This is a genomic window from Chryseobacterium cucumeris (genome assembly GCF_016775705.1).
Taxonomy (GTDB): Bacteria; Bacteroidota; Bacteroidia; order Flavobacteriales; family Weeksellaceae; genus Chryseobacterium; species Chryseobacterium cupriresistens.
In genome coordinates, this window is the sequence record NZ_CP068760.1 from 3,056,588 (window position 1) to 3,114,258 (window position 57,671).

The following is a 57,671-nucleotide window of genomic DNA, read 5'->3' on the forward strand; positions in this document are numbered from 1 at the left end:
TTATTTGCTTTCTTCCAGCCATCCCATTTCCTTCATCCACTCGTCATTGTAGATTTTTCCTACATATCTTGAGCCATGGTCATGAAGTAAAACAACAATGACATCATCTTTTGTGAACTGATCTTTCATCTGAATCAAAGATGCAATAGCACTTCCGGCAGAATATCCACAGAAAATACCTTCCTCTTTCGCCAGTTTTCTGGCATAGATAGCACCGTCTTTATCCGTTACTTTTTCAAAATGATCAATTACAGACATATCATAGTTTTCAGGAATGATATCTTCCCCGATTCCTTCTGTGATATAAGTGTAAGCGTGATCATAATGAAGCTCACCTGTTTCGTGGAATTCTTTCAGAATAGAGCCATAAGTATCCACTCCGATTACTTTGATGTCCGGATTTTTTTCTTTGAAAAATGTTCCGCACCCGGTGATTGTACCTCCTGTTCCGGCTCCTACTACAAAATGAGTCAGTTTTCCTTCTGTCTGTTCCCAGATTTCCGGAGCGGTAGATTCGTAGTGAGCAGCTCTGTTGGACAGGTTATCATATTGGTTGACATACCATCCGTTTTCCGTTTCTTTTGCCAGTCTTTTGGAAACTGAATAATAAGAACGCGGATCGGTAGGTTTTACGTCGGTAGGGCAAACAATTACTTCAGCCCCTACAGCACGAAGAATGTCACATTTTTCCTTTGACTGTTTTGAATTGGTTACAAAGATACATTTGTACCCTTTGATGATGGCTGCCAAAGCCAGTCCCATTCCTGTATTTCCGGAAGTTCCTTCAATAATGGTTCCTCCAGGTTTTAATCTGCCGTCTTTTTCGGCATCCTCTATCATTTTAAGAGCCATTCTGTCCTTTACGGAGTTTCCGGGATTGAAGGTCTCTACTTTTGCTAATACCAATGCCGGAAAATCTTCACCTAATACTTTGTTAAGCTTTACCAGCGGTGTGTTACCTATCGTTTCAAGGATATTTTTTGCGTATTTCATAAATGTTTTATAAGCGGCACAAAGATAAGGCTTTTAAAATTATCTGTGCTGTGGATAACGTGTGGATAAGTTGTGGATAACACTGAAATCAACTGATACACAATCAATAACTTTCAATTATCAATTATCAATTATCAATTATCAATTATCAATTATCAGGTTAGTTGTACTTAATCGCTTTCACCGGAGAAATCTTACTGATCAGGTAGCTCGGAATAATCAAAGCCAGTCCTGAGATAATAAGAATTCCTACTGAGATGGAGACAATAGCAATAGGGTTAAGATCTACCGGAACGGTGCTTACATAATAATTTTCAGGATTCAGCTTGATAACTCCAAAGAATTTCTGGATTAAAATCAATCCCAATCCGATAGCATTTCCGTACAAAAGCCCTGGAATCATAATAATCAGGGTATAATTGATAAAGGTAGCTCTTATCTGTGAATTGCTTGCGCCTAATGTTTTGAGAAGACCAATAGAATTGGTTCTTTCGATAATAAGGATCAGCAAAACCATAATGATATTGATGACCACTACGATAAGCATAATAATAATGATCAAAGCAATATTGGTATCAAAAATACTGATCCAGTCTGTAATCTGCGGGAATTTTTCTGTCGCTTTCTCAGCATAATTTTTATACCCGATCAGTTTCTCAATGTCAGGAAAATCTTTGTCGATATCATTCACATTCTTCAGGAAGATATCGATTCCGCCAATTTCATCAGGTTTCATATCCTGAATTTTTCTGGCATGATTGATACCGCCGATAACGAATTGCTCGTCAATGAGCTTGATATCCGTTCTGTAAATTCCGATAACTCTGAACTTACGGTAAAGCGGTTTCTGATCAGCTTTTAAAAATACGGTTACAATGCTGTCATTCAATTTAAGATGAAGGTCATTGGCTACTTTCTGAGAAATCGCTACATCACTATTGAATCCTTTTTCTGTTACCTTCGGAGTTGTTCCGGCTATAAGGAATTTTTTAAATCTTAAACTATCAAAATCCTTACCGATTCCTTTAAATATAATGCCTGCGAAATTGTGCTCATTACGCATAATTCCGGTAACTGTTACATATTTTTGAGTGCTTTCCACATCGGGAAGTTCTTTTATCTTGGCAATATTCAGTCCCTGATTGTCCAGTACAGAAGTATTGTATGAAGAATTGGATCTTGTGGATCTTACGGTAATATGTCCGCTGAAATCAGCCAGCCTTTCTTTGATAGCTTTTTTTGAACCAAAACCGGTGGCTACGGTAATGAGGGAAACAATAATTCCCAATGCTACGGAAAGCCTGCCAATGAAGATGATAACCCTTGAAAGGTTATTTTTGTTATCTTTGGAAAATGCTATTTTTCTAGAGAAATATAAAGGAAATTTCAAGCTTATGAATTTAGATTTCAAAATTAAAAATTTACTTCTGATTTGCCTAATTTTTTTAGGAGTATTCAACCAATATTATTCTCAGACTCAAGTTCAACCGGATTTTAAAACGGGTGCCGACCAGCCTGAAATTTACTTGCCGCTGTTAAAAAATAAAACAATAGGGGTGGTAACCAATCAGACAGGTTTAATGAGTGATAAAACCCACCTGGTTGATTTTCTTGTAAAAAACGGAATTAAAATCAAGTCTATTTTCGCTCCTGAACATGGTTTCAGAGGAGATGCAGATGCAGGTGCAAAAGTGAAGAACGGAGTAGATGTGAAGACCGGAATTCCCATTGTTTCACTATATGGAAATAATAAAAAACCAAAGCCGGAACAGCTTTCCGGAATTGATGTAGTTGTTTTTGATATTCAGGATGTTGGAGTGAGGTTTTACACGTATATTTCCACTTTGTCTTACCTGATGGAGGCCGGCGCTGAAAACAATGTGGAGATCATGGTTTTAGATCGTCCCAATCCGCATGACGGATATACCGACGGTCCTGTATTGAGGAAAAAATGGGCAAGTTTTGTCGGACTTCACGAAGTTCCTGTAGTATATGGACTGACAATAGGAGAGTATGGAAAGATGGTAAACGGAGAGAAATGGCTTAAAAATCAAGTACAGGCGAAATATACGCTTGTTCCGATGAAGAATTATCATAAAAAACAGCGTTACCCAATACTTGATAAACCTTCTCCTAATTTACCCAATGATAAAGCGATTAATTTATATCCAAGCCTTTGCTTTTTTGAAGGTACTCAGGTTTCTGTAGGAAGAGGAACAGATCTTCCTTTCCAGATTTATGGTTCTCCATGGACGGAAAACCTGCCCTATCAGTTTACGCCGAAACCAAGCTATGGTGCCAAAGATCCTTTCCTGAACGGGAAGCTGTGTTATGGTGAAAACCTTTCCAGTTATCCTAAAGATTTAAGAGAACTGAATCTTGAATGGGTAATCAAAGCCTATCAGAATTATAAAAATCCACAGCAGGATTTCTTCCTGAAAAATCTGTGGTTTGATACTTTATCCGGAACTGATGAATTGAGAAAACAGATCATCGCAGGAAAATCAATTCCGGAAATTAAAGCTTCATGGAAAAAAGATCTGGAAAGTTTCGAAAAGATCAGAACCAGATATGTGGTGTACGAAGATTAATTAATCAAAATTTTGGGGCGGATTTTTATCATTTCTGCCCTTATTTAATATAAATAGTCCGATAGTTAATCCAACAACTCCTGCAAAAGCCGTCATTAAGGCTCTCTGTAATTTGTCAGGTAAATCATTCCCGATATAATTCATTAAAAAAAGAATCACAAAAGTGATGACTGAAATGATAATATGATTTCTTCCGAATGGTTTCATTGTATTATTTTAATTTATAAGAAATCATGACACCGCCTCTGTAGGGGATGATTTCACCGCTTTTATTGAATTCCTTGGCAGAATCGTAACGCCTTCCTGTAGATTTGTCGTACCCTTTATAAAATCCTTGTGATGTTCCGATTGTTCCGTAAATATCAAGATTCCAGCGCTCGGATAATTGAAACTGGTATCCTGCTGTAACTCCCAGCATTACAGAAAATCCTTTCTGGTACAGGTTGGAGTTTTTAAGGATTTCTCCATTCCAGTTTTCAAAGGTGTTGTCATTCCAATAACTCCATTTTGTGGCATTGTAAGCAGCAACAGCTACGTTTGCACCTACGTACCAGTGTTTGAAAGCTTCAGTAAAATAATATCTTCCTTCTGCAGAAACTGAGTAAAACTGTAGTTTGTGTCCTGCGAAAGATTTCCATGGTGAAATGAAAACATCTCCCTGAAGGGTATATTTCGGACTGATCTGTTTTTCTATTCCCAGGTTTAAAATCCCTATCGGAGCAAATAAAGCATTCCCTTTTATGTATAAACTTTTATCCTGTCCTCCTTGTTCCTGTTCCTGAGCGCTCAACGTAGTTGTAGACAGGAAAGCTAAAATGCCTGCTGCTAATAATTTATATTTCATCCGGTTTATAATGTTTATTTTATCTGCTTTAATAGTTCATCTGCCAGTTGAGAATCCTTATTGCCCTGAACTGCCATATTTTTAGACATTTCAGCATAGTTTTTTGCCATCTCTTTATTTCCGGTAAGGTGATAAAGCTTGGCAAGAATATAAGTGTTTTCCGAAGTTTCGCTTCTCATAACAGATTTTTCTGCCCATTCTGTAGCCTTCTTTAATGAAGATGGAGTTTTCACATGATCTGCAAATATCCATGCTGCTCTCAGGAGCTCATTCGGATCAAAGGCATCAGAATTTTTATAATAATCTAAAGCCGCTTTCTCGTATTCAGGAAAATTACTGTTCTGTTCATAATAGCTGAGTTTAGTCTGATTCAGCTTTTTAACAGCAGCTTCTTTCCCTACCAATGGTTCGGCAGCTTTCATAAAATAGTCATCATTGATTTTTTTATTTTTATCATCAATAGACTGTTCTACTATTTTTCCCAGTTTCAGCTGGGCATCAAATTCATTGTAAGTTTCTTCAGGAAGGAATTTAATAATCTCTGCTTTTCTGGATGCAAAAACAGGATAGTTGATATCTTCCGATGATTTTACGAAGTAAAGAAGAAATCCAATTTCATCCTTTGACAATTCTTCGGTTTTCTTTTTGTTCTGGAAGTATCTTTCTGAAGCTTTTTTGGCAAATTCATAATCTGAGTTGGCATTAAGCTTCATAATATTGATCAGGAATTCCGGGTCTTTTTCCCCGCCGGCAAAGCGGTCTTTAAGAGATCCTTTTTTGTTTCCCGGTGAATTGATATCCTGAGCCATTGCTACAAACAGGCTTTCTTCCATATATCCGGTATTTCGGGAAACAAGCTCACCTTCACCGTTCAGGAAAAGATAAGTAGGATATGAGCGTACTCCGAATTTCGAAGCGATATCTCTGCCTTCTCCTTTTTCCATATCAAATCGCGCATTAATGAAGTTGGTATTGTAATAATCACTCACGGACTTCTGTGTGAAGACATTTTTTTCCATCATTTTACAAGGGCCGCACCATGATGCATAGGCATCAATAAAAACCAATTTCTTTTCTTTCTTGGCTTTGGCAATAATGTCCTTGAATGGCAGTTCCTGAAACTGGATGGCTTCCTGAGCTGAAATAGCGATGGCACAAAAAATAGATATCCCGGAGATGATCTTCTTCATTTTTAAATAAGATTTGTAGGCGAAGATAATTAATTTTCAAAATATAGCGTGATGAATAGGTGGTCTCAATGACGATATTAACGAACTTTAAGACTTAAGCGTATCTGATTTTTGTTTTTTACTTTAAAATATGAAATCTAAATTTAATTCACTTTACAGTCCTGAAGTCTTTGTTATATCTTTGCAAACGAATAATTTATATGTAGAGGAATCCATAATTTAGAGAATTTGATTATTAATTTTAAGCACGCCTTATCCAAAAAATCCATTTATATCACCGCTTTATCTGCCTGCCTGATCGCAGTAGCAGCATTTGCTGTTTTGAGTCTTTTGATCACAGAAGACAGCCGTAAGAATACCGATGATTTTGCAAAGAAAACATTCTTCCGAAAGTATGAATCGATAGAACATGAATTCAGAAATATTGAGGATTATCAGTATCTGCTTCGCGCACTAATTCAAAAGGACGGACTGAAGAATTACAAGGATTATTCTTCGGTTTTAAATGAATTAAATAAAAAAAGAAATCTGCTGCCCTATAGCTGGTATTATTATGAAAACACCACTTCAGGAAAAACAGATAGTAATAATCCTTTATCCGGTATTTTCAGGAAGACAGATCGTAAAGAGAATTCTATTGTGATAAAGAATAACGGACCGGGACATTTTAAAGACCTTTTGCTTACCAAAAAGGACAGCATGTATTGGATTAGTTACGATTCTTTGATACTACCTGATAAAAACAAATTGTACTATGGCTCTACCGTAAGCCTGGATGATCTTCATCAATATTTTATTAATGTCGATAAAAGTTCCAATACCTACGCTTATGTCTTTACCAAAGAAGGAATCTGTATTACCCATCCTGAGAAGAAGTATATCGGAAAGAATATTTTTGACTTTACAGATATTAAAGCTAATGATACACTGACCAGCAAAACTGAAGCAGGATATACTAAAGGAACAGCCGTTTCAGAATATCTGGGAGTGGAGGTAACACGCTTTATAAAACCATTGAAGACTGATAATTTTGATGGATACACGGTAGTGAACCATGTAAATTTTATTATTGACGAAAATATCAGCAAGATAAAAACCTATACTGTTTATATTTTTCTGGCAGCGTTGTTTCTCATTGTAACGGTCTTTATATTGTTTCAGAGAGCAACCAGCCTGGCTTATCAGGAAAAAGAAAAAATACAGTCTGAGAAGAATTTATTGTTGGTAGAAAACGAAAAGATGCACAAAGCAGAAGTGATCAATCAGCTTCAGCAGCTTAAAAATAATATCAATCCCCATTTTCTTTTCAATTCATTGAATTCCCTTTATATGTTGATCGGGATCAATAAAGAAAATGCACAGAAATTTACCATGAATCTTTCCAGGATTTACAGGTATCTTATAGTGCCTCCAAAAGACAATATTGTTCCTGTTTCGCAGGAAATTAAATTTATACAGCACTATATGGAACTTCTGAAAAGCAGGTTTGATGAAGAACTGAAGTTTGAATTGATTATTAATGCTCCTGAAAGTCTTGAAAAAAGAATTCCCTATTTATCCCTTCAGATAGTCACGGAAAATGCGACCAAACATAATATTGCAACGATGGATCAGCCTTTGGAAATTATCATTATCGTTGATGAGGACGGGATCACGGTAAAGAATACCTTGCAGCCTAAGACGGAAACGGTACAGGGAGAGAAATTCGGAATTGAATATTTGAATCAGGTTTATGGATATTTTAAGAATAATCTTCTTCATATTTCTGTAGATAGTGAATATTTCGTATGTTTTTTGCCTTTAATGAAGTAAAATAAAAATCCATTCACTCCCGAATTAGCACCATTCACTCCCTAATATTATATATATGATTCATGATACCTATAGCTTTGCTGGCTGAAACTAAGATATTTACTATTTGGAATGAATCGGACTATTTTAATGAAGAATTACAGGCTGGCACTGTATCTCGGTCTTGCTATGGCCTCACCAATGGCAATAGCACAGAAAAAAGATAAAGATACGGTAAAGGTCAACAAAGAAAAAACGGATAAGACAGAAACCTCTTCCTCCAAGAAAACCAAAAAGATTGAAGACCTGATCAAAAAAGGAACCTATAAAAAAGGACTTTTTAATACCATTCAGGTAAAAACGGATATTTATTTTGAAATCCCGGACAGTTTGATGGGGCGTCAGTTTTTGGTGGTCAATAAACTTTCTCAGGTACCCATGCAGGTCAATGAGGCTGGTTTGAACAAAGGAATGAACTATGAGAATAAGGTCATCTCTTTTTACCGTGATCCTGTAGCTAAAAAAGTATGGGTAAAAACGATGGTACCTAAAGTGTCATCCCCAAAAAATGACGCCATTACAAAATCTGTGAAAGATAACTTTTCAGAATCTGTGATTGAAGTCTTTGATATTGAAGCACAAAACAACGACTCTACGGCTGTAGCCATTAAAGTGAACAAAGTTTTTGACGGAAATCAGAAAAGTTTTAATGATGTTTTGGCTAATGTAGGATTGGGTGGATCTGTGAAGTCAAGTCTTTCTTACATAGAAGGTGTGAAGACTTTTCCTAAAAACCTTGTGGTGAAGTCCCAATTGTCCACTTCTGTCAATGAAGGCGGGGTAGATCTTCCGGTAACTTTAGGCGTTACAACCAATCTGGTTCTGCTTTCTAAAATACCGATGAAACCAAGAGTATCGGATTCAAGAGTAGGATTTTTCTCCGAAAAACACTGGTCGTTTAATGACAACCAGCAAAAAATGGATGAGAAATTCTTTATTACCAAATGGAATCTTGAACCGAAGGACGAGGACAAAGAAAAATATTTAAAAGGTGAGCTGGTAGAGCCTAAGAAACCGATTGTTTATTATATCGATCCGGCAACTCCGAAACAATGGCGTGAAAAGATTATCGCCGGAGTACATGACTGGCAGGCGGCGTTTGAGCAGGCAGGATTCAAAAATGCAGTGATTGCGAAAATGCCGGATGAGAAAGATGAAGATTTTGATATTGATGATGTAAGATATTCTGTAATTACTTACGCCGCGTCGCCAAAGTCAAATGCAATGGGGCCATCAGTAGTAGACCCGAGAAGTGGGGAAATTATCGAAGCAGATATAATCTGGTGGCATAATGTAATGACTTCTCTTCATGACTGGATGAGAATTCAAACAGGACCTATTGACCCTAAAGCAAGAGGAAATAAATTCAGTGATGAACATATGGGAGAAGCGATCCGTTTTGTTTCATCCCATGAGGTAGGGCACACTTTCGGACTGAAGCACAATATGGGAGCATCCTTTGCATTCCCGGTAGAGTCGCTTCGTTCCAAAGAATTTACAGACAAAATGGGTGGTACGGCACCTTCCATTATGGATTATGCCCGTTACAATTATGTAGCTCAGCCGGAAGATGGTGTTACAGCAATCACTCCGAAAATTGGTCTTTACGATAAATATGCCATCGAGTGGGGGTACCGTTGGTATCCGGATGAATTCGTAGAGAAGAAAGCGCTGAAAAACTTAATTGAAAAACATGAAGATGACCCGATGTACTTCTATGGAGAGCAGCAGAGCTACCTGGAAACCATTGATCCGCGTTCGCAGTCTGAAGATTTAGGTGATGATGCGATGAAAGCCAGCGAGTACGGAATCAAAAACCTGAAAGTGGTAATTAACAACCTCCTGAAATGGATGTATGAAGATGGTAAAGAATACACAGATGCCGGAAAACTGTATCTGGGAGTAATCGGGCAGTGGGATTTGTATACAGGTCATGTGATGGCGAATGTAGGAGGAATTTATCTGAACAATACTGTTTTTGGTAACAAGAAGAAAGCCTATGAAGCTGTACCTGCAGAAATTCAGAGAAGAGCAGTTGATTATCTTGTTAAAAATGCCATCAACCTTCCGGAATGGTTATTCTTTAATCCGATTACAGAAAAAACGTATCCGGTTAAGGATTCACCAATGGGACCATTCGAGCAGACACCATATACCATGGCAAGAGGAATGCAGTATGCAAATATCTATTCTTTGTTTATGGATGACAGATTGTTGAGGTTACTTGAAAATGAGCTGAAACATCAGGTGTCTGGCTCTAAAGAAGAAATCTATACGGTTGAAAATTTATTTGATCAGGTTAGAACTGCCATTTTCAGTAAAAAAGGAAGCCTTACGATGCTTGAGAAAATGACTCAGAAAAATTATGTGGATGCTTTGATTGTCTCTGTGAACAAATTATTTGAAAAAACAGCAGTGAAAGGATTGAAAGTAGATGATACTTTGAATATGCCTACCATCTGTAATTTTCATGAAGATGATCATGGTTTGAGGAATATCAATTATTCATCCATGAAAAGAGTATCTGAAGTGACAACTTACAAGAGAGCAGAACTTCAGAAAGTTCTGGATTTACTGAACAGAACAAGGTACAGAGGTGATGATGCTTCCAGAGCACATTACACAGATTTAATCATTCGTATACAAGAGGCTTTAAACAAATAAACGGCAATGAAAAAAACTCTAATACTTTTACCTCTTTTGGCTGCTAATATAGCAATGGCCCAGCAAAAGAAAACCATCACCGGGAAAATAGAAGACGGAAATACGTCTCAGGTTATCACCGGTGCGTCTATAAAAATCGAGACCCAATCGGTCTCTACAAAAACAGAGTTGGAAGGAATTATCGAAAGTGTATCAGTAGGTACGGTAACCGATAAGGACGGAAAATTTATATTGGAAATCCCTGCTGATACAAAAACGGTATTGGTAAGTTATCCTGGGTATGAATCCAGAGTCATTCAGCTGAATGAAGGACAGACTAATTATACTATCAGACTGACTTCTGAGGTTTCAGAAAAAAATAAAATCCAGGAAGTTATTATCACAGGGTATCAGAAAATTGAAAAGCGTAAGCAGACTTCAGCGGTTTCTACCGTTAAAATGGACAACATCAGCCAGGCTGGTGTTGCCAGTGTAGACCAGATGCTGGCAGGGCAGATTGCCGGTGTGGCAGTAACTCCTGAAACGGGAGCTCCGGGAAGTCCGGCGAAGATCAGAATCAGAGGGACAGCTTCCCTTTCCGGTCCCCAGGATCCGCTATGGGTCATTGACGGTCTTCCGTTAGAAGGAAATGATGTTCCGAATTTTACGGATAAAGACAATATTGATCAGCTCCAGAACTTCTCTATCGCAGGCTTAAACCCTAACGATATTGAAGATATTACCATCCTTAAAGATGCAGCGGCAACAGCTATTTATGGAGCAAGAGCAGCCAACGGAGTTATCTCTATCACCACCAAAAAAGGAAAGAAAGGAAGTCTGAAACTGAACTTCTCAGCAGACACTTTCGTTACCTCTCGTCCTGATTTTGATAAATTAAATCTTTTAAATGCTTCTGAAAAAGTAGACCTGGAACTGATGCTTGCCAAGCGTGCAGATCTTACGTACCGTGCCGATAAAGGAGAAGTAATGAGAATCCTGACGCAGAATAACCAGCTTGATGCTTTCAGAAACGGAGGGTTTGATGCTTTGAACTCATTCACACGCCAACAAATTAACGGTTTAAGAAATAACAATACAGACTGGGGCAAACTGTTATACAGAAATGCCATCAACAAACAATACGGATTAAGTGTTTCAGGAGGAAGTGATCGCGCAGATTACTATTTCTCCCTGGGATATTATGATGAAGAAGGAACAACTATCGGTACAGGTTTTAAGCGTTATAACCTGACTTTGAAAAACAATTATAAACTAAGCGATAAGTTAAATGCAGGAATCTCTATTTTCGGAACGCAGAGCGAACGTACATCTTTTGTAACAGATGCTGATGCTTCAATCAACCCCGTGAATTATTCAAGAAATGCCAATCCTTACATGAAGCCTTTCAATGCGGATGGAAGCTACAATTATGATAGAGATATGGATGGTTTTGAAGATCGTTATATTCCTTTCAACTTCCTTGAAGAACGAGAGAATACCAACTATTCACTGAAAAATAACTCTTTGAAAGCAATTTTAGATTTAGAATATAAAGCTTCAAAAAGTTTAAGATTTACTTCTCAGTTGGGACTGCAGTATGATGCTAATAAAACAGAGAAATTTGCAGCGGAGAATACCTATTTTACCAGAAAAATGAAAGAAAATACCCGTTACTACAAAGACGGTAAATACAATTACTTTCTGCCGGCTGGTGCGGTAAAACAAAACTGGGATAATGATTTCTTCCAGTACAACTGGAAATTACAGGCGGCATATAGCACGAAGATCAATAAACATGAAATTGATTTGATGGCAGGAACAGAAATCCGTAAAACAGAAGATAACACAACCATCACGAGGGCTTTCGGATACGATCCTTCAACAAGAAGAGCCACAGCAATCGTTTTCCCGAATTCAAGTTTTGCAGCTGATAAAAGATATGAAACCTACCGTGAAGCAGCTCCTATCGAGAATGCCTATGCATCTATGTTTGCTACAGCTTCTTATACGTATGATCAGAAATATACATTCTTTGGAAGTGTGAGATATGACGGTACTAACCTGTTTGGAGTTAACAAAAAGTATAAATACCTTCCGATATGGGCCGTTTCAGGATCATGGCTGGTAACGAAGGAAGACTTTATGAAAAATATTTCTGCTGTATCCAACCTTAGATTGAGAGCATCTTACGGTCTTCAGGGAAATATCGACAGAAACACCTCACCATTCTTTATCGGTGAATATAATGATGCCACCATTCTTCCGGGAGGAAAAGAATCCATTATCAATGTTCTCAGCCCTCCTAACGATAAACTGAGATGGGAAAAAACAACCAATACCAACTTAGGTCTTGATTTGGGATTGTTCAATAATCGTGTAAGCCTTACCGCTGATGTCTACAGCAGAAAAGGTACGGATATGATCAGTATGAAAGAAACTCCTTTGGAAACAGGATTCGAATATACGATGATGAACTGGGGAAGCCTGACCAACAAAGGTTTTGAACTGGCGATATCTACCAGAAACATCAATCATGATAATTTCAAATGGACGACTACCATTAACTTTGCACATAACAAGAGCAGAGTATTGAGTGAGCAGCCGCGTGATAATGCATTGCTTCCATCAAGAGAAGGACTTCCGGTAAATGCTGTTTTTGCTTTGAAAACAGCAGGAATGGATGAACAGGGAAACCCATTATTCTGGAAAGGAGATCAGAAGGTTTCAGCAGCAGAATTCTTTAAGTTATATGATGTGTATGCAGATTTCCTGCCAGGGCAGCTTGTTGATACCAAACTTTCAAATGCTGAGCTGAGAAGCCTGTTTACTTATGTAGGAGACAGAGATCCGAAATTTACCGGAGGGATTATCAACACCTTTAAAGTAAGTAATTTTGACCTTACCATCTCTGCAACATTCAACCTGAAGCAGACAGTAATGAGAACTCCTTCTTACCGAGGTATGGAGTTAGACAGAGGAAGAAACTACACAAGAGATATTTATGAAGCTGGAGGTTCGCTTCCGGGAATTACAAGTCCTGATATGGAAGCTAACCCGGACGGATGGATGGCCAATAAATGGTTTACAGGAAACCGTTCCAATGCCTACAGCTTACTGGATGTATGGGCAAAAGAAATCAGCTATATCAGAATCAGTAGCATCCGTTTAGGGTACACACTTCCTAAAGAATTTACAAATCCTATGGGGATTTCGAGCCTGAGACTGAGCGTTGAAGGACGTAACCTGTTTGTATTCAGCAACGGATACAAAGGATATTTCGATCCGGAAACGTATGGTAATATTTATGCACAGCCTATCACCAAGTCGGTGACCGTAGGATTTAATGTTTCTTTTTAAAACTTGAGAAAAATGAGAAAAATTACAGCAATCATAGCTCTTGCAGCAATCAGCTTTATCAATATCGGATGCGACAGGTTTTTAGATATTCAGCCGGAAGGAAAAGTGATTCCTACGACTACTGAAGACTATAGAAAAGTCCTTACATCTGCGTATTCAAAATATCCTGTTCACAAATCACTGGTGGCACTTCGTACCGATGAGGTGAATATCGATGATAATTCAACAGATTTTATTTCCTATCGTGAAATTGCGATGTGGAAAGACGCTAATAATGATCAGGCATCTACGGAATTTCCATGGGTAAGCTTTTATTCCGTGAACTTTTATCTGAATCAGATTATCAATGAAGGAAGCAAAACCATGCAGGATTCTCCTGAAAAGAATCAGATTTTAGCAGAGGCGTATGCTCTTCGTGCTTACCTGTATTTTGATATGGTGAATTTATATGGTAAACCGTATAATAGTGCTACAGCTTCTACCGACAGAGGAGTTCCGATCAGTCTTGAAATCGATCTTGAGCAGGTATTGAAGCCATCATCAGTACAGGAGGTGTACAATCAGGTTCATGCAGATCTTAAAAAAGCTGAGGATTTGATGATTGAGCAGAAGCAGCCGCTGGGAGTTAATTACAGGTTCTCAAAAACAGCATTGCTGGCTTTTGAAGCAAGAGCAGCGCTATATGAAGGAGACTGGAACAAGGCTTTAAACTATGCAGGTCAGGTATTGGCAGTAAAAGGAGATCTGAGCAATTTAAATACGGTAAACACACCACCTAACCATTATGCTTCCCCGGAGTCGATCATGGCTTTGGATAATACATGGGATAATTCAATCAAAAATTTATCTTTTGCATCTCCGGAACTGATTTCTTCATACAATTCCACGGCAGATAAAAGGTTTGGCATGTATTTTGAAAAAAATGGTAGTAAGTATAAAGTCACCAAAGGAGGAAGTTTAGAATTCAAAGTGTCTTTCAGAACAGCGGAGCAGTACTTTATCAAGTCTGAAGCATTATTAAAGCTGAATAAACTGGCTGAAGCTAAAGAAACATTACTGAAAGTATTAAAAAACAGATATACGCCGGAGGGATATACTTCAGTACAAAATGCAGTAAACACAATGGATTCTGCTGCGTTTATGACATTTATTCTGGATGAGAGATTCAGAGAATTTGCTTTGGAAGGCCAAAGATGGTTCGACTTAAGAAGAGCAAATCAGAAAAAAATAAGCCATACTATTAGTGGCAACGAGTATATTCTTCAGCAGAATGATCCGCGATATACCATTGAATATCCAATGAGTGCGAAGAAGAATAACCCTAATTTATAAAACTTCATATCAAATTCAATACAGAGGAAACCGCTTGAACTTAATCGTTCTAGCGGTTTTTTTGTACTTTTGCATCGTTATGAAAATTGCCATTATAGAAGATGAACTGCTGGCTGTGAATTATCTGAAAAATCTTTTGGATACACAGAGCATAGTCCCTGTTACAGAGACTGTTATTCTTCGTTCCAAAAAACAGGCAATCGATTTCTTTGAAAAAGATTCGGCAGATCTTATTTTTATGGATATTCATCTTGGGGATGGAATGAGTCTGGAAATTTTCGAACAGATAGAACTTTTTACCCCGATTATTTTCATTACTGCATTTGATGAATATGCCATGAGGGTTTTCAGACATTTTACCATTGATTATCTTCTGAAGCCCTTTGAAGAAGAGGATCTCCATAAAGCTTTACAAAAATTTATTTCTATAAGAAACAATTTTGATCCTGAACCGGTTCTTAAATCTATGTCCTCATTACGACAGGCAGAAGATGAGGTGATGAAACGTTTCATGGTAAGAGAAGGAAATAAACTAAAATCAATAGACGAGCATAACACTGCCTACTTTTTTGCCTCCGGGAAATACCTTTTCCTGACCACAAAAGATCATCAGACCTATATTTATGATGATACCATTAAAGATATTATTCAGAAACTGAACCCTGAAATTTTCTTTAAGATCAACAGGAAATTTATCATTAATAAAGACGCGGTTTCCGAAATTATCAAGCATTCCAGCCAGAAAGTAGAGCTTAGGCTTTCACCGGAACCGGAAGTGAATACTGAAATTTTTATCAGTAAAATGCAGATTACTGAATGCCTGAACTGGCTGAACAGTTGATTTACTCATTTACTTATTTACTACATCATCGTACTTCTAGTCGTGCTAAGAAGGTCTATGATTATGATCAGGCTTAAAAAAATCAATGAAATTGATCCCACTTTTTGCTCGGTCCCCAACTTTTGCGCTTGATCCCCACATTGGTTTAGGAAAATAAGGTAACAAAAAAACCTCTAAAATAAATTAGAGGTTTTAAAGTGGTTTCTCCAGGAATCGAACCAGGGACACATGGATTTTCAATCCATTGCTCTACCAACTGAGCTAAGAAACCATTATGTTTTTGTTTATTACTTCGTTGTTTTAAAGTGATGCAAAAGTATAACATTTTATAATACCGCGCAAGTATTTTGTTTTATTTTTTCAAATAAATATCCTGATAAAGCTGGTTTCAGTATTCAATGTACTGTTCATCAGTATTTTGGTACTTTAATTTTTTCTGTTTTTTTTGAAAATTATTTTCACAGCGTTTTATTAAAAGGTTTTTAGCCCTGGTATTTAAGATTTTTCTTACGGTTGCTTTGGGAATATATTATTGTTTCTTTAACCAATTTTAAACAGCCAATACAATTATCCGATTTTCAGTGATAAAAAACAGCAAACACCTGATTTATAAGAGTTAATTTACCTAACGGGTGTTAGTCGTATTATTACTACACTTTTCGAAATTTAATAATAAATGCAATTTGCTTTTTGTAAATACATCTATATTTGGTGATATAGAAAGCAAACAATCACAATATATTAACCATTAAAATTTACAATCATGGCAGAAAGAAATTCAAGAGGAATTTTAAAATTCAACAACGGTGAAGGGCAAAAACTGTTAAAGCTTAACTACAGTGTATCAAGATCTACGGACGTTTCAGGGCGTGTGGCATCAGATCCTTCCAATGCTCTTATCAAAATCACAGTAGAAGCTACTGAAAAATCAGACATCCTGGAAAGTTTACTGAACGGAAAATATAAGCCTACAGTAGGAGAGATTACTTTCAACAAATCTCACGAAGAAGGAACATTAACAACATTGAAGTGGAACAACGGTTATGTAATCCAGCATGAAGTAGATTTCGATGCTGTGGATGACAACAGTATGTATATCAGTTTTGTGGTAAGTGCAGAACAGATCGATCTGGGGAATTCATCATACTTCGGAGCATGGCCTTCTTAAGCACATTCAGAATTTAAATATCAGGCAGAATAGTACACCCGTTTCAAGGGATGCTGTTCTGCCTTTTTTAACCTTATAGAACGACTGTTTATTTCAAATAAAGTTCTGAAAAAACCTAATCACTATGAATAAAAATATCTCGAATTCAGATAAGATTTCTGAGAATCATATTCCCGGAATCAACCGTGTGGTGAAACTGGATATTGTGATTGAAGGCAAAATTATCAAACACTTCAAACATTTCCATCTGCAGCAAAGTGCCAGAAGACACCACAATTTTGAGCTGATCTTAGCTCATGATTCTCTCGGGGAAGCTCAAAACCATACCCTGGAACAGGCACGCCAGTTTTTGGGAAAACGAATCACCATTGTTTTCAAATACAAAGATTACGAAAGTGAAAGCCCGGAAAGAACTTTTGTAGGAGTTATCACCAAAGCTGCATTCAGCCAGGAAAAAATGAGCCTTGGAAATATTGTGCTGAGAGGCCAGAGTCCTACCATATTGATGGATGCAGCTCCCCATACTCAAAGTTTTGGAGGTGATCAGGCTGTGAATACAGGAATTATTGCCAACAAAATACTTAAAGAAGCCCTGGGATCAGAGAAATTTGATTTCAGAGTAGATACACAGAATAAAAGCTATATCAATTATAGCTCACAATATAATGAAACCCATTATAACTATCTTGCAAGAACAGCCGAAGCCTACGGAGAGCAGTTCTACTACGATGGCGAGGTGCTTCATTTCGGCAAACTTCCCCCTTCAGAAAAACCGATCCGGCTTGTATACGGAAGCAACGCAACAGATGTGCAGGTAGAACTCAATGCAGTTCATACCAATCCTGAATTTTTCGGTTATAACAGCAGCAGCCATACCAAAATGGAAGGCTCTGAAAATAATATCAGACATTTGGGCGAAATACCCTCCAAAGCATATGAACTGAACAATAATATCTTTAAAACCCGTTCACTTTCTCCGGCTCCCATTAATGCCAATATGTTTGTGGATGTAAGCGATTCTCAGAAAAGTGCTGCAGGCAGTGCTGCTGTAGAAGTATTTACGGTTTCAGGAAATACAACTGTTCCGTTTTTATATCCGGGATGCCTTGCAGATATGGAAATGCGGAAACCGGATACCAGCCAGACTTCCTATTTTACAAAACTTACAATTACCGAAGTCTCACACGAAGTCAATGCCAGAGGATATTATACAGGAAGTTTTGAAGCTATTGCTGAAGGCACTGGCTTTATGCCAAAACCGGATTTTAAACAGCCTAAAGCCGAGCCGCAGGTGGCTACCGTTATTTCCAATACAGATCCGCTTAATCAGGGAAGAATACAGGTGAGATTCGACTGGCAGCAACATCCTGATACCACTCATTTTATCAGAATGATGAGCCCCGATGCAGGAGGAACAGATATGGTCACTCAAAACAGAGGTTTTGTTGCTGTGCCGGAAGTAGGAGATCAGGTAATGGTAGGTTTTGAATACCATCATCCCGATTTTCCGTTTGCGATGGGAGGAATGTTCCACGGACAGGTTGCATTGGGAGGAAGCATCAATAATCATCTTAAATCGATTCAGACCAGAAGTGGTAATAAAGTGATCTTTAACGATCAGGAAGGAAGCATCTTTATTGAAGATCCAAGTGGTAATACTTATCTCATGGATGGAAAAGGAAATATTGTGGTGAATGCTCCAAAAAATATCACCTTCACAGCCGGGGAAAATGTGCAGATCAATGCAGGTAAAAATATCATTGCTTCTGCTCAGAGGAATGTCAATATTATGGCTGGGGAAGATATCACGGAAACGGCTAATGATGATTATAATCTGACAGCAAGCAATATTATTGAAACCGCAGAAGCTGGCAGAAAATCTACAGCCAAAAATATTACAGAAAATATGGAATCCGGCTCTTACATCAGTACAAAAGATGCCATTAATGTTGAAAGTGCCAGGGAAGTGCTTATCAATAGCGGTAAACAGGTAAAAATGCAGTAATATGGCAGGCGAAGGCGGAAATATTATAAGAAATGTCTTTGGGAAATCCTATAAGGAAGCAGAACATATCATGAAAGATGCTTCCAAGGGAACTCTGGATTTTAAATCTCCTCAGGAGAACACCTTTTATGGGAAAAAAGGTGGGAAAAAATTTGATGAATACCAGGGGAAAGGCGAAATTCAGTCATTACTTGTGAAGGCAGTGAAATGTTATGAAGATATAGAATGTACAAAAGAAGTTAAGATTATAAAAAAGGGAGTTAAGTATTATTTTAAAGCAACACAGTATAGCAGAACTCCTTCGAAATCAGAATTAAAAGCTCTTAAGTGGGCGATACAGTATGATGATACAAATATAGCCAATGCCCCACAGGTAACAGGCGAAGAAAAGATTTCTTATGTAGTACCGAAGGATAGGAATATCGCTAAGCTGAGAGTATATGCCTTTTTTAAAGAATATAGCCCGAATGTAAAAGCAGAAGTATATTTAATAAAAGAAGAGATAGTAATAATTATAGGTACTGAGCAGCACTCAACAAATATTGCAAATAAACTGATGTTTCCAGGAGAGGCAGTCAGAAAAGTCCGTACCAAATATCCTAATTACCCCTTTGTAAAAGTAGCCCTGTTTACCGATGGATATTCTGAAAATCAGTTATCAACAATAACCAATGATTTAATTAAGCATAATAATGGCTTAACAGTAATAAGAGTTACTACGATAGATGATGTTATTAATATTATTAATTCTGGGAACAGGGATAGTGCAGCTTTTGATAATAAAAGAAGAGTAAAGGAAATTTTTGCATACTCTCATGGTTATGTAAGAAACGCAACCAATGAGGGAGTAATAGCATTTGGGTATGAGGGTAAAAATGCGGATAAACAAGAACTTGATGCCAAAAGCTTTTCAAAAGTTAATCCGGCTGTGTTTTTAGATGGAAATACATCTGTATTTTATTCTTATGCATGCAGAACCGGTATCGGAACAAGTTCGGAGACAACTACAAATGCTTTTAAAGATAAAAGCTTGGCACAAAAAATGGCTAACCATGGGAAAATAACAGTCTATGGCTATATGAGGAGATCACTGTATGAAGATGCATGGGGAACACAGAATCATAGGGATACTTATGCTTCTGATCATGATGAGGGTGGTTCAACTTGGGAAAACTTTAAAACAGATTTAAAAGATACGTATCAGTCGGATCCAAAAGATATGGATACTTATAATAAATACAGAAAAAAAGAAATAAAATTAGATAAAGCAATCTGGAATCCGGATGGGGCATATTTGGATGTAAAAGCAGGTACCTGGCCCGTTGGTGTACCAGCAACTTATGAAAAATTTTTACCAAAATAATTATGAAAATAAAAACTCTTCTCACATTAATTTTTACAGCCCTAATCTTAATAAGCTGTAATAAAAATAAAGATTTGGGCGGATATAGGGAAAATTATAGTTTAGAAAGCGGCTCTGTCATTATTGATACAACCGCATTTAAAAATTTTGTAGGAGAGATTCCCCAATCATTTAATAAAAATGTACATCAGCTTAGCAAAAAAATAACCTTTAAAATAAACCATTCAGACGGTATTGATCTGAAAGGAAACAGGATATTAATTACTCTGGAAAATGAAAATATTTATTTTGGAGAGTATCATCAGGATATAGCGGTCAATGTTGGCTATGATCAGCCTTATTATGCAAGTTTAAGGTTTTATATCATAAATGATAAAAATAAAACTATTAACAAGTTTACTTCAGATCTTCACTATCCGATTTTTAAAAAACAATATAATGAAGCAGATGTTAAGCTTTTGTCTGACTCAAAAAGGATATACACTGATTTACAAACATCATATGAAATTACTAATATCCCGGATGAAATAGCTGAGAAGAAATAAAGCACTGAATCATAAGTAATACAATTAATAAAATTTTTATTCCGGAAATATGAAGAAAAGAATAATAACTGCAGGAGGATTTATAGGAATATTATTCTCAATATGGGATTCAGTAAGTGATAGAGTGGATTCTGCTTTATCAAAGGATCATTTAACTGGATTTATTTTCCATTCGGTTTTTAGTATGAAAACATTGAGATATCTGTTGATTGGTGGGATCTCAGGATGGATAATAAGTTTAATGATTCATAAAATAAATGAGCTGTATCGTGAATGGAATGACTTTTAAACAGCCGGTAATAACAAAACAGTATGGTAGAAACAAGAGTAAAACCTTTTCAGAAATATACTTCAGAAACCCACCAATATCAGGTGGAAAATGCTCTTGAGATACAGTTTGGAGAAGCAAAAGGATTCTATTCATCTTTTAAAATTACCCTTCAGGAAAAGGTAAATGAGCATCATACAAAAAACTGGGAGATAGAGAAAATGGAAGATTCTCCTTTCCCATCAGAAAATAAATTTATGGAAATCCTACATGTGCTGGAGCAGAGTTCCTATCCTGTGGAAATAAAAGTGGATGAAAAGGGTAGTTTTCTTGGCGCTGCAGATCATCAGAAAAATATTGAAGACTGGAAATTCAAAACAGCCGGACTTCAGGAAAAATACCAGAATGCAGATGTTTTCAGAAACCAATATCTGACCACATTTGAAGATGAAGCGGTCTTTTATAAAAATAAACTGAAAGAGCCCTTTTGGAACCTGTTGCTGTTCGCTCCTTATTATGTTGATAATGGAGAAAGAAATGATGAATCCATTGTTTGGAATATCAAAGGAATCGGGGATGTAGAATGTACTGGAATTATCATTGCCAAACAGAGAGAATATGGATTTGAAGCCTTTTTTACCTCTGAAATCAAAGTTCCGGTTCATATAAAAGAAGAATTGGACAAAAAATACCTGTATCAGACGGGATCGTATCAGGTAAAATTAAATATACAAATGGAATATAATTCCCGAAAAAAACAGTATTCCAAAAAGAGCGCTGACTTTATATTGTCAGATGGAGAAAAAACAGTATACCGGGAAACGATCACAATGACTTAATCTTTATGAACAAATGACATGGCGGATAAAGGATACATCATTATAGAAGGAGCCACTGCGTACTGCAGCAGCTCTGTAACCAACAACTCCAATGGTACGGCCGTTCCGATGGAAGTGAAAAGCCAGAAAAAAAAACTGGGCAAAAACAAATATTTTGCACAAAATAAACCTGTAGCGACTTATCTTGATGATAAAGCAGATAGTTTCGGAGGCGGAAACGGATTCGGGAACTGCAAAGGTTCAGACGGGAAAACCTATCCTTGTAAAGGCAAATGCAATATCAAATATAAAGACTACTACGAAAACGTAGAATTCAATAAGAGTATGAAAATCCTGTTGGATGCTTCTACAGGGAACTGTCCGGGATATGGTGTTCCCGGAACAATTGCTTTTGCAACCACCGGGCAGGCCAATAATGTTTCACAGATAGATGTCAAAGAAGCTGATGAGTTTTCAGTAGCCAATACTTCGCCACAATGGCCGTCATCCTCTGCTTCTCAGGCAAGCATAGCAGTGTCATCCATTTCAATGGTAAGACCGATACCGAGTGATAAATTAAGTGGTACTTATTACTATATCAAAGGAATGAATGGCCCGCTTCTTCCTATTATGAACCCTTTTGGTGGTGATAACCTGGACTTAAAAGCCCAGTTCAAAGGTGATGAGAAAAAAATCATCTGGGCGTTGTTCAAAGGGGAAGGAACAAAAGATAAAATAAAAACATTTATTGGATTGGGAAGCAGTTTCAGCCAATCCATGAGTAAAATATTCGATGGACTTACAGAAGGAAAGTACCGGCTGGAAGCTTATGGTAAAAAAGCAGGCGATGCCAAATGCTCTCTCAATGTGGAAGTTATACAGGATTTTGTTAAGAAAATTGTTAGTCCAGGTTCTTCAACGTTGATTAATATTCCTTTACCTCTATCCATTGAACGTAAACTCAACAGTACAACAGATCAGGCAAAAATACTGAACAGAGGATTCTTTATGCCTGTAAATACCGTTCACTGGACTGTAAAGCAGGGAACAGCTGTTCTGTATAACAGTTCTTCCGGAGCTTCTTCATCACACCTTGTTTCTGTAACGGGTGCTGGCGATCGTGTCATTCTTACCTTTAAAAATGCCGGTAAATATACGGTAGAAGCATTTACAGATCCCACAGATCCCAAACCGCAATCTGTGGAGATTAAGATTGAAAACAGTCTGGGTGTCATGGGAGTAAAAGGAGAACCGGGTCTGGTGAGATTCAGTGATACCATTAAAGTGCAGGCTTCGAAGTTTAATGTCAATTATATGCCTTCGGGCACTTCCGTATATTGGTATCTTAAAAAGGAAGGTATAGGAAGAGTAGCTTTATTTGAAAACTCTCCTTCCTTCAGAACAGGTACAATCAATAAAAAGGTAGCTGAACTTCTGTATAATGATGCAAAACTGGGCAGCAATCAATATTTCGGGAAATATATACTCGAAGCTTATGCTAATCCTTTGGGAGCGGGAAAGCAGCCTGGTTTTTCCGGATCAGACTGTTTTAATTTTGAGGTGATTCAAAATGTCATAGATAAATTTACCCTTCCGGCAGCTAATATTCCGAAAGGAACAAAAATAAAATATACGGCAACGGCAAGAATTGCTGCGCTGGTTGGCAATGAAGCCATAAAAATAGAAGTTCCTGATACAGTGACCAATAACGGAGACGGGACCATTACATTCAATGATCTCGGCGAATACACTATTTCTGCCTATTTAACAGGAGATTATACCGATGGAAAGAAAATAGAAGCGAAAGTAAAAGTTTCTGAACCTGCTGTAAAAAGGGCGCTGTGGGCTTATGGAACCGGTGTGAAACGTACCGAAACAGGATTCGGAGAGGAAACCTATGGATTTATTGAAATTGACGGACTGCAGAATCAGACGTTAAAAGTAAAAATCTGGGTAAAAGGCGAAGGTGATGATTTCTATAAAGAGAAAGATAAATACATGCTGGAAGAGAAAACAGTTACTCTTAATAACGAAGGCAAAGCTTCATTCCTTATCATCACGAATGATGATTACAAGAAAAAATTGCTGGCTGCTATCCCTAAAACGACAGAAAATCCGAACCCGTCTTACCGTCTGGTATTCACGGTAGAGCTTCAGGCAGCTTCATCTGCGGATATTGTACTTCCGGGAAATATTACCATTCAGGGAACGAAACCTGTGGTGGTAGACAGCACCACAACTTATCTTGAAGTTTTGGATTCCAATGAAGAACTGACCATCACTTCCGAACAGAAAATTGTATCGATTATGTTCTCTACCGAAGATGGTAAAGATATTCAGCGGATGCAGACTTTCTATGGCAAAACCCATAAGCTTTGGGTTCATACCGTTAATATGACGGAAGAAACTCTGAAGATTGATGTGCTGAAGGAGATTCCCAAAGAAGGATTAAACGAAAAAGATCATATCACCTATACCCACGAAAGCAAACAAAGTTATAACGAGGAAAAAACAGGAAAAGACGGCCTGCTGGAAGTGGCCTTCACCGCAAAAGAAGAATGGAAAAATCCACCGAAAAACTTTGACTATTACATAGCGCAGGTTTCCCGCCAGGTACAGGATCCCGCAGATCCCAAAAAGAAAGTCTGGAAAATAGAAAAAAGCCAGTTTACGATCAACAGTACACTTCCGGCCGATCTGGTTAGAACAGAGGATATGGAAAAACTGGGGATTAAAGCGTATAAAAAAGACGGAACCCCCTTTACAAAAGAAGAAATGCTGGAACTAAGAAAGCAGTTTATCTTCTACGAAAGTGGCTGTCTTAAAGTATCTCAGAAAGAGACCCCCGAAGCTATTGATAATGATGTGATGCCTGTGGTGGTGGAAATGGCGGAGGTGAGAAAACAGAAAACATGCTATTGTAATCGTGATTTTACTGAAAGTGAAATCAGAAGTTTGGTAAAACATATGCGTGGTAAAGAAGAAATATGGGAATCTACAGACATGGATCGTGAAAGTTTTGCAGATTTAACAATGGAGTTGAATGCTATGTTTAGAAAATATGATATTAATAAATGCATTCAAAAAATAGCATTTTTAGCAAATGTTTATTCTGAAACCAGTTTTTTTAGAACAGCAGGAGAAGAATCAAGTTCACATGCCTCGAGTGGATACAAATATAAAGGTCGCGGAATACAGCAGCTTACTGGGGATGGGAGTGATCCTGTTGCATATAAAGATTATGATGAAAAAGTTCCTGAAGATATTGTTACATATCCTGAATTAGTGGCCACTAAACTTTATTTAGCGGTAGACAGTGGCGGTTGGTTTTGGTCAGTTTATAAAAAAATACCAAATTGGAAGGAAAACCCTAATAAAAACTATTCTCAAGCAGAAAAAGATGCAATGAAGTTTAAAAGAGAATACTTTAGTAAGGCATTAGGGAAAACATTAAATGAAACTGCACTATTGATGGAGGATGAAGAAGAACGTTACTATTTTTTAATTTGTAAAGTATTAAACGGCTATACTCTGACTCATAAATTAGAAGTAAATCCTAATGGATGGGCAGATAGAAAACAAGGTCTTTCCAATCTTAAAGCATGGTTTAAATACGATAAAAAAGTATGCGATGGGGAAGTAGTAGCAATGCCAAATCTTGAAGGCAGAGCACCATGGATGGAGCTGGTTTGGAAAGAAGAAGCTAAGAACCTTGTTGAAACCGGAGCCAATAAAGAAATCCAGAAATTTTTTGATGGAACTCCTTATGAAAATGATATGAAAAATGGCACAAAAGATGAAACAGATATCGCTTGGTGTGCTGCTTTTGTCAACTGGATTATGAAACATTATGGTTACGAAGGAGTTACTACAGATAAAGGATATGATGCTGTAAGAGCATTAAAGTGGGCAACTTGGGCTGAAGGTAAAGATCTCGGAAAACCAGTATATGGAGCAATAGCTGTAAAAACTAGATCAGGAGGTGGACACGTAGGGTTTGTTGCAGGAAAAAAAGGAAATAAAGTAGTTATTTTAGGAGGAAATCAATCGCAAAAGCTTTATTGTGTATCTTATGATATTTCTGACTATTTTGCATATGTTGTTCCAAAAAATTACGAAATTACTGATGCCGATTATAATTTACCAGAATATAAAGGAAATCCCGGCGCAAAAGGATCTGAACTTTAAAATATAAAAGGAAAATGAAACATAGAATTTTAATGAGCCTGCTTTTTATTTCTTCTGCTTTAGTATCATGTCAGGATAAAAAGGCTGAAAATAATAAGAATGTGACAACTATTACAGAAAGTTCAGTAGGTCTGCAATTTAATCAAGATGTTAATACTATGCTAAAAAAACAATTAGAATACGGAAAACCTTCTTTTGATAATCCATACCAGTATTCCGATAAAGATTTGGAAGTAGCAACTCCAATATTGAATCAATTACTTTTAGATAATGGTTATAAAGCTATTAGAAATGAAGAATTTAGTAATAAAATAAAACAGATTTTTAACCGGATTATTGATAAAAACTCTACCAGCAAATTTCTGTATATCAATTTAATTGATAAGTGTGACAAGGAGTTGAATTTTTTTCCAAATAACGCAGAGAATAATGGTGTATTTGTAGTTAAAAATCAGAACTTCATTACTGATCTTTATCCACTTCCCTTGATTATTGATTATCAAAAAACATATAGTGAAGCAGCTCAGGAAGAAAATTCGGCTTCAAAAAACTATAAAGATGCAAACGGAAATGAAGTTAAGAAATATTTATGGAAAGATATGCCCAATCTGAAGGAGCAGAGAAAGAAGAACATACAAACATTAGTTGCGCGTAACCTCTATTTGTTTAATGATAATAAGGCTCAATACAAATGGCTTACCCTTAATGATTCATATTTTATGGAGGCTTTAGTAAAAACTTTTGGCTACACTCAGGATATGGATTTATTGAAGTGGGTTATTGAAAGAACAAAATTTGATAAAAAAGACCCGTCTGATTATGGGAAATTGTTTTGGGTAAAGCAATGTGATGAAACAGTAAAAATACATGCTAATACTTTTAAAATTTTACAAGAGATTTATACTCCGGATATAACAAACGATATGTCAAATGAGAATAGATTTTTACTTGATTATATCAAAGGATATCTTGAATATTTTGCTGATTTTAATAACAAAGAAACAGGTGTTTCAAAGGAAGATAAAGTGAAAATACTTGCAAATATTGTTTATTTTGCTGAACAATATAAGTATGACAAAAGATTTGTTTCAGGACATGGAGATAATTCTAAGATGATGGGAAGGTTACGATTCTTTTTAGATCAGGAAGAAGTAGATATTCTACAGAAAAATAATTATTTCAACCTTTCAAAATTTAAAGAATGGTGGGATAATGCAGACTATGACGAATATTTTGTCGAAGAATGTGAGTACAATGGTACTTGCGGTCCAGATAATCAACCTATGAATGTTATAGAATGGCGAAAAGAACATAGTAAAAAATAATATATCAAGCACAGTCAGAAATGGGTGTGCTTCTTTTTAATTGTGAAACACAGATTTAATATGATGAAAATACTAAATGTTTTGATGGTACCTCTACTATTCGTTAGTGGTAATAATAACGGGCAAGAAAAAAAAGATATTCATTCTATTATTGGTACAAAATATAAGAGTGATAGTATCGTCGAAAATGTCTTAAAAAAACAACTTAAACAGGGATCAACCTACACTATTGATGAGGCTGGTGTTGGACTACCAAAAATTCAATTTGAGACTAAAGAATTGGAAGCAACAGCCATAGTAGCTCATGAATTATTAAATTCAAATGGGTATAATACTCTTGGTACTGAAGATTTTAATAAAAAAATCAAAAATATTTTTGGAAGAATCATTGATTCAGATTCTCAATCACATTTTTTATACGTTAACTTTTTGGATAAATGTGATAAAGAGTTTGTTATGTATCGTAATAATGGAGTTGATTACGAAGGCCTGTTTATAGATAAACAAAGAAAATTAATTACAGATTTGTATTATATACCTGAGCTTATTGATTATAAAAAAGAATATTCTAGATTAAATGATTTTGAAAACATCAATATAACAAGAAAATCAAGTATAGATAATTTGGATATTACAATTCCACATTGGAAAGATGTTACCAATTTAAATGAAATTCGGAAAAAAACTGTTCAAACCCTTGTAGCAAGGAATATGCTTCTTTTCAATAATAATAAATCTTATGCGGGCTGGTTGGCAGAGCACGATAAAGTATTTGTTAAGATGCTGGTGAAAAACTTTGGATTTACTAAGGAGCTACAGTTCAATGATCTTGTCATGAAAGATTATTTAAAAGCATATCAAACCTCTTCTGACATCGGCGATATTATTTTTGTAAAAAACTGTAAAGGAGAATTAGAAATAAGAACAGAGTTATTAAAGTATATAAAAGACCATACAAAAGCAGACGAAAACAGGCTTTTGAATGCTTTGGAGAATTTTGGATATGTATTGAAAGATAATATCAATTTTACATTAGATGAAAAATATAAAATACTTGCTTATATAGGAAATACAGTTGATCCTTTTTACTTGAATTTTGCAGGTGTTAATTCTGGGAATGCTATATGGAATGCTGAAAGCTTACTTTATAATAGTGTAGTTAAAGATAGAAATATTATTTCAGTATTTCAGAAAAACAACTATTATGGGCTGCCTGATTTAAAAGATAGCCTGATAAGAGTTCAAGCAATTATTGAACATTCTTCTGAGTAAATTTAATTAAAAAATAGCACAGTTGGATTTAACTTTGCTTTTATTAAAAACACAACGATGATAAAAAGAATTTTATTTTTCCTGGCGGTATTGTTGTTAAATAATTTTCACTCCCAAAATACAGCTGTAAATCCCGATATCTCATTTTTATCCGTTCTGAAATCACAATTGGCAGCTGGTGTAAGTGGAGAGAAAAGTGAGACGGATTATCCAACCTATAACTTTGCATTGAAAGATTTACAAGCTACAGAATCTGTTATAGCAAAAGAATTAGATGATAATGGATATAAAAAACCAAGTGCAGAAGAATTCATTACTAAAATTAATATGATCTTCAAAAGAGTAATTGATCCTAAATCAGAGTCAAAGTATTTACATATCAATTTTGAAGATAAATGTTCGAAGGACCTGAAATTGTATAAAAATTCAAACAGTATCGATGTAAATCCATATAGTACTTATATTTTTAAGAATGGATCTTTCATTTCAGATTTATACAGTATTCCTGAAATAATGGATTATACTAAAAATCCTGAATTATTTCAGTTTGAAAAAGATGCTGAGAATAATAATCATGCAGTAGAGGTGAAAATATATTACTGGAAAGATTTTACAGATTTAAAAGAGATTCGTGAAAGAAATATTAAAACAATTCTTGCCCGCAACCTCTATCTGTTCAATGATAATAAAGCTTGTTATAAATGGCTTACTCTTAATGATTCATATTTTATGGAGGCTTTAGTAAAAACTTTTGGCTACACTCAGGATATGGATTTATTGAAGTGGGTTATTGAAAGAACAAAGTTTGATAAAAAAGATCCGTCTGATTATGGGAATTTGTTTTGGGTAAAGCAATGTGATGAAACAGTAAAAATACATGCTAATACTTTTAAAATTTTACAAGAGATTTATACTCCGGATATAACAAACGATATGTCAAATGAAAATAGATTTTTACTTGATTATATCAAAGGATATATTGAATATTTTGCTGATTTTAATAACAAAGAAACGGGTGTTTCAAAGGAAGATAAAGTTAAAATACTAGCGAATATTGTTTATTTTGCTGAACAATATAAGTATGACAAAAGATTTGTTTCTGGATATGGAGATAACTCTAAGATGATGGGAAGGTTAAGATTCTTTTTAGATCAGGAAGAAGTAGATATTCTACAGAAAAATAATTATTTCAACCTTCCAAAATTTAAAGAATGGTGGGATAATGCAGACTATGATGAATATTTTGTCGAAGAATGTGAGTACAATAGTACTTGCGGCCCGGATAACCGACCTATGAATATTACAGAATGGCGAAAACAACATCCTAAAAAATAATATATCAAGCACAGTCAGAAATGGGTGTGCTTCTTTTTAATTGTGAAACACAAATTTATACGATGAAAATACTAAATGTTTTGATGGTATCTCTACTATTCGTTAGTGGTAATAATAACGGGCAAGAAAAAAAAGATATCCATTCTATTATTGGTACAAAATATAAGAGTGATAGTATCGTCGAAAATGTCTTAAAAAAAACTTAAACAGGGATCAACCTACACTATTGGTGCAGGACTACCAAAAATTCAATTTGAGACTAAAGAATTGGAAGCAACAGCCATAGTAGCTCATGAATTATTAAATTCAAATGGCTATAATACTCTTGGTACTGAAGATTTTAATAAAAAAATCAAAAATATTTTTGGAAGAATCATTGACTCAGATTCTCAATCACATTTTTTATACGTTAGCTTTTTGGATAAATGTGATAAAGAGTTTGTTATGTATCGTAATAATGGAGTTGATTACTAAACTGAAATTTTAATCATTTTGTGAACTTCCCGAACATTTTTGCTTTGAATGTACCTATGATTTCTACCGGAAACAGTTTGAGAATACAGTTGAACTCCATATAAATAGATATTGCCAATCTTCCGAACGCCACAAATAGACTTTATCTTTTTAACTTTAAAGTATTGATAATTAATTATATAATGATATGATGTATATATGAAGTATCTCTTTTATTTGTTTTTTTTATTGAAATTAGAAATACAAGTTCTATATATAATTTAATTTTATCACTTTCCAAAACCAAATTACTATGTTAAAAAGCACAATAGATTCTTCTACAGGATTTGAAAAAAGATTTGAAAAGATAGAAACGGTTATTTTCACGGATTCACTTTCAGCTTCAAAATCCGTAGCAAAAGAGGTTTCAGACCTTATCCGTGTAAAGCAGTCTCAAAAACAACCCTGCATTTTAGGTTTGGCTACCGGCTCCTCACCCAAGAGCTTATACGCTGAATTGGTACGCATGCACAGAGAAGAAGCATTGAGTTTCAAAAACGTAATTGCTTTCAACCTTGACGAATATTATCCTATGGAACCGGATTCCGTACATAGTTATGTTCGTTTTATGAAAGAACTGTTGTTTGATAAAGTAGATATTCTTCCTGAAAACTATCACATTCCTGACGGAACATTATCTAAAGAGGAAATAGCAGATTACTGTACAGAGTACGAACTTAAAATAGAAGCCTTAGGTGGGATAGATTTGCAGATTCTGGGTATTGGCGGTAATGGTCATATCGGGTTTAATGAATCGGGCTCCCTACAAAATTCCAAAACCCGTCTTGTAGCTTTAGATCATATCACAAGAGTAGCAGCAAGCAATGAGTTTTTGGGGCTGTCAAATACCCCCAGAACAGCTATTACATTGGGAGTGAAGAAAATAATGGAGGCGAAAAGAGTAATACTATTAGCGTGGGGTGAATCTAAATCAAATATCATCAAAGAGTCTGTAGAAGGTCCTGTTACCAACCTGGTGCCGGCTTCTTATTTGCAGGAACATAAAAACGCAACTTTTGTATTGGATCAGGCAGCAGCTCATAAACTTACCCGAATTAATACGCCATGGCTGGTAGAAAAAATAGAATGGACTGATGCATTAACCCGAAAAGCAGTTTTGGGATTAGCCCAAAAAATAGAGAAACCTATATTAAAGCTTACCGATTCTGACTATATAGAAAACGGAATGAGCGATTTGTTAGCAGACAAAGGTCCTGCTTATAATATCAATATCGAGATTTTCAATAAATTACAACACACCATAACGGGTTGGCCGGGAGGTAAGCCGGGAGCAGATGACAGTAACAGGCCAGAAAGGAAAGCCCCCGCCAAGAAAAGAATCTTGATATTCAGTCCGCATCCGGATGACGATATTATCAGTATGGGCGGAACTTTCATACGGCTGCACCAACAGGGGCATGAAGTTCATGTAGCTTATCAAACTTCCGGTAACATAGCCGTAGCAGATTCTGAAGCATTGCGGTTTGCCAATTTTGTGTGTGATTACAATGAAATGTTTGGCATCGAAAATAATGCAGCGCAAAAGATTTTTGACAAAGCCATCAAATTTTTGCAAAATAAGAGAAACAGTGATATAGATATTCCTGAAGTAAGACATATAAAAGGCTTAATAAGAAAAGGGGAAGCAAGATCTACTTGTTATTACGTGGGAATACCAGACACCCATATTCATTTTTTGGAAATGCCATTCTATGAAACAGGCAGAATAGAAAAAAAACCATTGAGTACAGAGGATATAGAAATTGTAACAGATATTATAGATAGCGTAAAACCACATCAGATATATGCGGCAGGTGATTTAGCAGATCCTCATGGAACACATAAAGTGTGTCTGGATGCTGTTTTTGAATCTGTTAAAAATTTAAAATCCAAGGAATACATGAAAGATTGTTGGTTATGGCTATACAGAGGAGCATGGAAAGAATGGTCTATAGAAGAAATAGAAATGGCAGTACCATTAAGTCCGGATCAAATTTTGGAAAAACGCTATGGGATTTTCAAACATCAATCTCAAAAAGATGGAGTAGTATTTCAAGGGACAGATACGAGAGAATTCTGGCAGAGAGCAGAAGAAAGAAACAGAGAAACGGCAGAGACCTACCATAAAATGGGACTTGCTACCTATGCTGCCATGGAAGCTTTTGTAAGATGGAAGTTCTAAAAACAGTTCATGTCCTTTAAAAGAAAGAATTTTATCACAAAAATGCAGGTATTGAAATCGAATTTTGATAAATACTTTGGAAGCTACAGATGGAAATTCCCATATTTTGTGTGGGAATTTCTCTACCTACAGCTGTTGGCAGAATATATCGGACAGATTAACTAAACTTTTTGTATAGCCCTAATAATTGTGCTTGATCATTACTCCATAAAAACAAAAAAACCTCTGACTAATCAGAGGTTTTAAAGTGGTTTCTCCAGGAATCGAACCAGGGACACATGGATTTTCAATCCATTGCTCTACCAACTGAGCTAAGAAACCATTATATTTTTGTTTGACTTACTTCGTTGTTTTAAAGTGATGCAAAAGTAGTAAGTTTTAGTATACAAAGCAAGTATTCATCGTACTTTTTTTAAATAAAGTTAAAAACTTACTGATTATCAGTCGGATTATTTTCCTGCTCTTTTCTGATCTGTTCACTCATCTCTTCCAATACCGGTTTAATCGTGTTTTCCGGAAGATCACTGATTCGGATATACATCAATCCATCGATCGCATCGTTGAAGTTTGGATCTACGTTGAAAGCAATTACTTTAGCATTTTGTTTAATGTATTTTTTGATCAGAACAGGAAGTCTCAATTCAGGTTCAAGATCATCAATAATCTTGTCCAGCTTATTCAAATCAGACTCCATTTCCTCAAAGAAAATGTTTTTATCTCTGTCACGAAGCTTTACTTTATATTCATTCCTTGGAGTGATATACTGAGCTACTGCAGAATCAAAATAATTGGAACGCATAAACTCAATCATCAGCGATTTTGAGAACTCAGAGAACTTGTTCGAAATACTCACGCCACCCATAAGGAATTTATGATCAGGATTTCTCAGACATACATGCACAATCCCTCTCCATAAAAGGAAGAGTGGAAGAGGTTTCTGCTGATATTCCTGGCAGATGTAAGCACGACCCATTTCAATCACTTTTTTGAAGAAAGGATGAATGTCCTGTTCAAACTCAAATAAAGAGCTTGTATAGAAGCCTTTGATGCCGTATTTCTTCATTACCTCTCTACCCAATGCCATTCTGTAAGCACCAGCCAGTTTTTTCTCACCGTTATCCCATAGGAAAAGATGGTGGTAATGTTTGTCATACTCATCAAGGTCAAATGGAAGATTACTTCCCTCACCTACTGCACGGAAAGTAAGCTCTCTCTGACGTCCGATTTCCCTCATAATAGAAGGGATTTCTTCGTAAGTCGTAAAGTAGATCTCATAATTTCCGTTACTGAAAAGCATTTTATCAGTTCCTCTCAGTTTATCAACATCTTTGATAATGTCTTCCAGAGGTGTTTCATCAATGATATTCTGAACAATATTTTCCTCCTTGAGTAAAGGAAATTTGACAGATAAATTCTGAAGGTTAATGCTTTGAGCAAGGGATTTTCTTTTTTCATAGTAAGATTTCATCATATACACCTTACGTTTCAGAAACTCTCCCAATTCCTCAATCGTTTCCATGTCGTCCATTGCCTTTACGGTAATAGGACGTCCGATTCTGATTCTGATAGGTTTTTCCCTGTCATTCATCATTTCTGCAGGAAGCATAAGAGTTTGTAAATTCGGGTGAAGCTTGGCTACCTGATAAAAAAGTCTGCTGTTCTTGGCATGGAAATACATAGGAACTACCGGCACTTTAGCCATTCTGATAAGCTTAAGTGCCGTCTTTTCCCAATCTTTATCTAAAATCTCTCCGTAAGGATTGTTTTTGTTGGAAACTTCTCCTGCCGGAAAAATACCTACACAGCCTCCGTTTTGTAAATGCTTGAGGGTTTCACGCATTCCCGAAGAGCTGCTGTAAGCTTCTTTTCTGTTTTCAAAAGGATTTACAGCGATTACATACGGCTCCATAGGTTTGATCTTTTCCAAAAGGAAATTCCCCATTACCTTGAAATCCGGACGAACCTCTGTCAGGATCTTGCACATCAGAATACCGTCAATAGCACCCAGCGGGTGATTGGAAACGAGAATAAACGGTCCCGTTTTCGGAATCTTTGCCAGATCCTCTTCAAAAGCTACATAGCTTAGGTTTCTTTCTCTCACAAATGAGTCGAAAAAGTCTTTGCCTTCCTTGTCTTTTAATTTATCGTATAATTTATTTACTTCGTTTATTTTAGCAATGCTCATCACAGCAGATGCTACCGGGTTCTTGAGAAACCCAATTTTATTTAAGCCGGAAGCTTTGATCAGATCGTTTTTCGAAATTAAACTCATGTGTGTTTAGTCGCAATTAATATTATTGTGTTACCATTTGAAGAGTATTCTTGGAGATTTGTTCCAATAATACATTTTTTTCATGGTAAAATTTATCAATGTGATCCTTCTTCGCATTTCTTACTGTGAATAAAGATACATTTTTAATTGCTTCGGTTTTAAAAATTTTTTGAAGCTCTTCATTGAGCTCATCAATATGATTAAATTTATCCTCAAGGCACAGTGCCAGAGAGATAGCAGAATTCTGCATAAGGGAAACTTTAATTTTGTATTTGGATAAATATCCAAAAATAAGGCTCATGTGATCTTCTGCAATGAAAGAGAAATCTCTTGTAGAGATTTTCAAAAGATCCTGATTTTCTTTCAGAATATAAGATTCTTCCTGTTGATTTTTATCAGAAGCACCCACTTTTGTTCCTTCTTTGGTAGGCTCTACAAAAGATTTTACATAAAAAGGAATGTTTTTTTGCTGTAACGGCTGTAATGTTTTAGGGTGAATTACACTGGCACCATAATAAGCCATTTCTATAGCTTCCTCATAAGAAATATTGGAAAGAAGGGTTACATCACTGAACTTTCTCGGATCTCCGGTCATTACTCCCGGAACATCTTTCCATATCGTCATTGCTTCAGCATTTAAGCAGTAAGCAAAAATGGCGGCGGAGTAGTCGGAGCCCTCTCTTCCTAATGTTACCGTAAAATTGTTGTCGTCAGAACCGATGAATCCCTGAGTTACATAGCAGATTTCAGGATTAAGATGGGAAATAAATTCTTCCGTTCTTGTCCAGTCTACCGTACCTTCCCGGTATGAATTATCCGTTTTTATATAATCCCTGGCATCCAGCCACTGATTTGTAAATTGGATCTCATTCAGGTATTCACTCACGATTTTAGTAGAGATCATTTCTCCACAGCTTACCACCTGATCGTATACGAAGTTGTAGTTGGGAGATTTATTTCTTCGTAAAAAAGAATCAATATCATCAAAGAAAAGATTGATTTCCGCAAAAACCGCATGATTTTCAGGGAAAAGTCCTTCCGCAATCTCAATGTGCTTTCGTTTTATCTTTTCAATCTCAGTTTGATAATTATCTTTTTTGAAATAAAGTTCTACAACTTTTTCCAACTCATTTGTCGTTTTACCCATTGCTGAAATCACCAGCAAGCATTTGGCAAATCCCTGGCTTTTTAGAACCATGGACACGTTTTTTACACTGTCAGCATCTTTTACCGATGCTCCACCAAACTTGAAAATTTTCATTAAATTGTTAAAAATAAAATTGTTAGATAAAAAATTACATGAGTTTTTTACGGACGTCAAAATTATAAATTTACAACGAGATATGAAATAGCCTTATGCGGAGATAGAATTAAGATTTCCTTAAAATCAACAATTCATGAAATAATCTCAAATTTTTATAAGCATGAAACAGCAAATTCGGAGGCATAATTTTCAATAAATGGGTTGGGTAATGTTAAGTTTTGTTTGTATCTTTCTGAAATACAGTAACTAATCTCTTTTTTAATTTAATTTTCTCAATGCGATAAATTTTCCGAAATTTGGGCAAAACGTAAAAAGAAAAATATGTCAAATCAACCATTACAGACTTTAGGAGAATTTCTTATAGATAAACAGGACGATTTTCAGTATTCTACAGGTGAATTTTCTCGTCTTCTAAGTGCAATAAGATTGGCTTCGAAAGTGGTAAACAGAGAAGTAAATAAGGCCGGAATTGTAGATATAACAGGAGCTGCAGGAAACCAGAACATCCAAGGAGAAGAACAGCAGAAACTTGATGTAATCGCTAACGAAATTTTTATTACGGCTTTGTCTCAGAGAGAGGTTGTTTGTGGTATTGCTTCTGAAGAAAATGATGATTTTATTGATATCAAATGCGGTGAAAACGGACATTTAAGTAAATATGTTGTACTGATTGATCCTTTGGACGGATCTTCCAATATTGATGTAAATGTTTCTGTGGGAACTATTTTCTCCATCTACAGAAGAGTTACAGAACCTGGAACTCCGGTACAGCTGGAGGACTTTTTACAGAAAGGTATCAATCAGATTGCTGCGGGATATGTTATTTACGGTTCATCTACCATGATTGTTTATACAACTGGTAATGGAGTAAACGGATTTACATTAGATCCGTCTCTAGGAACATATTATCTTTCCCATCCTAATATGACTTTCCCAAAAACAGGTAAAATCTATTCTATCAACGAAGGAAATTATATCAAATTTCCTCAGGGGGTAAAAAATTACCTTAAATACTGCCAGATGGAAGAAGGTGACCGTCCTTACACTTCAAGATATATAGGTTCTTTAGTAGCGGATTTCCACAGGAATATGCTGAAAGGGGGAATTTATATTTATCCTTCTTATTCACAGGCTCCGAATGGTAAACTAAGGTTGTTATACGAATGTAACCCAATGGCATTCCTTGCAGAGCAGGCCGGAGGAAAAGCAACTGACGGATTCAGAAGAATTTTGGAGATAGAACCTACAGAACTTCACCAGAGAATTCCTTTCTTCTGTGGAAGTATCGACATGGTGGAAAAAGCAGAAGAGTTTATGCGTATCGACAGCGTAAAATAATGGAAGCAACTTACGTACAATATTTATTACAATTTAAGCGCCCGAGTGGAACATCTCGCGGCGTTTTGCTTGATAAAGAGACCTTCATTCTGACAATTTCCAAAGAGGGAAGAAAAGGAGTAGGGGAATGTGCTGTTTTCAGAGGGCTGAGTTTTGATGACAGACCTGATTATGAAGAAAAACTGAAGTGGCTTTGTGAAAATATTAATCAGGACAGCGTTTTTTTGAAGCAGGAACTGAAAGAGTTTCCTTCAATCTGGTTTGGATATGAACAGGCCATTCAGAATCTAAAATATGGAGGCAGCCTATATTTTCCAAGTGAATTTACTGAAGGAAAGTCTGCCATTACCATCAACGGTCTGATATGGATGGGCGACGCAACGTATATGGAAGAACAGATTCAGGAAAAACTGGAAAAAGGCTTTCACTGTATCAAATTAAAAATAGGTGTGGATTGGAAATCTGAGCATATTATTCTTCAGAAATTAAGAGAAAAGTTTTCCAAAGATCAGTTGGAACTGCGTGTGGATGCCAATGGAGGTTTCAGTAAAAACGAGGCGGTGATGGTTTTACAGCAGCTTGCTGATCTTCATATCCATTCCATTGAGCAGCCTATCAAGGCCGGAAATTGGGATGAAATGGCTGAGTTATGTGAAAAAACACCTACTCCGATTGCATTGGATGAAGAACTGATCGGAATGATAGATTCTGAAAAGAAGAAACAGCTTTTGGAAACAATCAAGCCGCAATGTATTATCTTGAAACCTGCATTAGTAGGAGGTTTTTCAGGTTCTGATGAATGGATTTCCCTTGCAGAAAATCAGAATATAAGCTGGTGGATTACTTCAGCATTAGAAAGTAATATTGGATTGAATGCCATTGCTCAGTATACTTTTACCAAAAAAAATCCAATGCCTCAAGGTTTAGGCACTGGAGCTTTATTTGTCAATAATTTTGAATCCGTTTTAGAACTCAGAAATGAGCTGCTTTGGTTCAAAATATAACTGAAAAAGTTAATTAGCATAATGGTGGAGGTGAATCCGGACATGTAGTTTGCCCACAGTAGTCAGGTGCCCATGCTCTGCAGCACATCGCTGCCGGATCCCAGTTGTTGCACCCAAGAGGTGGTCTTCCCCCTTTGACTTTTTTATTTTCCTCTTTTTTTTATTACATATCTCCTTGAATTATTAATAATTCAAGGAGATATGTAATAATTCCACGAATATTTAGATAGTATTGAATATGGATTTGGTTGGTTTCAGTTTTTCACCTGCAATCCCTTCCTGTTCAGAATATTTGAATTTTTTTTAATCCGGTCTGTAGGAGGACCTGGCAGTTATAGATCGAATATTTTGTTGATTTAGAGGTTGTTACTCAATTAAATCACATCTTTTACGAAAATGGCTTTCTTTATATAGTTTAATATATTAGAAAACCTTTTTTTAATCTGTCCCATAATTAAAAATTGTAATTCCCTAACAAATGAATTAGCAATCATTGTGCCATACTGATATTTTTTAGCTGATTTTTAACGTATAATTCATTTTTTGGAGATTATTTTAATTATTTGTTAAGAAAAAATTGTGAAAATGTTTTCATTATCTTTAGACCTGTTGGAAATAAGATTTCTGTCAATTCCATATAAATTTTGGAAAATATCATGCTGTACCTGCGAACTGGAAAGATATCCCCAATGGTTTCCTGCTTCATATTTAAAATTGTTAAGCAGATCATCTTTTACAAAGGTACAGTCGATGACAGACACAATATCTTTATATTGATCAATACCGCTCGGACCATTTTTACCCAGCCTTGGGGTGAGAATATTTTTCGTAAACTGAGAAGCCGCCAGAATAATATCCTGTCTGTTTAAGTAAATAGAAATCCTGTTAGCCAGTAAGGGCAGCTTATTAAATGAATCCTCAGCATCTTCAAATACTTTATAGCTCACATCAGCATTTAACAGGAGAACCTGGTCGATAACACGAAGGATATTTTCCCTTTTAAGGCTGTATAACATACTTTGAAGCACTCTGTTTCCCATAGAGTGAGCTACAAGATGTATTCTTTGATTGCAGGGAGCAAGATCCCGGTTGGAAAAAATATCTTTTAAAAATTGAGTATAGAAATAGAACAATCTCATCAAAGATGTTCCCGAATTGATGCTGGAAGCTTTATCATCAAAATAACTCAACGGAATTATACTGCCGGAGGCGGGCCAGCTCACAAATAAAATATGCTCTACAGGCGATGCCGGATTATCAATAAATATTTTTTTAAGGTCAAGTATAGCTTTTAATTCATCATCAAAATCATATAAATAACCATGGATGAATATCATTACATCACTTCTGTCTTTGGTGGAAGACATGTTTTTGTACAGTTCATAAAACATTCTTTGGGTTCCGCCAAGATTATTGGTTGTTAGAGAGGATTTTTTAATTCCTTTTTCGCTCAGCAATACCTCCAGAACTTCTTCATAACCCTGTTTTTCGGGTTCAGAAAAAAGCTTGTAATTTAAAATATTTCTGTTGGTATAATCCTTTTTCTTTTTGATTTGTGCTGAAGGCTCCTTATAGTTCTCAAAATCGCACCTGGCGATTCTGAAATTAGGAATCGAGTATTCTTCATTGGAAAAAGAGTCTACTCTTTCACCTTTATGCCGGATAATTTTCCGGTTACTTAAGATATAAACAGCCATAACGGTTAATGGTTAAAATGGTATTAGCTTTCCGAAATTAGTGAAAAATATTGAAATACAACAGGTAAGGCATTTAAATTACCACTTTTACAAAAGCTTATTTTTCCGTAACTTTGTGAAACTTTTTTTGCTAAAAAATAAAAGCTACTTTAATGGAAGAAGAAAAAAAATCACTCAATTTTATTGAGCAAATTATAGAAGATGATCTGGCAAACGGTCTGAAAAGAGAGCAGATTCGTTTCCGTTTTCCGCCTGAACCTAATGGTTACCTGCATGTAGGGCATACAAAAGCCATCTGCATCAATTTTGGGCTGGGCGAAAAATACAATGCTCCAGTAAACCTTCGTTTCGACGATACGAACCCTGAAAAAGAAGAACAGGAATTCGTAGACTCTATTATGAAAGACGTTGAATGGCTGGGTTTCAAATGGGATAAAGTTTTGTATGCATCCGATTACTTCCAGCAGCTTTACGATTGGGCAGTTCAGTTAATTAAAGAAGGAAAAGCTTATGTAGATGAGCAGCCTTCTGAAGTGATTACCGAGCAAAGAAAAAATCCTGCAGAGCCGGGAATTGAATCTCCATACAGAAACCGTCCTGTTGAAGAATCGTTAGATTTATTCGAAAGGATGAAAAACGGAGAGTTTGAAAGCGGTTCGATGTCTCTTCGTGCAAAAATCGACATGGTTTCGCCTAACATGAATATGCGTGACCCGGTGATGTACAGAATTTTGAATAAACCTCACCACAGAACAGGTACAGCCTGGAAAATTTATCCTATGTACGACTGGGCTCATGGTGAATCCGATTATATCGAACAGGTTTCACATTCCCTTTGTTCTCTGGAGTTTGAAAATCACAGACCGTTGTACAACTGGTATCTTGACCAGGTGTATGAAGAAGGAAAGGTTAAAAACAAGCAGAGAGAATTTGCAAGGATGAATGTTTCCTATATGATTACTTCCAAAAGAAAGCTGCAGAGACTGGTTGCTGAAGGGGTCGTAACCGGATGGGATGATCCTAGAATGCCTACTATCTCTGGGATGAGAAGAAAAGGATTTACTCCGGCTTCTATCAGAAACTTTATTGAAAAAGTAGGGGTTGCGAAAAGAGAAAACCTTATTGAAATTCAGTTGCTTGATTTCTGCGTGCGTGAAGACCTGAATAAGGTTGCCAAGCGTGTGATGGCAGTAGTAGATCCAGTGAAATTAGTGATCGAAAACTATCCGGAAGATAAGGAAGAATGGTTAGAAACTGAGAATAATCCTGAACAGGAAGATGCAGGGACAAGAGAAGTACCATTCTCAAGAGAAATCTATATTGAACGTGAAGACTTCAAGGAAGAAGCTAACAATAAATTCTTCAGACTTAAATTAGGAGGAGAAGTTCGTTTGAAGTCTGCTTACATCATCAAAGCTGAAAGAGTGGAGAAGGATGAAAATGGTGAGATTACAACGATCTACGCTACGTATGATGAGAAGAGTAAGTCAGGAAGCGGAACAGAGGAAAGTTTAAGAAAAGTAAAAGGAACTTTACATTGGGTATCTGCAAAACATGCTATTCCTGTAGAAGTAAGAATCTACAACCAACTGTTTACAGTGGAACAGCCTGATGCGGAAAAAGATGTAGACTTCTTGAACTTCATCAATCCTGAGTCTGTAACTACAGTGAAAGGATTTGCTGAACCGAGCCTGAAAGAAGTTGCTGTAGGAGAACCATTACAGTTCCAGAGAATCGGATATTTTACAAAAGATCAGGATTCTACTGAAGATACCTTGGTATTCAACAGAACAGTAACATTGAAAGATTCTTATAAACCTGAATAACTTTCAGGAATAGATCATAAAACAAAAAGCAGGACTTCAAATGAAGTCCTGCTTTTCGTTGTTTTTGTTGGAATACGCAACGGCGCAAAGAAATTCATTCATTCTGAATATTTTTAAGACGCGAGGAAATCGAAGATTTCCGGCATGTGTTATACTAATTAATTGATAAATGTTCTAAGCTCCAGGGATCAACAAATATCAATTTTATCGTAGATAAAATCTTTGCGTCTTAAAAACGGGTTAAAAAATAAACTTGCGCCTGCGAATTCCAACAGACAAAATTAAATCAGAATTAATCTTAAGAATAATTGATAAGAAAAAATCAGGACTTGCATTGAAGTCCTGATTTATTTTAATAGCTAAAAATCTGAAATTTAAGATCCTACTTCAGGAAATCCTTGTCCTGATAGGCGGGATTTGGATATTTATAAAATCCTTCCCCGGTCAATACTCCCAGTTTTCCTTTATCAATATATTCTTTTTTTAATTTTTCTACAGCTTTTATCTTTAGTGGATCCTGAGTTTCTTCAGCTTCCATCTTATTGATATTATAAGCCGTCGTAATTCCTACAATATCCAGAATACCAAATGGCCCTGCTGGTGCTCCGGTAGCTACCATCCATGTCTTGTCAATCGTTTCTATATCTGATACTTCATCAACCCATAGATTGACTGCAGCGCCAAGCAGCGGAACCAATAATGAATTGACAATATACCCGGGTTGTTCCTTCTGGATAGGCAGTGCTACCATTCCAATTGCTTTCGCAAATCTGATCACAGAATCAAATACCTGCTGAGAAGTTCCCGGATGACGCATTACCTCTCCGGTATTATGCTTCCAGATTTCATTGGCAAAATGGAGGGCTACAAATTTCTCCGGTCTTCCTGTAGCCTCAGCAAACTGACTTGGAAGAAGAGTAGAAGAATTCGTTGCAAATACTGTTTTTTCAGGTGCTACCTGAGCCAGTTTATGATAGAATTCCGTTTTGATGGCTGGATCTTCTGGAACAGCTTCTATCAGAAGATCGGCATCCTTTACTGCTTCAGCAAGATCAGATGAATAGCTGATATTTTTGAATGTAGCATCAAGTTGTTCCTGCGTTGCGCTGAGATCTTTTTTGTAAGCTTCACTTAAAGCGGTGAATTTACCTTTGGCTTTTTCCAATACTTCATCATTGATATCATATACGGTAACGTTAAAACCGTGATAGGCCGTTTGGAAAGCGATCTGATATCCCAATACGCCGCTTCCCGCTATCGTTATATTTTTAAAATCCATGAGATTTATTTTTAGTCTTTTACTCCTTTTACCCATTCCTGAAATCTGGTTAAGAAAGATTCATGTTCTTCTTTTTCTTCCGGACGGTTTACAAGGATGTGTTCAAAATAAGTTCCTTTTAATATTTTTCTTAAAATCCCTTCTCCTAAGAAAGGTTTATAGTCATTCAAAGCCTGAGTCGCTTTTAATAAATGTCGGATGTCATATTGTAACGGATTGATATCCGGCACTTGTTTGTTAAGATTAAGAAGGCTGTAAACAGCTATTCTCGCAGTTCTCACAGAGCTTTCCATAGTGAAGACAACATCGTTATTGGTTTCTACAAACTGTCCTACAAGACCTAAGTTGGTACATCCTTCAGGAACCACTCTCGGACGGTCTCCCATCGCTCTAGGCATAAACATAGACGTGATATATGGCATGAATGCAGTACGTACAATGGTATTTTCAGTGACATTATCCAGCTGATCTGCTATTCCAAGGTGGTAGCAAAGCTCAGCAAGAATCTCGTTTCCGGTGCACTGAGGCATTGTTTTTTTGATATAATTACCTTCTTTATCCATCAGTAAAGCATATACCCAAACTACAAGGATGTCATCCGGCTGAGTAGGGAAGTGCGGTTGCCTGTTGCAGGTAAAACTCATTACCCAATTAGAATCTGTAATGGTAATAATACCTCCTGTGGCTGTTCTTCCTGAATAAGGATCATTTACACACAGTTCTTTGAGTTTCTCTGTGAAAGCAGAAGGACGGCAGGTTAAGGTAGCAGACTCCCATGAAGATTTTTCAATGTGGCTACAGAATTTTTCAGGTTTTCCGAATACTTCAGATTTTGCAGCAAGATTTTTCCAAAGCTTCCATCCTGCACTTTGTCCTGCACTGCTGTTGTCTATCGTAACCTCAGGAACGGTATTGTTGTCACCGTAGAACGTACTTTCTGTCATAGATCCGGTAGTTACAATAACGTAGTCGTCTTTACCAACCGGTATTCTTACTTCTTTGCCATTTTGTTCAGTGATAATTCCTTCTACAGTTTTTCCTTCCGTATTAATATGAATATCAAGATCTTTTACCAAAGTATTAAACTGGATCTGCACCCCTTTTTCCACCAGGAAGTTTTTTAATGGAGTTACATACGTGTCGTACTGGTTATATTTGGGGAATACCAGACATGAGAAGTCTTTCATTCCGTCAATGGCGTGAAGGAATCTGTGCATATACAGTTTCAGTTCCAGTAAGCTGTGCCAGTTTTCGAAGGCAAACATAGAACGCCAGAAGAACCAGAAATTACTGTTGAGGAAAGATTGAGAAAAATAATCTTCAATTGTAAGATCATCCAGTTCTTCTTTTTTCTTAAGCAATAGTTTTACAATCGCCAGCTGATCTTTTTTCTCAAGTCCGAATTTGCTAAAATCCTTGATCTGTCCTTGATTGTGGATCAATCTTGCTTTAGAGTAATTCGGGTCGTTGTCATTAACAAGACGGTATTCATCCAATACACTATAAGGAGCAGGCAGTTCCAAAGCCGGAATATCCTGGAACATATCCCATAGATTTTCATAAGTCATATCCATTTCTCTACCTCCACGGATGATGTAACCGTCTTTTGCGTTACCAGCTCCATCCAAAGATCCGCCTTCCACATTCAGCTGGTCGAGGAAAATAATATTTTTTCCGGGTACACGGCCATCACGGATAAAATAATATGCTGCCGACATGCCGGCAATTCCGCTTCCAACAATATAGATTTTACTGTTTTCGTAAGATTGTAAAGGGATGCCTTTATTACGCTGGTAGTTTCCGATCTGGTCGGAAAAAGGCATCGTCTTTTCAGGAGTGTTAATCTGAACTTCTTTGCTTGAATCCGGTTCGTGGTTTACATTTCCAAACTGCTCAGAGGCATTTAAAACTTTATCGAATTTTGAATTGATCGTACTCATCTTTTATTGTTTTTAATTAACAGTATAAAGGTACCTCTATTCAGAAAGCGATATATATCCCCAAGTTCAGAATTATTATCCCCAAATTCTCATGACTGAATATTTTCTTTAGTTCTGTACTCCGAAGGGGAAAGTGCCGTATGTTTTTTAAAGAAACGGCCGAAAGCTGATGCTGAGTTAAACTGAAGCTCAAAGGCGATCTCCGATATGGTGATTTCAGGGTTTCCAAGCATGACATACGCTTCCTTCAGTAATGCTTCATCAATCACTTCATGAGGTGTTTTTCCGCTTGATTTCTTAATGATTTCGATGAGGTATTTATTGGAAACATGCAGTTGATCCGCATAAAACTGAACCGTTCTTTCCCGGGTGATGTTTTCACGGATCAGTTTACTGAATTTGAGATAAAGGTCTTTTTTTCCTTCTTCCTTTTCCGGATTTGCAGCATTTTCCTGTTCCATAATCTCAGCAGTCTCGAGCAGAAGATTGAAAATAATGGTACGGATAATCTCCTCTGTAAATTTTCCCTGCTTTTTCGATTTTTTATCGAGGTAATCCAGAAGATTTTGCAGAAGTGAAGAATTTGTTGCCGTAGTTTTTACAATACTGTATGAGCCTTTGGAGAAAAGATTCATTTTCTCAATGATAAAAGGATTGGAAATATTTTTAATCAGAAAGTTCTTGTCGAAGAACAGCAGTTTCATCGTAAAATCATCACTGGTTTTTCCAAATTTCACAATGGTAGAAGGTGCTGCAATAAGAAAGCTGTCAGCATCTACTTTGTATTTCTGACGGTCTATTTCAATATTGATTTCTCCGGCAGTACAGATACATAGTGCATAATAATCCATTCTGAAAGGAGCTTTTGGAAATTCAAAAATGGGTTTTCCGGAAGAAATGTAATAGGATTGGCAGCAGTCAATACTGTAAAAAGATAGCGTATCATGTAAATTTTCGTAGGTTATCATTCTTCAGTATTGGTTAAAATTTTATTATGTTTCTAAGTGAATTTAGTATAAAAGCATCTGTTGTTACTGCAATTTACGATTTTTATAAAAGTTTATTGTTTTTATATAGCAGATAAAACTGTTTTTTAAGATAAAGTTAATTGTCTGTTGAAGGTTATTGATAAAAATAGGGTTTAAACAAAGACTTTTGGGTTATTTTTATCTAATTTTGCACTGTCAAATTTCCCCAAAATATTATTGTGAGATTAATTAACGTATATACGAGTTCTTTCAAAGGACTCTCGCAGGAGAGTTGGATGCTGGCGTTGGTAATGCTCATCAACAGGGCCGGCTCTATGGTACTTCCGTTTCTGGGAGTTTATATGACGAATCATTTGCATTTCAGTATTGAAAATTCCGGAATTGTACTGAGCTTTTTTGGAATAGGTTCGGTTATCGGATCATGGCTTGGAGGTATGATTACGGATAAAATAGGAGAGTACAGGGTGCAGAGTCTGAGTTTGCTGCTCAGCGTTCCTTTATTCTGCTTGATTCCGCTTTTTACAACAGAAGCCGGATTGGCAGGAATTATTTTAGCCCAAAGTATTGTAAGTGAAACGTTCCGTCCCGCAAACTCGGTGGCGATTACTAAATATGCAAAACCTGAAAATATTACCCGTGCTTTCTCGCTCAATCGTATGGCCGTCAATCTTGGGTTTTCCATTGGTCCTGCACTGGGTGGTATTTTGTCGGCTATTTCTTATGAATTTCTGTTTTTCAGTAATGCACTGGCTGCTTTGCTGGCGGGATTGATGTATATCTGGTTCTTTAAAAACCGGGCACGATTAGCTAAACTGAAAGCAAAAAAGGTAAAAGAAGCTATTATTATTAAAAAAGAAAGTTCACCCTACCGCGACAGTAAATTCCTTATTTATTGTGTATTCTGTATGCTGTTTTCCATATGTTTCTTCCAGCTGTTCAGTACCCTGACGATATTTTATAAGGATACAGCTCATCTGAGCCAGCAGAATATCGGATATATTCTGGGATACAGCGGTTTTCTGATTGTACTGCTCGAAATGGGACTGGTACAGATTGCTGAGAAGTATTTTACTTTAGCTTTTACTATGCTGATCGGGACTTTCCTGTGTGGTATTTCCTATGCCATGCTCGCTTTCGATTACAGTCTGATTACCCTTGTGCTGTCTATGACATTGCTTTGCGTGGGAGAAATATGGACACTTCCTTTTATGTCAACGATTACGGCATTACGTTCGGGAGAGAACAATAAAGGCGCTTACATGGGACTGAACGGAATGTCATTTTCCATTGCGTTTATTGTAACACCTTATATAGGAACACTGATAGCAGAAAAATTAGGTTTCAATACATTATGGATCGGAACAGGAGTTCTGGCGGCAGTTATCGCTATTGGTTTTTATTTTATCGTTCCATGGATGCTTAAGGATAAAAATAAGGTAGAAAAAGAGATGATATAGCGCTTTTGATTAAAAGCAAAAAGTTTCGGGCAATTTCGTAGAAATTGCCCGAAACTTTTTTTAATATCTGTAATCATTTACGATGAAGATCTGGAAAGAATCGAATTAATAATCATATTGGCATGAATCCTTGAATTTTCAATGAACCAAAGGTGAGTATCTTTTCCTCCGCATACCACACCGGCAAGATAGAGGTTGGAAATATTGGTTTCCATGGTTTCAGGATGGTAAAAAGGATTCAGGCAGTCTCCATTGAGTTCTATTCCTGAATTTTTCAGAAAATCAAAATCAGGAAGATAGCCTGTCATGGCCAGTACAAAATCATTGTCAATTTCATGAATAGCTCCGTTTTCATCTTTAAAAACAACAGAATTTTCTTTAATTTCGATCATTTCTGCATTAAAATGAGCTTTAATACTGCCCTCTGCAATTCTGTTTTCAATGTCTGGTTTTACCCAATATTTTACACTTTTGGAAATCTCAGCATGACGGACAATCATCGTTACATCAGCTCCTTTTCTGTACGTTTCCAGGGCTGCATCTACAGCAGAATTACTGGAGCCTACCACCACAATTTTCTGCTTTGCGTAAGGGTAAGGTTCCGTATAATAATGCTTAACTTTAGGAAGGTCTTCACCGGGAATATTCATCAGGTTAGGAATATCATAAAACCCCGTAGCGATGACTACATTTTTAGCCTGATAATTTGCTTTGGTGGTTTTGATCTCAAATATCTCATCCTTCTTTGAAACGCTCAGAACTTTTTCATACAGGTTAATATTCAGGCTTTTTTGTCTGGCAATTCCCTGATAGTATTCCAGAGCTTCCTGCCTTCCAGGTTTTGGAGCAGTAGAAATAAAGGGAATCTCATCAATTTCCAGCTTTTCAGCAGTGGAGAAAAAACGCATGTACAAAGGATAATTGTACAATGAATTGACAATAGTTCCCTTTTCTATGATTACATGACTAAGATTGTTTTTTTGAGCTTCAAGGGCGCAGTTCAAACCGATGGGTCCGGCCCCGATAATCAGAATATCCAACATTTCCATCTAACAAATGTACGATGTAATTTTTAAAATGAGAAGCCGAAACCTCTTAATCTTCATCGTCTTTATCTCTTTAGATTATGTATCGCTTGGCATCAGTTTTGGTGTTTTTACCTATTGCAAAATGTAAAATATGAAAAAATTACTGATCGCGGTATTCGTTTTGAGCCTTGTTACAGCCTGTAAAAAAGAGGCCGGGAAACCTGTTCCGAACGAAATAGATTCTATTGCACAAAATAAAACAGACACTGCAGGTACGGTTCAGACCCATGCGGATAAAGAAGCCGCTTTAAAGCTGGCTAATGATGAGGTCTTGAAAGCACTGAAAGATAAAGATTATACTGCTTTTGCCTCCTTCATTCACCCGCAAAAAGGGATCCGTTTTTCAATGTATGCTTTTGTTAATCTGAAAGAAGATAAACATTTTTCTAAAGCAGATTTTGAAAAATACCAGCCTACTAAAACCTTGTTTACATGGGGGAAACAGGATGGTTCAGGAGATCCTTATAAAGCAACCATCAACGATTATCTTGGCAAATGGGTTTTTTCTAAAGACTTTACAGCTTCACAATATTCAGTGAATAAATTTATCGGAGGAGGTAATTCCCTGAATAATTTAAAAGAGATTTATCCTAAAGCTGATTTCACGGAAAATTATATCAAAGGAACCGAAAAATCCGGTAATATGGATTGGAAAACGGTTCGTTTCGTATTTGAAGAATTTGAGGGTAAATACTATCTGATTGCCGTTGTGAATGACCAGTGGACAATATAGAAGTTAGAAGTTAGCGACTGGAATAAACTTCCAGCCTCTAACTTCCTTTCTTTTTTATTTCAAAACTTCAGTCAGCTGTTGAGTAAGATTTTTTCTTGAAAACTGTTCAATATGCTGGGTATTTTCAATAAGGCTGTCATTTTTCCACAGTTCATATTTTTCAAGAATAAACTTTTTAATGTTTTCTGTATCCTGATAACTGAAATGTTTTCCTGCCTGCGTTTCTTCCAGAATTTTTGCGACATCCGCTTTGTCCGGACCGAAAGATAGAATCTGCTTTCCTGAAGCCAGATATTCAAATATTTTTCCGGGGATAATTCCTTTTGAAGCTTCGTTCGGGAAATTGGTAATAAGAAGCATATCCGAGTTTTGCATTTCTTCAACAGCTTTCCCATGGGCAAGATATCCAAGATTCAGAATATGATTTTTCAGACTTGAATTTTCAATGGAGTGGAGGACTTTATCATCTATTCGTCCTACAAATTTCAACTTAAAATCAGCCGCAAATTCAGCATTTTCTTTCACCAGTTCGTCGAGTGCTTTCCAAAGATTTTCAGGGTTTCTCAGCTGTTCCAAAACTCCGATATAGCTTAGCGTAAATGCTTTTTCAATTTGTGAATTTTTATTTTCAACTGCTTTTTTGCTTGAATCGCTTTCATCAAATCCATTCGTAATACAAAATGCATTAGCTCCGGCCTTTCTGAAGTTTTCAGCATCAGTGTAACTTGTAGCCAAAGTGATGTCTGCATTCTTAAATACAGCACTTTCCAGCTGCCGGTGTTTTTTATCTGAACTTTTAGTTAATTTCAGATGTTTGTAGTAGGAAATCTCTGTCCATGGATCACGGAAATCAGCAACCCATTTCAGGTCCGGCATTTTATTTTTAAGCCCTAAACCAATCAGATGCAGAGAGTGTGGCGGACCGGAAGTAACGATGGTGTCTATTTTATTTTCTTTCAGGTATTTTTCCAGAAATGTAACGGATGGTTTTACCCAAAAAACTCTGGCATCAGGAATGAAAAAATTACCTCTTACCCAAATTGAAAGTTTAGATTTCCAACTTTGGTTTTTGCCTACATCAAATTGTCCGGCTTTGAATTTTTTATTGCTCTTATTCAGTTTTTCAGCAAGCTGATAAGGTTCCCAGATTTTGGTTCTTACCATCTCGATATTTTCCGGAATATCTTTCATCAGTGTTTCGTCCAGCAATGGATAGCTTGGATTTTCCGGAGTATAGATGATCGGTTTCCAACCAAAATCAGGTAGATATTTTGCAAACTTCAGCCATCTTTGAACACCAGGACCTCCCGCAGGAGGCCAGTAATAGGTGATAATCAATATTTTCTTCTGTTCCATTTTTTACTTAATGGTCTTTGTCATTCTGAACCAAGCGTAGCGCAGTGAAGAATCTCATTGCGCAACACTATTTATATTGTTTAAGCATTCTGTTCAGCTACAATCTCTTTTTTCTTGTTCTTATTCATCCAGAAAAGCCCAAATGCAGCCAACAGGATAAATAATCCGAATGAAAAAAGAGAAAGCCATTTTCCTTTTTCAATCACTTCAGGTTCAAAAACCATTCTGATATGGTGGTTTCCTGCTGGAACATGTACGGCACGAAGCAAATAATCTGCTTTGATATAAGGAACTTCTTTCTCATCTACTAACACTTTCCATCCATGAGGATAATAAACTTCAGAGAATACGGCCAATTGAGGTGTTTTCGACTGAGATTTAAATTCAAGTTCGTTAGGCTGATATTTCGTAAGAGTGATAAATGCTGTAGAATCTGCCTGAACAGGTTTGTTATCAAAATATGATTTGTCAGATGAAGCAATGACAGCTGTTTTCTTGTTGTCAATAGTCCCGATCGCTTTTATTTCCTGATTAGGAGTATCTACAAATTTTAAATCGCTTACAAACCATGCATTGCCATTAGCTTTAGGATTAGGAACAACCTGTGGCTGCTCAGGACCTCCGAAAACCATGTATTTGGTATTCAACAGGTTTAATACATTAGGTGTTTTTATACTATCAATACTATTGATGTATTCATTCAGTACATCGTCATATCTTCTTAATTTTACAGCGTGATAACCGCCGATGGAAGCCTTAAAATAAGAGGTATTGGTTTCGCTGGTAACTCCTAATGTCTGGTTGTAAATTCTGTAGTGTGTTTTGTCTTTCTCAGCAATAGTCTCCAATGTTTTGTTGATGTTGACATTGGATAAAATAGATTCAAGATTTGGATTTCCCTGCACTTTTTCAGCCAACAGGTCTGAACTTTCAGTCTGGAAAGGATTTTCAGCGAAGATTTTATCAACATAGTTTTCATCGTTTAAGTAACGTTTGTTTACCGACCAAAGATCAAATAAACTTACAAGCCCAATCACTACCAAAGCAATATTCTGATTAAGCTTTTTCTTTAAAGTTAAGAATAGAGCTGCCGCAGTAATCGCTACATAAATGAATGCTTTTATGGCATCTATTCTGAATAATTTATATCTTTCATCTACAAGATAATCAAGCAGGAAAGGAGGGAAGTAGGTTTTCTCGTTTTCTGTAGCAAAACCTAACAATGATTTTCCAAAGATTAAAAGAATCAATAAAAATCCTAACGTTCCACCTCCTACATACATCAGAATTTTCTGCTTATACTCTTCAGTCAACTTTTCATCTGTAAAGAATCTGTATAATCCCAAAATGGCAATTAATGGGAATAATAACTCTACTACCACTAAGATTGAAGAAGGAGCTCTGAATTTATTATAGAACGGTACATAATCGATAAAGAAATCCGATAATGGCATAAAGTTACTTCCCCAGGCCAGTAAAATAGTCAGAATGGAAGCTCCTAAAATCCAGTAACGGTATTTTTTCGAGGCAAAAAAGAATCCTAATAAAGCAAGAAAACAAACAATTGCTCCCTGATAGGCAGGTCCTGAAGTTCCCGGCTGGTCTCCCCAGTAAGTAACCCCGCTAAAACCTTTGGAAATTCTGTCCATTTCAGCCTGTGAACCTACATTTTCCTGCACCAGCTCCTGAACTCTGTTCATGATTTCTTTTCCTTCAGGTTCCTGGCTTCCGCCTCCCATTAATCTTGGAATAAAAAGGTTTAAAGTTTCCAGTTGCCCGTAGCTCCACATCAGCATACTTTCTTTGTCCATTCCGGATTTTCCTGAAGTATGGCTGTCGTTATTTAAAATCTGCTTTCCACGAACCGTTTCTTTTACATATTCTGAATTGGCCATGATTCTTTGTGAATTCATTCCAACCCCGATAACACATGACGCTGCGATAATCCCTGATGAAATAAGGAAGTGCTTCATCGGTGTCTTTTTCTGGATGGCTCTGATCAATTCAGAAAGGAATAAGAATCCTAACGCAATGAACAGATAATAGGTCATTTGTGGGTGGTTTGCAGCAATTTGAAGACCCATAAAAAGGGTAGTGACAATGAACCCCCAGATGTATTGTTTCCTGATATACACCAGTAAAATTCCGGCTAACAGCGGTGCGAAATATTCAATGGTATTTACTTTACCATTATGTCCGGCTGCAATAATGATATAAAAATAGGTGGAAAGTCCGAAGAAAGTAGCTCCCAAAAGAGCATATTTCCAGTTTCTGACCACTACCATTCCCAAAAGGAAAAAACCTGCAAACAGCAGGAAGAGATAATTAACCGGCCTTGGCAGGAAATTCAGATTGCTGTCTATTTTTTTGATGATATCACCTTTGAACTGGCTTCCCATCTGATAAGTCGGCATTCCCCCAAACATGGAGTCACTCCAATAGGTTTCATTTCCGGTATTGGCTCTGTAGTCAAGCAGTTCTTTTGCTCCTCCTCTGTACTGTACAATATCATGCTGGAAAAGCTGTTTCCCTGAAAATACAGGAGTGGAATATAAAAATGCTAAAACTATAAATACTACTAATGAAATTGCAATATAAATTAAGTTTTTATTTTTTGCCATGCTGGTTATTATCTTTTATTTCTTGGAATTTTTACCTTTTGTCATTACTCTCTTTCACCTCTTCGTAGTCTACCGTTTCTGCATCCCACTTAAGGTTCTTTTTGTTATTCTTATTCGAGTTGTTGATGTCCTGCTGCCCGTTGTTTTGATTATTGTTATTAAAACGGTAACTATAGAATGTCTTAAAGAAAATTCTTTTCAGAATATTCCAGACAAAGAAAATAATAATGGCAGTGAGTACTAACTCAAGAATGTACTTCATAATTTTTTTGTTTAAAGTTCAGGGTTTAAGATGTAAACTTTAAACCCTGAATGTTTATTCAAGTTATTTAGCAGATGGGTTTACCATTACCGAAGAATTGGAAATACTTTTCATAGACTGAGACTGTTTTCCATCGGAAATGGTTTCTATCTGAGTTGTTTTTACGTTGATATTCTGGTTGGTAATCCATCCCGTGCTTTCGTCAAACTTAATGGTTCCGTTCTGAACAAGCTCACTGCTCAGGCTGTGTGTGATAGGTCCCTGAGTTTTCTTTTCTGTTTTTTTGGGAATACCTCCGGTTACTGCAATTTCTGCAGCTCCGTTTCCTAAGCTTTTCATTACATAATTAGAGGTTACTTTAACAGCTCCGCTGGCGTCAGCATTTTCAGAAGTTGACCATTTTTCTCCGATTTTAACTCCTTTTTTAGGAATAATCATCAGGTTTTTATGGAACTGGTCTTTCAGTACTTTTTCGTTGAAAGACTGCTTAAGGCTTGCTACTACGCTTGCTTTTTCATTGGCATCTTTGATAAGTGTACCAACTGCGTTACCTACTTTTGTGTAAACAGCATCAAATCCTGTAATAGAAATTACATTCCCTTTTGTATCCATCTTCATCTGAAGTTTGTTTCCGGTAAGCGCTTTGTTTACATTCCAGATCATTTTAAGATCATCTTCTTTAGGAAGAGGAAGTTTGGTGTCTACTACTACCGTTTTTCCCTGTGCCGACTGAGAACTTCTCTTTGCTACAAGGTTAAGCGTCATTTCATATACGTTTCCTTTGATGTCATCCACTACAAAATTCATCTCATCTGTAGATTCGCTGGTAGCGGTGATGGATTTCCCCTGAGGGTCAGTCATAGTCTTCACATCTCTCTGATAAGTGGTAAGAGGATATGTTTTACCTTTTTCCAGCTTGAAAGTCTGTGTAATAACTCCCGCAGAATCTTTGATAGCAGGGTTTTCTGAAACTTTCGCTACAGAATCAGCAGGAACTTCTACCGTTACTGTTTTTCCGGTTTTAGGATCTACTTTCGTTATTTTTGCTGTTTCTTTTTTACAAGATACAAGAGCTATTGATGATATAAGCGCAAGCGCTGCAATATTCTTCATTCGATTTTTTTAACTTTATTTTTTACTACTGTTTCTTAATATATTATCTGCGATGTCGTGCAGTTTTCCCTGAGATTCTCCATCCGATTCATTGGAAAGTACTACGACTCCCATGTTTTTTGATGGATATATCTGAAGAACACTTGAAAAACCAAATGTACCTCCTGTATGATAAACGGTTTCAGTTCCATCTTCATAGGTGTGCAATCTCCAATATAATCCAATAGCATCTCCTTCACTTTTTACAAAAGGAGTATGGGATGCTTTCACATATTTATTGTTCTCATCCAGATGATACTGCATGTATTTCACAAGATCTCCTGTAGTAGAAATGATTCCTCCTGCAGGAGCAAAAATGGTTGTGAAATTTCTGGGCATTATCTTTCCTTTTTCGTTATAACGAGTCAATAGCTGTGCAGAATTCGTACCAATAATAGTATGATTCATTTTCAGAGGCTTTGTGATATACTCTGAAAGCAGGTTTTCATAGCTTGTATGATATACTTTTTCCAGGATATCCCCGGCAATCTGTGTTCCGACATTGGAATATTTATATTCTGTTCCGGGTACAAAATCCACTTTAGCCTGATGAAGATCCTCATAAAAATTCTTTTTTGAATAGTTTTTATAAAAATCCGACAATGCGAGGGCAACAGAGTCCATCGGTTTTTTGAATGTTTCAGACTGATCCGGTAAAAACTGAGGCAATCCTGATGAATGATTGGTTAGATTACCGATTGTTATCGGGTGCTTTTCAAATTCAAGATTAGGATAATTTCCATCCAGATATTTCCGGATATCATCATCCATTTTGATTTTACCATCTACTAAAGCATGAGCCAGAAGTGTTCCGGTAAAGGTCTTTGTGATGGATGCAATCTCATATGGACTTTGGGAGGTTGGAAGTTCTGATTTCCCTATTTCTGTTGTCCCATAATTATAAAAATAACTTTTACCATCTTTAAAAATGCCTATTGAAATTCCTACACGTGCAGGATCCTGCATATAAGCAACAGCTTCTTTCTGAACCATCTTATCAAGATCAGTGGCAAGACGGTTGTCTGTTGCTGTTTTTTTTGTCTGGGCATTAAAAGCCAACGGGACAAAAAATAAAGGTAAAAGTGATTGTATTTTCATGGTTATGGATTAGGTATCACGGACATTTTCTGTCTTACCGCTTCATACAAAATCGCTCCACATGCTACAGAAACATTCAGGGATTGTGTTTTTCCTTCAATAGGAAGTTTTATTTTTTCATCAGCATGATGTAATACTTCTTTAGAAATTCCGGTTTCCTCATTTCCCATAACGATAGCACATGGCTCTGTCATATTAACATCATAGATCAGTTTCTGGGCTTTTTCACTCGCTGCATATACGGAAATTCCGCTTTGCTGAAGGAAATCTACCGTGTGGGCAAGATTGTTTTCCTTACATATTTTGATATTGTATATTGCTCCGGCAGAAGTTTTTATCGCATCGGAATTGATAGGAGCAGCTCCTTTTTCAGGAATAATAACTGCATCTATTCCTACGCATTCCGCTGTTCTGCAGATGGCTCCAAAGTTTCTTACATCGGTAAGTCTGTCCAGAATTAAAAGGAAAGGTGTTTTTCCCTGTTCGAATAATTGTGGAACAATATCCTCCACTTTATGAAACGGTACATCCGAAATAAAAGCTACCACACCCTGGTGGTTTTTTCTTGTAAAACGGTTCAGTTTTTCAACCGGAACATAATTGGGACGGATTTTATTTTTCGCTAAAATGGCTTTTAATTCAGCATAAATAGGACCCTGAAGTGCATTCTGCACAAAGATCTTGTCAATCGTTTTTCCCGCTTCAATTGCTTCAATCACGGGACGTAGCCCGAAAATAAAATCGTCTTTCATTGAGTTGTTAAAATTTTATGTTTAAGGTTCAAAGTCTAAAGTTCAAAGTTTAAAGTTTTGAATTTAAGGTTTGTACTTTGTTCCTTTTAAATCTGTTGTATTTAAATATTTTATAAAAGAGCTGATCTTTTTACTTAACGTTTCTGTCTGCTCAATTAATGTTTCAAATTTTTCCTGCGAAATAAAGCTCCTGTCAAAAACTCTATACAATTGTGATCTGGTTTCTCCACAGGAAGCTTTCGCAATAGAAAGAAATTGTATAAATTCTTTATTCCCGTTTCTTTCAAATCCTTCGGCAATATTATCCATTACAGACCCCGAAGATCCATCGATTTGATTGCTAAGTTTAAAATTATTCTTAAGGTTGGTAGATTCAATAATACTATAAATCTCATGACAAAGCTGTCGGGATAATTTCCAGATCTCTAAATCCTCAAATCTCTTAATATTCCCCATAACCTTAAACTTTAAATCTTAAACTTTGAACTAATACTTCTCTCCTAAAATTGCTCTTTTTTGTGCCATCACATATCCATAGTGAAGGGTTTCGTGCATATTGTTGAAGATGATGGCATCCTGGATGCTTTTCAGATCCATTCCGAAACTTGTGGTATAAGGAGTATAGTCTGAGAAGAAATCACTGTCATAATCCTTCATTAAAATCTTTGAAGTTTCGGTAAGTAAAAATTCTAAATCTTCCACTTCTGATTTCTGAACATTTAAGTTGGGTAAAGTCCCTTTCTTATAGGTTTCAATCCAATACTTGTCTATACGGAAAGGATTTCCGCTCAGGTAATAGTGCAATAGCTGCTGTGTGGCAACAGTATGAGCAATATTCCAGTAAATATTGTTGTTGAAACCATCCGGAATCAGGATCAGATCTTCATGAGAGGTATTCTGAAGGATATCTAAAAGGTTC

At 36.5% G+C, this 57,671-nt stretch carries 44 protein-coding genes and 2 tRNA genes (1 of these 46 cut by a window edge); 24 read left to right on the forward strand and 22 right to left on the reverse strand.

Going from position 1 to position 57,671, the window contains the following annotated elements; genetic code table 11:
- Together JNG87_RS13715 and JNG87_RS13720 are read right to left on the reverse strand one after the other, a co-directional pair.
- Positions 1–993: a PLP-dependent cysteine synthase family protein gene (locus JNG87_RS13715; protein WP_202838904.1), complete on the reverse strand. Its 993-nt coding sequence runs from the start codon at positions 991–993 to the stop codon at positions 1–3.
- A 160-nt stretch (positions 994–1,153) separates the two neighbouring features.
- Complete coding sequence (locus JNG87_RS13720; protein ID WP_110010172.1) at positions 1,154–2,383, reverse strand: ABC transporter permease; 1,230 nt, start codon at positions 2,381–2,383, stop codon at positions 1,154–1,156.
- Positions 2,384–2,387: 4 nt separating this feature from the next.
- On the opposite strand from JNG87_RS13720, the gene JNG87_RS13725 reads away from it, so the two are divergent.
- A complete protein-coding gene (locus JNG87_RS13725; protein WP_202838905.1) occupies positions 2,388–3,584 on the forward strand; it encodes an exo-beta-N-acetylmuramidase NamZ domain-containing protein in 1,197 nt (398 codons plus the stop codon).
- Here JNG87_RS13725 and JNG87_RS13730 read toward each other — a convergent pair whose 3' ends face one another.
- The 3 genes from JNG87_RS13730 to JNG87_RS13740 are packed head-to-tail and all read right to left on the reverse strand — an operon-like array spanning position 3,585 to position 5,618.
- A complete protein-coding gene (locus JNG87_RS13730; RefSeq protein ID WP_089690129.1) occupies positions 3,585–3,791 on the reverse strand; it encodes a hypothetical protein in 207 nt (68 codons plus the stop codon).
- A gap of 4 nt (positions 3,792–3,795) precedes the next feature.
- Positions 3,796–4,428 carry a DUF3575 domain-containing protein gene (locus tag JNG87_RS13735; RefSeq protein WP_202838906.1) on the reverse strand — a complete coding sequence of 211 codons (633 nt, stop codon included), beginning with the start codon at positions 4,426–4,428 and terminating at the stop codon, positions 3,796–3,798.
- Between the two features lie 14 nt (positions 4,429–4,442).
- Positions 4,443–5,618 (reverse strand): thioredoxin family protein, encoded by a 1,176-nt coding sequence (locus JNG87_RS13740; RefSeq protein WP_202838907.1) that lies wholly within the window; start codon positions 5,616–5,618, stop codon positions 4,443–4,445.
- Between the two features lie 228 nt (positions 5,619–5,846).
- Here JNG87_RS13740 and JNG87_RS13745 point away from each other — a divergent pair, with 228 nt between their 5' ends.
- The 5 genes from JNG87_RS13745 to JNG87_RS13765 all read left to right on the forward strand — a co-directional run bounded on the left by JNG87_RS13745 (position 5,847) and on the right by JNG87_RS13765 (position 15,642).
- Positions 5,847–7,430: a histidine kinase gene (locus JNG87_RS13745; protein ID WP_202838908.1), complete on the forward strand. Its 1,584-nt coding sequence runs from the start codon at positions 5,847–5,849 to the stop codon at positions 7,428–7,430.
- Positions 7,431–7,559: 129 nt separating this feature from the next.
- The gene (locus JNG87_RS13750) at positions 7,560–10,133 is read left to right on the forward strand and encodes a zinc-dependent metalloprotease (protein ID WP_238349592.1); all 2,574 of its coding nucleotides are present in this window, start codon (positions 7,560–7,562) and stop codon (positions 10,131–10,133) included.
- 6 nt (positions 10,134–10,139) lie between these two features.
- On the forward strand, positions 10,140–13,469 hold the full coding sequence (locus tag JNG87_RS13755) for a SusC/RagA family TonB-linked outer membrane protein (RefSeq protein WP_202838910.1): 3,330 nt from the start codon (positions 10,140–10,142) through the stop codon (positions 13,467–13,469).
- Between the two features lie 12 nt (positions 13,470–13,481).
- The gene (locus JNG87_RS13760) at positions 13,482–14,801 is read left to right on the forward strand and encodes a RagB/SusD family nutrient uptake outer membrane protein (protein ID WP_202838911.1); all 1,320 of its coding nucleotides are present in this window, start codon (positions 13,482–13,484) and stop codon (positions 14,799–14,801) included.
- A gap of 79 nt (positions 14,802–14,880) precedes the next feature.
- Complete coding sequence (locus JNG87_RS13765; RefSeq protein ID WP_202838912.1) at positions 14,881–15,642, forward strand: LytR/AlgR family response regulator transcription factor; 762 nt, start codon at positions 14,881–14,883, stop codon at positions 15,640–15,642.
- A gap of 198 nt (positions 15,643–15,840) precedes the next feature.
- On the opposite strand, the gene JNG87_RS13770 is transcribed toward JNG87_RS13765, so the two are convergent.
- Positions 15,841–15,913, reverse strand: a tRNA-Phe gene (locus JNG87_RS13770).
- Between the two features lie 492 nt (positions 15,914–16,405).
- On the opposite strand from JNG87_RS13770, the gene tssD reads away from it, so the two are divergent.
- From tssD to JNG87_RS13835, 13 genes are all read left to right on the forward strand, one after another.
- Positions 16,406–16,810, forward strand: coding sequence for a type VI secretion system tube protein TssD (tssD, locus tag JNG87_RS13775; protein WP_047421063.1), 405 nt, complete (start codon positions 16,406–16,408; stop codon positions 16,808–16,810).
- A gap of 124 nt (positions 16,811–16,934) precedes the next feature.
- Positions 16,935–18,815, forward strand: coding sequence for a type VI secretion system Vgr family protein (locus JNG87_RS13780; protein WP_202838913.1), 1,881 nt, complete (start codon positions 16,935–16,937; stop codon positions 18,813–18,815).
- 1 nt (position 18,816) lies between these two features.
- Complete coding sequence (locus tag JNG87_RS13785) at positions 18,817–20,178, forward strand: hypothetical protein (RefSeq protein ID WP_202838914.1); 1,362 nt, start codon at positions 18,817–18,819, stop codon at positions 20,176–20,178.
- A gap of 2 nt (positions 20,179–20,180) precedes the next feature.
- Positions 20,181–20,723, forward strand: a complete 543-nt coding sequence (locus JNG87_RS13790) for a hypothetical protein (RefSeq protein WP_202838915.1) — start codon at positions 20,181–20,183, stop codon at positions 20,721–20,723.
- A 49-nt stretch (positions 20,724–20,772) separates the two neighbouring features.
- Positions 20,773–21,012, forward strand: coding sequence for a hypothetical protein (locus JNG87_RS13795; RefSeq protein WP_202838916.1), 240 nt, complete (start codon positions 20,773–20,775; stop codon positions 21,010–21,012).
- 23 nt (positions 21,013–21,035) lie between these two features.
- Complete coding sequence (locus tag JNG87_RS13800; RefSeq protein WP_137905898.1) at positions 21,036–21,830, forward strand: hypothetical protein; 795 nt, start codon at positions 21,036–21,038, stop codon at positions 21,828–21,830.
- An 18-nt stretch (positions 21,831–21,848) separates the two neighbouring features.
- Positions 21,849–25,997: a TIGR02594 family protein gene (locus tag JNG87_RS13805; RefSeq protein WP_202838917.1), complete on the forward strand. Its 4,149-nt coding sequence runs from the start codon at positions 21,849–21,851 to the stop codon at positions 25,995–25,997.
- 14 nt (positions 25,998–26,011) lie between these two features.
- Positions 26,012–27,322 carry a hypothetical protein gene (locus JNG87_RS21700; protein ID WP_238349593.1) on the forward strand — a complete coding sequence of 437 codons (1,311 nt, stop codon included), beginning with the start codon at positions 26,012–26,014 and terminating at the stop codon, positions 27,320–27,322.
- A gap of 60 nt (positions 27,323–27,382) precedes the next feature.
- Positions 27,383–28,594: a hypothetical protein gene (locus tag JNG87_RS13815; protein ID WP_202838918.1), complete on the forward strand. Its 1,212-nt coding sequence runs from the start codon at positions 27,383–27,385 to the stop codon at positions 28,592–28,594.
- 57 nt (positions 28,595–28,651) lie between these two features.
- Entirely contained in the window at positions 28,652–29,929 is a 1,278-nt protein-coding gene (locus JNG87_RS21705; protein ID WP_238349594.1) for a hypothetical protein, read from the forward strand.
- 267 nt (positions 29,930–30,196) lie between these two features.
- A complete protein-coding gene (locus JNG87_RS13825; RefSeq protein ID WP_202838919.1) occupies positions 30,197–30,403 on the forward strand; it encodes a hypothetical protein in 207 nt (68 codons plus the stop codon).
- A 292-nt stretch (positions 30,404–30,695) separates the two neighbouring features.
- Positions 30,696–32,624 carry a glucosamine-6-phosphate deaminase gene (nagB, locus tag JNG87_RS13830; RefSeq protein WP_202838920.1) on the forward strand — a complete coding sequence of 643 codons (1,929 nt, stop codon included), beginning with the start codon at positions 30,696–30,698 and terminating at the stop codon, positions 32,622–32,624.
- A gap of 9 nt (positions 32,625–32,633) precedes the next feature.
- Positions 32,634–32,789, forward strand: coding sequence for a hypothetical protein (locus JNG87_RS13835; protein WP_202838921.1), 156 nt, complete (start codon positions 32,634–32,636; stop codon positions 32,787–32,789).
- 83 nt (positions 32,790–32,872) lie between these two features.
- On the opposite strand, the gene JNG87_RS13840 is transcribed toward JNG87_RS13835, so the two are convergent.
- From JNG87_RS13840 to JNG87_RS13850, 3 genes are all read right to left on the reverse strand, one after another.
- Positions 32,873–32,945 (reverse strand) — tRNA-Phe (locus JNG87_RS13840).
- 109 nt (positions 32,946–33,054) lie between these two features.
- A complete protein-coding gene (locus tag JNG87_RS13845; RefSeq protein ID WP_202838922.1) occupies positions 33,055–34,896 on the reverse strand; it encodes a lysophospholipid acyltransferase family protein in 1,842 nt (613 codons plus the stop codon).
- A 22-nt stretch (positions 34,897–34,918) separates the two neighbouring features.
- Positions 34,919–36,157 (reverse strand): aspartate kinase, encoded by a 1,239-nt coding sequence (locus JNG87_RS13850; RefSeq protein ID WP_202838923.1) that lies wholly within the window; start codon positions 36,155–36,157, stop codon positions 34,919–34,921.
- 324 nt (positions 36,158–36,481) lie between these two features.
- Between JNG87_RS13850 and fbp the strand changes: the two genes are divergently transcribed.
- Together fbp and menC are read left to right on the forward strand one after the other, a co-directional pair.
- Complete coding sequence (gene fbp / locus JNG87_RS13855) at positions 36,482–37,498, forward strand: class 1 fructose-bisphosphatase (protein WP_110010152.1); 1,017 nt, start codon at positions 36,482–36,484, stop codon at positions 37,496–37,498.
- Entirely contained in the window at positions 37,498–38,502 is a 1,005-nt protein-coding gene (gene menC / locus JNG87_RS13860) for an o-succinylbenzoate synthase (protein WP_202838924.1), read from the forward strand. Before fbp ends, menC begins: the two co-directional genes overlap by 1 nt.
- A gap of 566 nt (positions 38,503–39,068) precedes the next feature.
- On the opposite strand, the gene JNG87_RS13865 is transcribed toward menC, so the two are convergent.
- Positions 39,069–40,199: an alpha/beta hydrolase gene (locus tag JNG87_RS13865; protein ID WP_202838925.1), complete on the reverse strand. Its 1,131-nt coding sequence runs from the start codon at positions 40,197–40,199 to the stop codon at positions 39,069–39,071.
- A 152-nt stretch (positions 40,200–40,351) separates the two neighbouring features.
- On the opposite strand from JNG87_RS13865, the gene JNG87_RS13870 reads away from it, so the two are divergent.
- A complete protein-coding gene (locus JNG87_RS13870) occupies positions 40,352–42,025 on the forward strand; it encodes a glutamine--tRNA ligase/YqeY domain fusion protein (protein WP_110010149.1) in 1,674 nt (557 codons plus the stop codon).
- Positions 42,026–42,407: 382 nt separating this feature from the next.
- Here JNG87_RS13870 and JNG87_RS13875 read toward each other — a convergent pair whose 3' ends face one another.
- The 3 genes from JNG87_RS13875 to JNG87_RS13885 all read right to left on the reverse strand — a co-directional run bounded on the left by JNG87_RS13875 (position 42,408) and on the right by JNG87_RS13885 (position 46,212).
- The gene (locus JNG87_RS13875; protein WP_202838926.1) at positions 42,408–43,304 is read right to left on the reverse strand and encodes a 3-hydroxyacyl-CoA dehydrogenase; all 897 of its coding nucleotides are present in this window, start codon (positions 43,302–43,304) and stop codon (positions 42,408–42,410) included.
- Positions 43,305–43,315: 11 nt separating this feature from the next.
- A complete protein-coding gene (locus JNG87_RS13880) occupies positions 43,316–45,244 on the reverse strand; it encodes an oleate hydratase (RefSeq protein ID WP_202838927.1) in 1,929 nt (642 codons plus the stop codon).
- An 89-nt stretch (positions 45,245–45,333) separates the two neighbouring features.
- Positions 45,334–46,212: an AraC family transcriptional regulator gene (locus JNG87_RS13885; protein WP_120231945.1), complete on the reverse strand. Its 879-nt coding sequence runs from the start codon at positions 46,210–46,212 to the stop codon at positions 45,334–45,336.
- 296 nt (positions 46,213–46,508) lie between these two features.
- Here JNG87_RS13885 and JNG87_RS13890 point away from each other — a divergent pair, with 296 nt between their 5' ends.
- On the forward strand, positions 46,509–47,690 hold the full coding sequence (locus JNG87_RS13890) for an MFS transporter (RefSeq protein WP_110010204.1): 1,182 nt from the start codon (positions 46,509–46,511) through the stop codon (positions 47,688–47,690).
- A 77-nt stretch (positions 47,691–47,767) separates the two neighbouring features.
- Here JNG87_RS13890 and JNG87_RS13895 read toward each other — a convergent pair whose 3' ends face one another.
- Complete coding sequence (locus JNG87_RS13895) at positions 47,768–48,739, reverse strand: YpdA family putative bacillithiol disulfide reductase (RefSeq protein WP_137905742.1); 972 nt, start codon at positions 48,737–48,739, stop codon at positions 47,768–47,770.
- 130 nt (positions 48,740–48,869) lie between these two features.
- Here JNG87_RS13895 and JNG87_RS13900 point away from each other — a divergent pair, with 130 nt between their 5' ends.
- Positions 48,870–49,511 carry a hypothetical protein gene (locus JNG87_RS13900; RefSeq protein WP_202838928.1) on the forward strand — a complete coding sequence of 214 codons (642 nt, stop codon included), beginning with the start codon at positions 48,870–48,872 and terminating at the stop codon, positions 49,509–49,511.
- A 54-nt stretch (positions 49,512–49,565) separates the two neighbouring features.
- Here the strand turns inward: JNG87_RS13900 and JNG87_RS13905 are convergent, their stop codons facing one another.
- The 8 genes from JNG87_RS13905 to JNG87_RS13940 form a co-directional block, all read right to left on the reverse strand.
- Positions 49,566–50,867 (reverse strand): glycosyltransferase family 4 protein, encoded by a 1,302-nt coding sequence (locus tag JNG87_RS13905; protein ID WP_137905740.1) that lies wholly within the window; start codon positions 50,865–50,867, stop codon positions 49,566–49,568.
- An 80-nt stretch (positions 50,868–50,947) separates the two neighbouring features.
- Positions 50,948–53,488, reverse strand: coding sequence for a YfhO family protein (locus tag JNG87_RS13910; RefSeq protein WP_202838929.1), 2,541 nt, complete (start codon positions 53,486–53,488; stop codon positions 50,948–50,950).
- 31 nt (positions 53,489–53,519) lie between these two features.
- Entirely contained in the window at positions 53,520–53,750 is a 231-nt protein-coding gene (locus JNG87_RS13915) for a hypothetical protein (protein ID WP_110010142.1), read from the reverse strand.
- Between the two features lie 63 nt (positions 53,751–53,813).
- Complete coding sequence (locus JNG87_RS13920; protein ID WP_110010141.1) at positions 53,814–54,863, reverse strand: DUF6263 family protein; 1,050 nt, start codon at positions 54,861–54,863, stop codon at positions 53,814–53,816.
- 15 nt (positions 54,864–54,878) lie between these two features.
- Complete coding sequence (locus tag JNG87_RS13925; protein ID WP_123279401.1) at positions 54,879–56,000, reverse strand: serine hydrolase domain-containing protein; 1,122 nt, start codon at positions 55,998–56,000, stop codon at positions 54,879–54,881.
- Positions 56,001–56,002: 2 nt separating this feature from the next.
- Positions 56,003–56,752 (reverse strand): 23S rRNA (guanosine(2251)-2'-O)-methyltransferase RlmB, encoded by a 750-nt coding sequence (gene rlmB, locus JNG87_RS13930; protein ID WP_062674398.1) that lies wholly within the window; start codon positions 56,750–56,752, stop codon positions 56,003–56,005.
- 63 nt (positions 56,753–56,815) lie between these two features.
- Positions 56,816–57,208, reverse strand: a complete 393-nt coding sequence (locus tag JNG87_RS13935; RefSeq protein ID WP_202838930.1) for a four helix bundle protein — start codon at positions 57,206–57,208, stop codon at positions 56,816–56,818.
- A 30-nt stretch (positions 57,209–57,238) separates the two neighbouring features.
- A protein-coding gene (locus tag JNG87_RS13940; protein ID WP_202838931.1) for a DinB family protein crosses the window boundary here: on the reverse strand, positions 57,239–57,671 show its 3' portion. 38 nt of this gene lie beyond the right edge of the window; only the last 433 of its 471 coding nucleotides appear in the window; the start codon falls outside the window, past its right edge; its stop codon occupies positions 57,239–57,241.

Bases quoted from the DNA above. Each gene is read 5' to 3' on its own strand.
- JNG87_RS13795 (WP_202838916.1), top strand. From the start codon at position 20,773: ATGAAGAAAAGAATAATAACTGCAGGAGGATTTATAGGAATATTATTC.
- JNG87_RS13935 (WP_202838930.1), bottom strand. From the start codon at position 57,208: ATGGGGAATATTAAGAGATTTGAGGATTTAGAGATCTGGAAATTATCC.
- JNG87_RS13890 (WP_110010204.1), top strand. From the start codon at position 46,509: ATGCTGGCGTTGGTAATGCTCATCAACAGGGCCGGCTCTATGGTACTT.
- JNG87_RS13765 (WP_202838912.1), top strand. From the start codon at position 14,881: ATGAAAATTGCCATTATAGAAGATGAACTGCTGGCTGTGAATTATCTG.
- JNG87_RS13925 (WP_123279401.1), bottom strand. From the start codon at position 56,000: ATGAAAATACAATCACTTTTACCTTTATTTTTTGTCCCGTTGGCTTTT.
- JNG87_RS21700 (WP_238349593.1), top strand. From the start codon at position 26,012: ATGAAACATAGAATTTTAATGAGCCTGCTTTTTATTTCTTCTGCTTTA.
- JNG87_RS13915 (WP_110010142.1), bottom strand. From the start codon at position 53,750: ATGAAGTACATTCTTGAGTTAGTACTCACTGCCATTATTATTTTCTTT.
- rlmB (WP_062674398.1), bottom strand. From the start codon at position 56,752: ATGAAAGACGATTTTATTTTCGGGCTACGTCCCGTGATTGAAGCAATT.
- JNG87_RS13750 (WP_238349592.1), top strand. From the start codon at position 7,560: ATGAAGAATTACAGGCTGGCACTGTATCTCGGTCTTGCTATGGCCTCA.
- JNG87_RS13800 (WP_137905898.1), top strand. From the start codon at position 21,036: ATGGTAGAAACAAGAGTAAAACCTTTTCAGAAATATACTTCAGAAACC.
- JNG87_RS13845 (WP_202838922.1), bottom strand. From the start codon at position 34,896: ATGAGTTTAATTTCGAAAAACGATCTGATCAAAGCTTCCGGCTTAAAT.
- JNG87_RS13805 (WP_202838917.1), top strand. From the start codon at position 21,849: ATGGCGGATAAAGGATACATCATTATAGAAGGAGCCACTGCGTACTGC.
- JNG87_RS13835 (WP_202838921.1), top strand. From the start codon at position 32,634: ATGTCCTTTAAAAGAAAGAATTTTATCACAAAAATGCAGGTATTGAAA.
- JNG87_RS13850 (WP_202838923.1), bottom strand. From the start codon at position 36,157: ATGAAAATTTTCAAGTTTGGTGGAGCATCGGTAAAAGATGCTGACAGT.
- JNG87_RS13725 (WP_202838905.1), top strand. From the start codon at position 2,388: ATGAATTTAGATTTCAAAATTAAAAATTTACTTCTGATTTGCCTAATT.
- JNG87_RS13815 (WP_202838918.1), top strand. From the start codon at position 27,383: ATGATGAAAATACTAAATGTTTTGATGGTACCTCTACTATTCGTTAGT.
- JNG87_RS13900 (WP_202838928.1), top strand. From the start codon at position 48,870: ATGAAAAAATTACTGATCGCGGTATTCGTTTTGAGCCTTGTTACAGCC.
- JNG87_RS13760 (WP_202838911.1), top strand. From the start codon at position 13,482: ATGAGAAAAATTACAGCAATCATAGCTCTTGCAGCAATCAGCTTTATC.
- JNG87_RS13740 (WP_202838907.1), bottom strand. From the start codon at position 5,618: ATGAAGAAGATCATCTCCGGGATATCTATTTTTTGTGCCATCGCTATT.
- nagB (WP_202838920.1), top strand. From the start codon at position 30,696: ATGTTAAAAAGCACAATAGATTCTTCTACAGGATTTGAAAAAAGATTT.
- JNG87_RS13895 (WP_137905742.1), bottom strand. From the start codon at position 48,739: ATGGAAATGTTGGATATTCTGATTATCGGGGCCGGACCCATCGGTTTG.
- JNG87_RS13870 (WP_110010149.1), top strand. From the start codon at position 40,352: ATGGAAGAAGAAAAAAAATCACTCAATTTTATTGAGCAAATTATAGAA.
- JNG87_RS13790 (WP_202838915.1), top strand. From the start codon at position 20,181: ATGAAAATAAAAACTCTTCTCACATTAATTTTTACAGCCCTAATCTTA.
- JNG87_RS13880 (WP_202838927.1), bottom strand. From the start codon at position 45,244: ATGAGTACGATCAATTCAAAATTCGATAAAGTTTTAAATGCCTCTGAG.
- JNG87_RS13735 (WP_202838906.1), bottom strand. From the start codon at position 4,428: ATGAAATATAAATTATTAGCAGCAGGCATTTTAGCTTTCCTGTCTACA.
- JNG87_RS13910 (WP_202838929.1), bottom strand. From the start codon at position 53,488: ATGGCAAAAAATAAAAACTTAATTTATATTGCAATTTCATTAGTAGTA.
- JNG87_RS21705 (WP_238349594.1), top strand. From the start codon at position 28,652: ATGATAAAAAGAATTTTATTTTTCCTGGCGGTATTGTTGTTAAATAAT.
- JNG87_RS13905 (WP_137905740.1), bottom strand. From the start codon at position 50,867: ATGGAACAGAAGAAAATATTGATTATCACCTATTACTGGCCTCCTGCG.
- fbp (WP_110010152.1), top strand. From the start codon at position 36,482: ATGTCAAATCAACCATTACAGACTTTAGGAGAATTTCTTATAGATAAA.
- JNG87_RS13730 (WP_089690129.1), bottom strand. From the start codon at position 3,791: ATGAAACCATTCGGAAGAAATCATATTATCATTTCAGTCATCACTTTT.
- JNG87_RS13715 (WP_202838904.1), bottom strand. From the start codon at position 993: ATGAAATACGCAAAAAATATCCTTGAAACGATAGGTAACACACCGCTG.
- JNG87_RS13920 (WP_110010141.1), bottom strand. From the start codon at position 54,863: ATGAAGAATATTGCAGCGCTTGCGCTTATATCATCAATAGCTCTTGTA.
- JNG87_RS13780 (WP_202838913.1), top strand. From the start codon at position 16,935: ATGAATAAAAATATCTCGAATTCAGATAAGATTTCTGAGAATCATATT.
- JNG87_RS13865 (WP_202838925.1), bottom strand. From the start codon at position 40,199: ATGGCTGTTTATATCTTAAGTAACCGGAAAATTATCCGGCATAAAGGT.
- JNG87_RS13885 (WP_120231945.1), bottom strand. From the start codon at position 46,212: ATGATAACCTACGAAAATTTACATGATACGCTATCTTTTTACAGTATT.
- menC (WP_202838924.1), top strand. From the start codon at position 37,498: ATGGAAGCAACTTACGTACAATATTTATTACAATTTAAGCGCCCGAGT.
- JNG87_RS13755 (WP_202838910.1), top strand. From the start codon at position 10,140: ATGAAAAAAACTCTAATACTTTTACCTCTTTTGGCTGCTAATATAGCA.
- JNG87_RS13785 (WP_202838914.1), top strand. From the start codon at position 18,817: ATGGCAGGCGAAGGCGGAAATATTATAAGAAATGTCTTTGGGAAATCC.
- tssD (WP_047421063.1), top strand. From the start codon at position 16,406: ATGGCAGAAAGAAATTCAAGAGGAATTTTAAAATTCAACAACGGTGAA.
- JNG87_RS13875 (WP_202838926.1), bottom strand. From the start codon at position 43,304: ATGGATTTTAAAAATATAACGATAGCGGGAAGCGGCGTATTGGGATAT.